The organism is Bordetella tumulicola, from assembly GCF_965138755.1.
Lineage (GTDB): Bacteria > Pseudomonadota > Gammaproteobacteria > Burkholderiales > Burkholderiaceae_B > Bordetella_A > Bordetella_A tumulicola.
The window spans coordinates 1-56328 of record NZ_CBCSFP010000009.1; the positions used below are offsets into that span (position 1 = coordinate 1).

A 56328-nucleotide genomic window follows, 5' to 3' on the forward strand; every position below is an offset into this window, starting at 1 on the left:
CCAGGGTTTACCCTGACCTCACCGACTGCCGAGCCCGAAATATTAACACACTTTTTATCGCCTGCGCAGTGAGATCCTAACAATCATCACCGCCGGTCTCGTGCATCCCTACTCCGGCCCCGCCGCCTGAACACTCGTGTTCCAGCAGCGAAGGAGCGAGACTATAGCACGTATTACAAACGCATGACGGCAAAAGCGGCACTATTTTCTGCAAATCCTCAAAAAAATGGGGACACGCCGCTGATTGCCTACGTATTCCCCTCTTTTTGCCCTATCCAACCGCGCCGTCAGCCACTTTGCTGCCTATATATACAGATTCAACATTCACGCTCTATATCAGGGACGCAACTGCTTGGCGAGGCAGCTTTGAACGGCCCGCACCCTCGCCGGAATGCCCTTTAGACAGATTTTTTCAGTTGGTCGCGGTATAGCTTGCGGAATTTGGCGACCTTGGGGGCGATGACAAACTGGCAATAACCCTGCTCGGGGTGCAGTTCGAAATAGTTGCGGTGATAGTCTTCAGCGGACCAGAAAGTCGCGGGCTCGCGCAGTTGCGTGACCAGCGGGGCGTCATATACGTGTTGGGCTTCGATCTCGGCCATGACGGTCTGGGCCTGCTCGCGCTGTGATGCGTCTTGCCAAAAAATGGCGGATTCGTACTGTGGCCCGACGTCATTACCCTGACGGCCCGGCGTGGTGGGGTCATGGGTAGCGAAAAATACTCTCAGCAAATCGGCGTAAGACAGGATCGCGGGGTCAAATTCGACTCGAGCGACTTCGATATGCCCTGTGTTCTTGCCACACACCTGTTCGTACGTGGGATGATCGACATGGCCGCCGCTATAGCCGGGCAGCACGCTGACCACACCGCGTAAATCGACCAATACGGCCTCGACGCACCAGAAGCAACCGCCGCCAAGAACGGCGACCTCGGTGGCAGGAGAAGAATTTGATTCCGTCATTTTCGCAATTCCTTATTCAAATCAGGCAGGACCGCGGTATCTACTATATAGAGCGCTTCAATATTGTTGGGGCCGCAATACGATCACTCGATAAGGCCCCCTAGATATAGAAGCAATAACGGCCTACTTTGTCGTGGCGGGCGCCAAAGACAATACCCACAGGGCCAGCAAGCGTGCATCGTCTTCGCTAACCTGCGACTGTGCAGGCATGGGGACGGCTCCCCACGCGCTGCGACCGCCGCCGCGGATCTTGTCCGCCAGATATTGCACCGTAGCGCCCCCCTGGTCCGCCGCGGCGTAACGCTCGGCGACACTACGCAAGGGCGGGCCTACCCGCTTGCTATCGATCTGGTGGCATGCCATGCAGGCTTTGCGCTGCGCCAGCGCCAAGCCCTCGGCCTGGCTCAGATCCTGTGCATTAACAGGCGCCGTCCAGGCGACCGCCCAAGCCCCACAGGCGATTACGGTCGCCCAACCACGCTTTACATACATCCGTACTGTCTCAAATTCAAAAAAACGCCGATATGACGTCATCGCCCTTGGACCCACGTTGCCCCTCCCCCTTTGCAGAAGGAGGTTTGTCGCGCAAGTGATCAGGCGTCGAAGGCATCCGTCACCGCCCCACGGCTGGCCGTGCTGGCCAACTTGCCGAACTTGGCCAGCACCCCCCGCGTATAACGCGGTTTGGGCTGCACCCAAGCCTGGCGTCGCGTCGCCATCTCTTCGTCAGAAATATTGAGCTGCAACAACTGTTGATGAGCATCGATGGTAACCGAATCACCCTCTTGAATCAGGGCAATGGGGCCACCGACATAAGCTTCGGGCGCCACATGTCCCACCACCATGCCCCAGGTCCCGCCAGAAAAACGACCGTCAGTGATCAGGCCCACGGTTTCGCCCAACCCCTGCCCAACCAGCGCTGAGGTGGGCGCCAGCATTTCCCGCATGCCCGGCCCGCCTTTAGGACCCTCGTAGCGGATCACCACCACATCGCCGCTTTGAATCTGGCGATCCATGATGGCTTGCATTGCTGCGTCTTCAGAGTCAAAAACGCGTGCGGGACCGGTGATAACGGGATTCTTCAAGCCCGTAATCTTGGCCACGCAGCCCTCTGGCGACAGATTGCCCTTGAGAATGGCCAAGTGCCCCTGGGGATAGAGGGCGCGGTCAATCGAACGAATGACATCCTGATCGGCACGGGGTGTCGCTGGCACATCGGCCAGTGTCTCGGCGATGGTTTTGCCAGTAATGGTGATGCAGTCGCCATGCAACAGGCCCGCGTCCAATAGCAGCTTCATGACTTGCGGGATACCGCCGGCGCGATGCAGATCGGTCGCCACATAGCGCCCCGAAGGCTTTAGATCGCAAATGACCGGCACGCGTCGACGAATACGCTCGAAGTCGTCGATCGTCCACTCCACCTCGGCGGCGTGCGCAATGGCCAGAAAATGCAATACCGCATTGGTCGAGCCGCCGGTCGCCATGATGACGGACACAGCGTTCTCGATGGATTGACGGGTAATGATGTCGCGTGGGCACACGCCACGTCGCACTGCGTCGACCAGCACACGGGCCGACTCTGCGGCCGACACGACTTTTTCGTCATCTTCGTTAGCCATGGTGCTGGAGTACGGCAAGCTCATACCCAGCGCCTCGAAGGCCGAACTCATCGTATTGGCGGTATACATGCCACCGCACGAGCCCGAGCCCGGAATAGCGCATTTTTCGATTTGCTTGAAATCGTCCTGATCCATGCGCCCCATGGTGAACTCGCCCACTGCTTCGAATACCGAGACGATGGTCAAATCCTGGCCCTTATGGCGACCGGGCTTGATGGTGCCGCCATAAACGTAAATACCGGGTACATTGCTGCGCGCTAACGCAATCATGCCGCCGGGCATATTTTTGTCGCAGCCACCGATCACGACGACACCGTCCATCCACTGCCCCTGGACCGCCGTTTCGATACAGTCGGCGATTACTTCGCGCGACACGAGCGAATATTTCATTCCCTCGGTCCCCATGGACATCCCATCGGAAATCGTGGGTGTACCAAAGACCTGAGGATTGGCTTGTGCCGCACGGATGGCATCGATGGCAGCATCCGCCAGACGCTGCAGCCCGCTATTACAGGGAGTAATCGTGGAATGGCCGTTGGCCACACCAATCATGGGGTTATCAAAATCCTTTTCCTGATAACCCAACGCGTAGTACATAGCCCGATTGGGCGCGCGCGCTACGCCATGGGTGATGTGCTTTGAACGTTCATTGTTGGGCATGGTCTGTCTCCGGAGTCTTATCAAGCATTACGTGACTGCACTACGTCGTGACGTCTGTGGCGGTTATTATCAACCCAATCCTTTTTTACGTGGCGGATTATGCTGCACCATCCCGAGTTTGACCCTATTGCCCTACGTCTTGGTCCTGTAGCGATTCATTGGTATGGATTGATGTACCTGGCGGGATTCGCGCTGGTTTATTTGCTGGGCCGCTGGCGCCTGACACGCGGCCATACGCCAGAACTCAACACGCGCGACCTGGAAGACCTGATTTTTTATAGTGTTCTGGGCGTGGTGCTGGGAGGACGGCTGGGCTACGTTTTATTTTATAAGCCCGGCTATTACCTGAGCCATCCCCTGGAGATCTTGTATCTCTGGGAGGGCGGAATGTCGTTTCACGGCGGCCTGATTGGCGTGATTCTCGTCATGGTGCTGTTTGCCCGTAAAAAAGGCTTGTCATTCTTTCAGGTCAGCGATTTCATCGCGCCGTTGATCCCCCTGGGGCTGGGCGCCGGGCGGTTGGGCAACTTTATCAATGGCGAACTCTGGGGCCGCCCCAGCGATGTGCCCTGGGCGATGGTGTTCCCGCAATCGGGCAGCGATTTACCGCGACACCCCTCGCAACTCTACGAGTTGGGCCTGGAAGGTATCGTGCTCTTTGTATTACTGTGGTGGTTTTCGAGCAAACGCAGGCCCACCGGGCAAGTCAGCGCGCTGTTCTTGATAGGCTATGGCGCGTTCCGCTTTTTGGTGGAGTTTACGCGCGAGCCGGATGATTTCCTGGGCTTGCTTGCCGGCGGCATGAGCATGGGACAATGGCTGTCCCTGCCCATGGTGGCGTTCGGCGTCGCGCTCCTGTTCTTTAGCGCAAATCGACAGTCCCGTTCACCGCGATAGTGACGGTGACCTTGCCGGCCTCGAGCGGCACATCGGCGTAGTCGCTCTGACTGCCCTTGGCCATCGCGGCCATGGGGCGCGGCACGGGTACCGCTGAACCACCACCACTTAGCTCCAGATGCTTCACATGATAGGCGCCAAACCCGAAGGCGGTGGCCGCGGCCTGCGCACGCGCACGGAAGGCATCGGCCGCCTGCTTCAGCAATTTTTCTTCGGCAGCCTGGCGAGCCTCGCGCGACAACGAGAAACTGATCTGCGAAATAGCCGCTTTGTCGGATAACTGTGTCGCCAATGCCGAGGCGGCGGCGAAATCTTTGGATTCCAGCGTGATTTCTCCGCGAGCGCGCCAATTTTCGATTTTGCCTTTGTCGTTGGTGGTGGGCCAGACGTTGTAGCCACTGGTCCGAACCTCGATGCCTTTGGCTCCCTTGGTGCGTTTGACTGCATCGTCCAGCGCGGCCGTCAAGTCAGTCGTCGCCTTGGATTGCGACGCTGCCTCGAACTCGGCGGCCAGCGTAATGCGCACGATGTCTTGCTCGACCTCGCTGGCGGCGGACGCCTGCAAGGTCAACGTAGGCGCACCTGTAGTGGATGCCACTTGTGGGGCGAGCTGAGGTTGAGAGGACTGAGCCAGCGCCAGCGGCGCGGCCAACAAGGCAAAGGCGGCGCAACACGCAGCCGCGACACGATTCAATGAAGACACGCCGGAAGTGTGCATCATGGCAACCTATAGGGGAGATGGGAAGGAAAGCAGACTATCTGGTGCGGACCTGAGACGACGCACAGGCCCGCACAAATAGATGCCCCGCCTGTGCCGTCTAGGCCGGCATCTCGAACCGTGAGGTTCAAGGTGGTCGCGATCCGTTGAGCATCGGGTTCGTCTACGAAGAGACAATCACTCCCGCTCACCATTCACGCAACCAATATGCCAAAAGACATAGGTTCAGAGAGTGTATGGCCAATTCACGAGCACGGCAGGGACAAACTGAAAAACATCAAAACATGCGTGATACCGACACGCCGGGGGCCGAAGCCCGGTACTAGCTAACCCCGATTGGACAACGCGTCATCAAGCAGGGAGTTCATGTGCTCGATTCTACTCTTGAACTCACCCACCGCCAAACCTCCTAGTGGACCATCTGGCGCTTTCATGGCTAATAGTTCGCTAGCCACCTGCAATGCGGCCATCACTGCGATGCGCTCGTTGCTGGAAACCTTGCCTGAGCCCTGAATGCGCAGCATGAGCTGATCGACATGCCGTACGGCCGCCATCAAGGCAGGCTTTTCGTCGCTGGAGCATGCGAGGGAATAATCGCGCCCCAGAATGGTGACATCAACACGTTCCATTAGGGTTGCGCTCCGGAGGGTTGTTCTTCGGCGGCTGCACCAGGCAGGCGTGCCAAGACCGTATCGATACGTTCGCGCGCGGCATCCGTCGCGACGCGTAGACGCTGGAGATCCGTATCGCGCTCATTGAGATTACTCAGTAACTCTGCCTCGCGGGTCTGGGCGCGCGTCTCGGATGTTTGCCGCTCTGACGCCTCGCGAGCGAGTTGCGCGCGTAGATCGTTTTCCGCCTGACGCGCCTCGGACAGCAGGTCGTCGACCGTTCCGTCGTGCTCCTGCAATTTAGTTTGCAGTGTCAGGATTTCGGCCTGACGCTCGTTGCAACGCTGTTCGAGCGCACGCTGAGCGGCTTCGCTTTGGCTCAAGCTGACACGCAACGCATCACGCTCGGCTTGAAGTTGCCGGGTACGTTGCACCAATTGCCCGATACGGGCGGCGAGTTGATCTAAGTCTTGCAGCATGGGCGGTATCGTAAACCATCCGGGCGTCGCCCGGGAGGACGTACGCAACGAGAGAAAACTAGCAATATTCTGTAGGACTTAAGCGCCGAACAGAATTAAGACATACCAAAGAATTCTGACACAGCACTTGCGTTACCGCCAATCCGTGCTCCGAGGCTGCTCAGCCTTTCGCAGGTCTTTCTATTTACTTTCAATTTGCTTTCATTTCAGGACCATTATGCCCTGAGGTTACAACTTGGGTGCCCATTCTAGGGAAAACCCCATCCGCCTAGCCGATGACTTGGGTTTGCAGGTCCCAGCCCCTTCGCTACCATGCGGCCTGCTCAAAAAAAGCGTGTTTCGAATTCAGAAAAATCGAGCAGCACCAGAAATCGCGCTTGAGCGCCGTTCGTTGAACGGTCAGGTTTTAACTCACATGCTGTAAATAGGAGCAAACCATGCAGCTAAGGAATAAGCAAGATTTCTGGTCGGGAGTGATGTTCGCACTCATCGGCCTGGGATTTGCCTTTAAAGCCGCCGAGTACTCCATGGGTACGTCCGCCCGCATGGGCCCGGGTTACTTTCCCTTTTGGCTCGGGATCTGTCTGGCCATCTTGGGTGCGGTAGTCGCTCTTGGCGCACTGTCGCCCAAAGCGGAAGAAACCACCATCGACAAGTTCGACTTCAAGATTCTCTTGATCATCATCGGCTCTGTCGTGCTGTTCGGCGTGCTGCTGCGTCCGCTGGGTCTCTACGTCTCACTGTTCCTGCTGGTCGTGCTCAGTAGCCTTGCCAGCTACGAATTCAGCTGGCGTGTCGCATTGCTTAACGCAATTTTCCTGGTCGCGTTCTGCTGGCTGGCGTTTATCAAAGGCCTGGGGCTGATTTTCCCGTTGTGGCCGTCGTTTCTCGGCATGAACTAAAACAAGGGAAGACAAGATCATGGAATTGATGGACAACCTGATGCTCGGATTTTCCGTAGCATTCACTCCCGAAAACCTGCTGTACGCCTTGCTGGGCTGCATTTTGGGCACCCTGGTTGGCGTTTTGCCAGGCCTGGGCCCCGTCCCCACCATCGCGATGTTGCTGCCAATCACGTACGTGCTGCCCCCGGTGGCCGGCCTGATCATGCTGGCAGGTATTTACTACGGTACCCAGTACGGCGGCTCCACCACCGCGATTCTGGTCAACCTGCCAGGCGAAACATCGGCCGTGGTGACCGTGCTGGACGGCCACCAGATGGCGCGTAATGGACGGGCCGGCGCGGCACTGTCCATCGCCGCCGTGGGCTCGTTCTTCGCCGGTAGCGTCACGACCATGCTGATCGCCGCCTTCGCGCCCCCCTTGGCCGAAGTCGCCTTCAAGTTCGGCCCCGCCGAGTACTTCTCACTGATGACCCTGGGCCTCATCGGCGCCGTGGTGTTGGCCTCGGGCTCGCTGCCCAAGGCCATCTGCATGATCTTGCTGGGTCTGCTGCTGGGCATGGTGGGCACGGACGTCAACTCGGGCGTGGCCCGCTACGACTTCGGCATCCCCGAATTGCAAGACGGTATCGACTTTGCCATCGTGGCCATGGGCGTGTTCGGTTTTGCCGAAATCCTGGCCAACCTCGAGCAGAAAGAAAACCGCGTCGAACTCGAAGACAAGATCGGCTCGCTATACCCCAGCAGGCAGGAAATTCGAGAGTCCGTGCCGGCTATCATCCGTGGCACGGCCTTGGGTTCAATACTGGGGATTCTGCCTGGCGGCGGTTCGGTGCTGTCGGCCTTTGCGTCCTACACCCTGGAAAAGAAGATCTCCAAGGAACCGGAACGCTTCGGTAAGGGCCACCCGGCCGGTCTGGCAGGCCCCGAGTCGGCCAACAACGCCGGCGCGCAGGCGTCGTTCATCCCGCTGCTGACCCTGGGTATCCCGGGCAACGCCGTGATGGCGCTGATGGTTGGTGCCATGACTATCCACAACATTCAGCCCGGCCCGCAGGTCATGACCAGCCACCCGGAACTGTTCTGGGGTCTGGTTGCCTCGATGTGGATCGGTAACCTGATGCTGGTGGTGCTGAACCTGCCGCTGATCGGCGTGTGGGTCAAGCTGCTGAAGGTGCCCTACCGCATCCTGTTCCCGGCCATTCTGGTGTTCTGCACGATCGGGGTGTATTCGTTGAACTACAACACGTTCGACATCTTCATCACGGCGATCTTCGGTGTGGTGGGCTATATCTGGGCGAAACTGAAGTGCGAAGGCGCCCCGCTGCTGCTGGGCCTGGTGTTGGGCCCCATGATGGAAGAAAACTTCCGTCGCGCCCTGCTGCTGTCGCGTGGTGACTTCTTCACCTTTGTCGAACGTCCGCTGTCGGCATCGCTGCTGGGCGCCGCACTCATCTTGGTGGTGCTGGTCGCTCTGCCGTCGATTCGCAAAAAGCGTCAGGAAACCTTCGTCGAAGAAGGCTAAGGCCCGCTCTAAAGCCCGTCCATCAAGGTGGCGGGTATATTGGGAAAATCATGCCAGGCACCGAAAGGGCCTGGCTTTTTTTTACCACTAGAGGGCCGAGCGATCCGCTGATTGCGGTAACGTTCAGGTTTGCGCTTTTGACACACACAACCCGGAGACTCGGTATGGCATCCATCGGTTCCAAAGATTACGACAAGGTCGTATCCCAAAAAGTCGCTTTTCTTGGCTTGGGCGTTATGGGCTTTCCCATGGCAGGGCACTTGGCGAAAGCCGGTCATGAGGTGACGGTTTACAACCGCACCGAAGCCAAGGCCAAAGCCTGGGCGCAAGAGTTCGGCGGCAAGAGTGCCCCCACCCCGCGCGAAGCGGTCGCCGGCGCGCAAATCGTCTTTGCCTGCGTGGGTAACGACGACGATCTGCGCAGCGTGGTGCTAGGCGAAGACGGCGCTTATGCCGGTATGGCGCCAGGCGCGATTTTTGTCGATCACACCACCGCATCGGCTGACGTCGCGCGTGAGCTCTACGCCCAGGCGCGTGAACAACGCCTGCAATTCGTGGATGGCCCAGTGTCGGGCGGCCAGGCAGGGGCGGTCAATGGTGTGCTGACCGTGATGTGCGGCGGCGACCAGGAAGCATTCGACGTCGTCAAGCCGATCGCCCACGCCTACGGTCGCGCGGTTACCCGAGTGGGCGCCGCTGGCGCCGGCCAATTGGCCAAAATGGTGAACCAGGTCTGCATTGCCGGAATCGTACAGGGACTGTCCGAGGCCATTGCCTTTGGTAAAGCGGCCGACCTGGACATGAAGCTAGTGCTGGATGTCATCAGCAAAGGCGCTGCGCAAAGCTGGCAAATGGAAAACCGTGGTGGCACCATGGTCGACGACAAATTCGATTTCGGCTTTGCCGTGGACTGGATGCGCAAGGATCTGGGCCTCGTGTTGTCCGAAGCCCGAAATAATGGCGCCCGCCTGCCACTGACGGCATTGGTGGACCAGTTCTATGGCGATGTACAAAAGGCAGGTGGTGGCCGTTGGGATACCTCCAGCCTAATTACGCGCCTGCGAGACTGAGCTCACAACCCGCACTGAATCCGCCATGCAAGATCTGAACGACCTGTTTTATTTTTCTCAGGTAGTGGAGCACGGCGGTTTCAGTGCCGCGGCACGGGCACTGGACATCCCCAAGTCGCGCCTGTCCCGCCGCATTGCCCAACTAGAAGAATCGCTGGGCGTGCGGCTGTTGCAGCGCACGACGCGGCGTCTGCGCCTGACGCTAGCCGGCGAACGTTATCTGCATTATTGCCGAGAGATGACCGCCTCTGCACGCGCCGCGCAAGAGGCGATGCAGCAATTGCAATCGCAACCCTGCGGGCCTGTCGTCATTAGTTGCCCCATCTCTATCGCGCAACAAATGCTGGCGCCGCTCTTGCCCGAGTTTATGGACGCCTGGCCATCGGTATCCGTACAGGTGCTCGCGACCAACCGCCGTGTCGACCTGATTCGCGAAGGTGTCGATCTGGCGCTACGCGTACGCACGCGTCTGGATACGGATGCGGAACTGGTGGTAAGACATTTGGGCGAAGACGTCGGCACCCTCGTCGCAAGCCCTGCGTACCTGCAGCGCCACGGGACGCCCGCCACGCCACACGATCTGTCTGCACATGCCACGTTGAGTTTCAATGACCCGCAAACCGACGTACGTTGGCGCCTGCGCAATGAGACGCTCGGCGATGAAGTGCAGGTGTCGGTGCAAACGCGATTGTCCTGCAATGATTTCATCGTCCTGACCGAAGCGGCCGTGCGGGGTCGGGGGATCGCCTTGCTACCCAGCGTGGCCACGTACGAAGCGCTACGCCAGGGACAGTTGTTGCAGGTATTACCGGGATGGGGCTCGCCAACAGGTATTGTGCATTGCATCTACCCATCGCGCCGCGGAATGGCACCCGCCGTCCGGGCCCTCTTGGACTTTATTTCGGAACGGCTACCGGGTTTGTATGCCCGAACGAAAACCAGCGATCACGCTTGATGCTACGTGACCGTGCCATGGCTCGAACCAGCCTCGATGCCTCGAGGCATCGCCAGCGGCAACCACAGTACGGCCGCCAGCCCCACACCGCCCTGTGCATTGGGCTCGCCATCACGCAGCATAATGTCACCATCATTACGACGCGCATAAGCACGAGCAATGGATAACCCCAATCCTGACCCCGACGAGATCGAAGGACGCCCGGGCCCCAAGCGGTCGAATCGCGCAAACGCTCGGCCGCGTGACGCCGCATCAATGCCCGGGCCGTTATCAGAGACAGAGACCTCGGCCCGATCGCCCACCACCGCGGCGGCAACGGTAATCCGGGCGCCAACAGGCGCGTAATGAATCGCATTGTGCAGCAAATTTGCCAACGCCTCGTGCAGCTCGGCTTCGCTACCTAGCACCGGTAGCGTCAGCAAGGCCGACTCGCCAATCACTGCCGTCACACCCGAGCCCTCAATGGCCTCGGATGCACTTGGCATACCCGCTGCCACGTCCGCGACGTTGGCCGCCACCCAACCCAAATCCTGATGTTTTTCGTGCGACAGCGGCAAGTATTGCAGGACCACGTTGCGCGCGACCTCGCTCAAATCCAGCAACTGGCGAGTGGGCGCCTCGTTCTGACTGGCGTGTGCCAATGACAGCAACTGTTCAGTCAAGCGACGGGTGCGGCCCAACTGATCCACTATCGCGCGCAGCCCCTCTTGAGCGCGATTGTGGTCGGGTTCACGCAGGGCATATTGTGCCTGCGTGAGCATGATGGCCAGCGGGGTACGCAACTGATGCGAGGCGTCGGCCAAAAAGTGGGACTGTTCGTCCAGCACTCGTCGATGCCGCTCAATGTGGTAATTCACGGCCTCGACCAAGGGGACTACCTCGCTTGGCACACGCGAGGCGTCCAGCGACGTCATGTCGTCAGGTGAGCGGGTACGAATGTCGTTGCGCAACCGGGTCAGTGGCCGCAATGACCAGGCGACTCCCCACCACACCAGGATTGCCACCAATGCCAACATGCGTGCATCGCGCAATAACTCCTGACGTCGCGCGGCGCCTTCGGCCAGCAAACGGCGGCCGATGCTTTCGGCCACCAACACCAGTACCTGACGATGTTGTCCGCGGTAATACAAATCGCGCGCCACGGCTACCACCCGCACGGGATCGTCGCGATAAACGCTGTTAAAGAAAATCGGTGCGCCCCCTGACGTCGGCCAGGTGGGAGGCCTTGGCAATTCGGGCATACCCGCCAATGTCCGCCCAGTGCCAGGCACAGAGGTAGCGCCCTCCGGCATCGGCGGATCGATTTCCTCGATGCGGAAATATTTACGCAAACCCGCCTTGGACTCGAGAACGACCTGCGCATACACGGGGGTTGTCACGGCCAGCGTGCCATCGTCGGTGAATTCGATACTGCTTTCCAGCACCCGTGCCGGCTCTAGCAGCGCGCTATCGTAAGCCTCGTTGGTGATGGCGGCCAAGGTCCGGTAGTCGTTCCAGCTGTCGATAACCAACAGCAGAATCACCCCGGGCAGCAGCAAGGTGATCAACAGGGTACGTATGCCGATCATCGGCATACGAAAACGATCAGTGCTCGGCAGTTTCACTCGTGCTGCTTTCTAACATGTACCCTAGACCGCGCACGGTCACGATACGCACATCGCTGCCTGCCAGTTTCTTGCGCAATCGGTGCAACACGACCTCGATTGCATCCAGGCTGGACCCGCTATCCTGAGTGAAAACCTTGTCGAAGAGCTGGATCTTGTCGACCGGATAGCCACTGCGTGTGAGCAGCGCCACGAGCGTAGCGTGTTCGCGAGGCGTAAGCAGCAGCAACACGCCATCCAGCGTAAAAGCGCGGCTTTCCCCGTCATAAGAAAGGGAGCCGCATTGCAATCGCGGCTGCTGTCGACCCCGGCTGCGCCGCACCAGCGCCGCCACCCGGGCTTCGAGCTCCTCGAGGGCGAACGGCTTGGTCAGGAAGTCATCGGCGCCAAGATTGAGGCCGCGCACCCGGTCCTGCAATGCCCCCTGCGCCGTCAACAACAGGACGGGCGTGCGGTCGTCGCGACTGCGCATATCTCGCAGCACCACCAGCCCGTGCTTGTCAGGCAACCGCAAATCCATGACGATCGCGTCGTACTCGTGAGTGGTCATCAGCGCCTCGGCGCTACGCGCATCCGGCGCATGGTCGGGCGTGAACCCGCTTTGCGCAAGCGCCCGTACTAGCCACGATGCCATTTCGAGCTCGTCTTCAACCAACAATATGCGCATGGCCGTCAGGTTCGGCAGATAAATTGTCGCCCGCGCGTGCCGGGCCGTGGACCCGTTGGCGGAGATAGCGGGTTTCGTGCTGGCGCCGGAACAGGACGCTGGAGAGTTCGTTCAGGGCAAGGGTGTAGACTTCGCGCTTGAACTCGATCACCGCATCCAGTGGCACCCAGTATTGACTCCAACGCCAAGCGTCGAACTCCGGATGCGGCGTGGCGCGCAGACATACGTCGCAGTCACGCCCCACAAGGCGCAACAAAAACCAGATCTGCTTTTGACCTTTATAGTGCCCACGCCACTCACGCCGGACAAAGTGATCCGGCACGTTATAGCGCAGCCAATCGCGTGTGCGCCCCAAAATACGGACATGTTCAGGCTTTAAGCCTACTTCTTCGTGGAGCTCGCGATACATGGCCTGCACCGGACTTTCGCCGTATTTGATGCCGCCCTGTGGAAACTGCCATGCATGTTCCCGGATTCGCTTGCCCCAAAAGACCTCGTTTTTACTATTGACGAGAATAATGCCGACATTGGGACGGTAGCCTTCACGATCAAGCATGGCCACCCCCACCAAATTCAATACAATTACAGTCAATTATACGTATCCGTAGCCACCTATAACTATGCGCGCATCTACCTACCACTTAAACACGCTGAAAGAAGCCCCCTCCGAAGCCGAGGTCGTCAGCCACCAACTGATGACACGGGCCGGCATGATCCGCAAGTTAGCGGGCGGCATTTACACCTATATGCCCCTGGGTTTGAAGGTCATCCGCAAAATCGAGGCCATTGTCCGCGAAGAGATGAACGCGGCGGGAGGCATCGAATTATTGATGCCCATCGTCCAGCCCGCCGAGCTCTGGCAAGAATCCGGGCGCTGGGTGCAATATGGCCCCGAGCTGCTGCGCATGAAAGATCGCCATCAACGCGACTTTGTCTTGCAGCCCACCTCGGAAGAGGTCATTACCGATATCGCGCGCAACGAAATTCACAGCTATCGGCAATTGCCACTGAATTTCTATCACATCCAAACGAAATTCCGTGACGAACGTCGTCCGCGCTTCGGGCTCATGCGTGGCCGCGAATTCACCATGAAGGACGCCTACTCGTTCGACCGCGACGAGGCCTGCGCCCAGCAAAGCTACGACCGGATGTTTGACGCCTACATGCGTATCTTCAGCCGGTTGGGCCTGGAGTTCCGCGCCGTCGCGGCCGACACCGGGTCGATCGGCGGGTCGCGCAGCCATGAGTTCCAGGTCATTGCCGATACCGGCGAAGACCTGCTCGTGTACAACCCAGATTCCCAGTACGCGGCCAATATTGAGTTGGCCGAGGCGCCGGGCCTGCTGGCCGAGCGCGCCGCCGCCGTCCAGCCCCTGCAAGCCACCCCCACTCCCGGCGCCGCCAAGTGCGAAGACGTCGCCAAGCTGCTGGGGCTGCCCCTGGAGCGCACGCTGAAGTCCCTGGTCCTGGCCACCGAGCCCGAACCCGGCAAAGTCCAGATTTGGCTGCTGATGCTGCGCGGCGACCACGAGCTTAACGAAGTCAAAGTCGGCAAATTACCAGGGCTGTCGGACTTTCGCTTTGCCACAGAATCAGAGATCGTCGAGCATTTCGGCTGCAAACCCGGCTATCTGGGACCTATCGGCACGACACTGCCGGTACACGTCGTGGCAGACCGGACCGTCGCCAACATGGCTGACTTTGTCTGTGGCGCCAATCGCGAAGACTTTCATTACACCGGAGCCAACTGGGGACGCGACCTGCCCGAACCCGAGCTCGTGGCGGATCTGCGCAATGCGGTCGAAGGAGATCCGTCCCCGGATGGATCTGGTCACTTGAGGATCCAGCGCGGCATCGAAGTGGGCCACGTATTTTTCCTGGGTACCAAGTACTCCGAAGCCCTCAAGGCGACGTTCCTGGACGAAACCGGCAAGCCCGCGACCCTGCAGATGGGCTGCTACGGTATCGGCGTCACCCGAATCGCCGGCGCGGCGATCGAACAGAACCATGACGCTCGCGGGATCCTCTGGCCTCGCGCCATCGCCCCGTTTGAGGTCGTGATTTGCCCGGTAGGCTGGGGGAAAAATGAAACTGTTCGTAACCAAGCCGTAAAGCTTTATGACGAATTACGTGCCCGTGGTGTGGACGTCATCCTGGATGATCGTGACTCCCGGCCGGGGGTAATGTTCGCTGAATGGGAGCTGATAGGCGTGCCTTTGCGCGTAACAGTTGGAGAGCGCGGCCTCAAGGACGGTGTGGTGGAATTGCAAGCCCGTCACGAAAGTGACGCCGTAAAGATTCCGGTCGACTCAGCCCTGGCTCAGGTGCTGGACAAACTGGAAACGCTGTAGACTGCCCAGCCTGATAAGCCAGGTGTGCCCATAAGGCTGCTATTTCACTGTGATTGAATCGAATCTCACCGAATCCACCCTGAAAGTCCGTGTCTATTACGAAGACACGGACGCAGGTGGCGTGGTGTTTTATGCCAACTATTTGAAATTCCTGGAACGCGCCCGAACGGAATGGCTGCGCGAACTGGGCGTCGAGCAGTCGGCGTTGGCAGTCCAAGAGGGGCGGATGTTTGTCGTCCACTCGCTGGACATGACTTACCGCAAGCCCGCACGGCTCGATGATTTCATTACCATACGCAGCCGTATCACCCGAGTGGGCCGCGCGTCGATACATTTCGAACAACGTGCGGAACGTGACGGAGAACTGCTCGCTCATGGCAATATCCAAGTCTGCTGTGTCGATGCCGCGCAACTGCGTCCGGCGGCTTTACCAGCTATCGTACGTACTAAATTGGAATCCCTTCAGGAATAACCCATGCAAGTCACCAACGACATGTCGTTGCTTTCGCTGATCACGCAAGCCAGTATCCCCGTCCAGCTCATCATGTTGCTGTTGCTGGTCATATCCATCATGTCCTGGACATATATCTTTGCCAAGCGGCTGGCGATCAAGCGCGCTCACGCGCAAACCCGCCGCTTCGAAGATGATTTCTGGTCTGGCGGCGATCTGTCCATGTTGCAGCAGGCGGTCGCCAGCCGCCGCGACGAACAAGGCGCCCTGGCACGTATATTCGATGCCGGCATGACCGAATTCCTGAAAGCGCGTCGTACTCATGCCACTGGCGACGTCAACGCGATCCTCGACGGTCCGCGCCGCGCCATGCGTGCCGCCTACCAACGCGAGATGGACTCTCTCGAATCGCACCTGAACTTCCTGGCATCGGCCGGCTCGGTCAGCCCGTATATCGGCCTGCTGGGTACAGTGTGGGGCATCATGCACGCGTTCATTGGCCTGTCGAATATGCAGCAAGCCACGCTGGCCTCAGTCGCTCCCGGCATTGCCGAGGCCCTGATCGCCACGGCCATCGGCTTGTTCGCGGCGATTCCTGCCGTGGTGGCCTATAACCGCTATACGCACGACATCGACCGCTTGTCGATCCGCTTCGACAGTTTTGTCGATGAGTTCCTGAACATCCTTCAACGCCAGGTGCGCTGATGTCTTCGTTACGGTCGCACGGCCGCGCGGGCCGACGCATGAAGGCCGACATCAATGTGGTGCCCTACATTGATGTCATGCTCGTGTTGCTGGTGATTTTCATGGTCACCGCCCCCTTGATCACCCCAGGCTTGATCAACCTGCCCTCGGTCGGTCAGGCCTCGGAGGTACCCGCCACGCCGCTCGAAGTACAGATATCCGAAGACGGTCAACTCGCGCTTCGCATGCGCGAGGCCGGCGCCACCATGCAGGACATTCCGCGTGACCAGCTCGTTGACCAGGTCCGTCAGCGCATCACCGCCGAAACGCCCGTCGTGATCGCCGCCGACGGCAAAGTCCCCTACGAAACCGTGGTCAAGGTCATGGACGAGTTGCGCAGCAATGGCGTCACGCGCTTGGGTCTCCTGGTCGACCAGGGTCAGGGCGAGGCCGCTGCCCCGCCATCGACCCAACCCGTGCCAAAGGAAACCAAAAGGCGTTGACGCGCTAATTCGCGCCGCCTTTGCAACGCTTGCTTATGACTCCACCCCTTTTTCAACACGACAGCACCAAGCCACACTCGCCGGCGGCGCAGGATAATCGCAAGGCATTCGGCCTCGCGATCCTGGCGCACCTGCTGTTGCTGGTCGTCCTGATTTTTGGCGTCAGCTGGCGCACGGAACCGCCCGGCCCTGTTCAGGTAGAACTGTGGGCCGACGGCGATACGCCCAACTCCCGGCCACCTGAAGAGCAACCCGACGAGCCCGAGGTCAAACCGGAGCCCCAGCCTGAGCCGGAACCCGCGCCGGAGCCCCCTCCCGAGCCCGAGCCTGAGCCGGAACCCGCGCCGCCTGCTCCACCGCCCAAGCCGCCCGTAGTAGAGCAACCTCAACCCGACCCTGAAATCGCGTTGGAGGCTGCCCGCAAGAAACGTGAAGAGGAAGAAAAAGCGCGTTTGGCTGCTGAGGCCGCCGAGGAAAAGGCGCGTCTCGAAGAAGAGCGTAAACAGGCCGAACTGAAAGAAAAACAGCGCCTGGAGCAAGAACGCAAGGCGGCGGAGAAAGCCGCTGCCGAGAAAAAGGCTGCTGAGAAAAAGGCCGCCGAGAAGGCGGCTACTGAAAAAGCTGCTGCGGAAAAGGCGGCTGCTGAAAAAGCCGCTGCGGAGAAAAAAGCGGCCGAGAAGGCTGCCGCCGAGAAGAAAGCCGCTGCGGAAAAGGCGGCTGCTGAAAAGGCGGCTGCCGAGAAAGCTGCCGCCGAGAAGAAGGCTGCCGCAGCCAAAGCCGCTGCCGCCAAAAAGGCCGCCGCGGACAAGGCCTTGCGCGACGCCATGCGCGGCGATGCCCTGGGCGCCGCCGGCATCCCTGGCGGCACGGCCGATCGCAACCAGCAAGGCGGAGGCCGCGACTCTGGCTATGGCGCCAAGGTCCGTAGTTGTGTCCGCCCTGGCGTCGTATTTGATACCCCGCCTCGCAGTGGCTCATCTAACCCAACAGCACAATACCGGGTACAGTTGAGTTCGGACGGCAAGGTCAAGGGGCTTAACCTGACCAACTCGTCGGGCAACTCGGTTTTCGATCGTGCGGTCGAGACGGGTATCCGTCGCTGCAACCCGTTCCCCAAACCCTCGACAGGTGGGTATCCGCCTGTCATTGATGTCGTGTACCGTATGTATGACTGACAGGAGATTGCTGACTATGACTCCCGCCTCGAGCCGCCCCTTTCCCCTGGGGCTCGCGCGTGCCTATGGCACGCTATTCGCTTTGCTGACGGCAATCGCCCTGCTGATATGGCAGCCTGCTCACGCGCAATTACGCGTGGATATCTCGGGTACCGGGGCAACCCAATATCCGGTGGCGATCGCCGACTTTGCCGTCGATGACGTGCATGGCCGTGCCCTGGCCGAAGTCATTCGTGCCGACCTGACCCGCACCGGCCAATTCCGTCTGATCAATGCGGCGGGTGCTGGCCTGAATGTGGATTCAGCCATTGCCCACGACGATTGGCGTAACAAGGGTGCCGATTTCCTGGCGTATGGCAGCATCACCCGCGGCGCCGATGGGCGCTACGATGTCCGATACCGCCTGGCCGATACTGTCAAAAAAGGCCAATTGGACGGCGTCGCCTTTTCGGGTACCGAAAAAGAGCTGCGTCGTGTCGCCCACCAGATCGCCGACCGTATTTACGAGAAAATCACCGGTGTACGTGGTGTGTTTTCGACACGCATCGCCTACGTGCTCAAGCGTGGCAACACCTACGAGCTGCAAATTGCCGACGCTGACGGTCAAAATCCCCAAGTCGCCCTGCGCTCACGCGAACCCGTCATTTCGCCCTCCTGGTCGCCAGATGGCTCGAAACTGGCCTATGTAAGCTTCGAGTCCGGTAAGCCCGTGGTGTACGTACACACCCTGGCCAGCAGCAACCGCGTCCCCGTGGCGAACTTCAAGGGCAACAACAGTGCACCGGCCTGGTCGCCCGACGGTAGCCAGCTGGCGGTGGCCCTGACTCGCGATGGTTTGTCGCAAATTTACATCGTTAGCGCGAATGGAAGCACAAATGCGCGCCGTTTGACGCGTTCTCCGGGCATTGACACCGAACCCATCTTTACGCCCGATGGCGGTTCTATTATCTTTACCAGTGATCGCAGCGGTGGACCGCAAATTTATCAAACCAGCCTCAACGGAGGCGATGCCCGTCGGCTAACTTTTAACGGTAGTTACAACATTTCACCCCGAATTTCCCCCGACGGTTCGACGCTGCTGTACGTTTCCAGACGTGACGGCTCCTTCCGCATCGCCTCACTACAACTTGCCAGTGGCAACGAAACACTGCTAACTGATGGTCGTGACGATCAGTCGCCAAGCTTCGCTCCCAATGGCATGCAGATCCTCTACGCTGCGGTGCAAAACGGCCGTAGCGTATTGGCAGGTGTATCCAGTGATGGACGTGTGCGGCAGACGCTCTCGGTACTGAATGGGGAGGTCCGTGAACCCACGTGGGGCCCCTTTACCCGCTAGACACGCATGACCCTTCTTTGCAAAGGAAACATCATGAAGACGCGCATTATTAAAAGCTTCACTATCGCCGCCCTGGCTGCCACGCTGGCAGCTTGCAGTTCGGTACCATTAGATGACCAGTCTGCAGGCTCCACCACAGGTGGCGGCACTGGCAGTGGCTCGGCCTCGGGTCAGATCCTTGATCCGTTCAACCCGCAAAGCATCCTGGCGCAACAGCGCTCGGTGTACTTTGATTTCGACAGCTACTCGGTCCCCGAGCAGTATCGCAGCCTGGTCGAAACCCACGCCGGGTACTTGGCATCGCACCAACAGCAACGCGTGCAGATCCAGGGCAATACTGACGAACGCGGCGGCGCCGAATACAATTTGGCCTTGGGCCAACGTCGTGCCGACGCAGTACGTCGTACGATGACGCTGCTGGGCGCGACCGATGCTCAGATCGAAACCATCAGCTTCGGCAAGGAAAAACCCCGTGCCACGGGTTCCAGCGAAGCTGATTACGCGGAAAACCGCCGCGCCGATATCGAATATCAGCGTTAAGCTTTTCGCAGTAGCTCTGCCGCGCGTCGGAACGGTCAAGCGGCCGTTCCGGCGTTTTTGTTTTTTGGAATCTGGAATTTCTCATGCGCGCTAACGTCCTGCCTCTGCGTACCCTGATAGTGACGGCCATGCTGGCCTCTGCCGCTCCCGCCCTTGCTTTTGCCGATGACGAAGCACGACGGGCCATTCTGGACTTGCGCAAGCAAGTACAGGTGCAGAACGAACAGAACCAACGCGCACGCCTGCAATTGGCCGACCAAATGCAAGCAATGCAACAAGAAATTACTCAATTGCGCGAGCAATTAGAACTTGTGTCGCGCCAACAGCCGAGAGGGCAGGCAAGCCAGGGCGCCGCGAATCCGCCAGGCGCGACCGCGAGCGATCCAAACGAACAGGCGGCTTATGACGGCGCGCTGGATCAGTTCCGTCAGGCGCAATACAAGGACGCGTCGGAGTCATTGGCGGCGTTCCTCGCGCTGTACCCCAATAGCCAGTTGGCGCCTACGGCGAAGTTTTACCTGGGTAGCAGCCGCTATGCGATCAAGGATTACAAGGGTGCGATTGAGGAACTGAACGAGTTGGTTCAGCAATCGCCAAACGATGCGCGTGCACCGGATGCGCTGCTGGTGATCGCGGGTAGCCAGATCGAACTGAATAACCGGGCGGGCGCCAAGGCGTCTCTGGAGCGGATCGTCAAGACGTATCCGAATAGTCAGGCGGCGGATACGGCTAAGAATAGGCTGCAGTTGCTGCAGTAATTGCGTCTGTTGCTTTCTTGGCAGCGGGTTTAGAGCGTTTGCTGGCTTGTTGCGGGGATCTTTTCGCCGCGAGTCCCGGCCGCGAGCCCGTCAAGGCGGCACCGGCCAATTGGAAGGAGGGGAGCGCCCGCAGGGCGCACCGNGCGCCTGGTGGCGCGCTCGGGCCGACTGACTTGGCCGGTGCCGCCTTGACGGGCTCGCGGCCGGGACTCGCGGTGAAAAGACGCCCTTGCTTCAAACGACGAAAATCATCTATTGCGCGTGTTGGCGCTAGCTTGGGCTTGGACTTGGGGCCTGGGTTAGTGTTGCGTTGGTCAATTATTCGTTAGCGGGTGGAGACTACCAATAAAGCGCCGACTCCGATGACGATAAGGGCGATGCCCGCGAGTTCGCGGCGGCTGCTGTTGTGAGAGAAGACGCGGCGCGAGAGGAATTGGGCGAAGAGGACTTCGACTAGGCCCAGGGTGCGGACATTGGCGGCGGCGGTCAGGGCGAAGCCCAGGAACCAGCCTTGTGATGCGGTGGCGCCTAGTAGGCCGCCCCAGATTGAGGTGCGCCAAGCGGCGAGGCATGCCGTGAGCAGGGGCCGATTGAAGAGGATCATCCAGATAATGAGGATGAGGGTTTGGATGCCCAGGGACCATGCCAGGGTCCAGGTAGCTTGCAGGAAGAAACCACCGCTGTCGAGAGTCAGAATGGCGCCGCGAAAGCCGATGGCGGACAGGGCGAAGCAGGCGCCCGATACCAGGCCTAGTAAAGCGGGCCGCAGGCTCCCACGGCCGGTCGCGTTCGCGGGGTTGCCTGACATGAGGACAACCCCGAGGGTGGCCACCAGCACGGCGAGAATGCTGGGCAGTGACAGCGGATCGCCGAGCACGGCGAAGCCGAAGACCGCGACTTGAATAGGCTCTGTTTTCGTCCAGGCGGTGACAACGACGAACGAGCGCTCGCGCATGGCGGCCAGCATGAGGGCCGTGGCGGTGATCTGGGCGACGGCGCCGCCGATGACGAAAAGCAGGAATTCCGCACTGATACTGGGTGCGGGGCCACCGTCAATGGCGAAGACGACCGCCAGAAATAATAAGGCGAAGGGGAATCCGAACAGAAAGCGTACCTGCGTGGCGCCGAGGGTGCCTAGCGTGGCCGTCAGGCTGCGTTGCACGGCGTTGCGTCCGGCCTGGGCCGCGGCGGCGGCCAGCGTGGCCGGAATCCACAGCCATGTCCAATCCATCGAGGTGCTCATCGAATGTTGGGTGTGCGTAATGCCACGTCGGCGACGGGTGCGCCGGTCATGGAGGCGAGTTGTTGGGGACTCAGGCGGAATACGGCATGCGGATGACCGGCAGCGGCCCACAGGGTGTCGTATTGAAAGAGGTCTTCGTCGAGCAGCATGACGGGTTTGACCGCGTGCCCGATAGGACACACGCCACCGATCGCGTAGCCTGTCACGTCACGGACGAAACGGGCATCGGCTTTGCCGAGTTGCCCGACGATCCCTGCGACCTTGACCTCATCGACGCGATTCACGCCACTGGCGATCACCAGCACCGGGGCCTCGTCAGATAGACGGCGAAAGATGATGGATTTCGCGATTTGGGCAACCTCGCATCCCAGACCCTGCGCGGCCTCGGCCGAGGTGCGACCCGTTTGCGGCAAGATCACGATGGGATGTTCGTGGCCCAATGATTGCAGCAATTGGGCGACACGCTGTGCAGATTCGGGTAAAGCAGAGACAGATTCAGCTGACATGCTTGGCGATTCCGTGGAGTCGAACGCGTCACAACAGGTGACGCGGCGCGAGGACAGTGAGTGTAGCAGCGACGCCGGGGCCACAGACCTGAAACCAGGCGTATGCCAGGGAAAGGGGGCTACGGCTGCATGGTCTCTCATCATCGCCCAGTGAGCCGCCGGCGCATGCGACATTCACCATAAGCGCGCAGATTTTTCGGGCCTAGACCAAATTCACGAAAACAGCCACTCACCGAATACTCGACGGAACACATCAGAAATTACTGTCACTTATTACAATTTTAAGGGGCTATTTCAATGATGGGTCAAATACAGAGTCTGGCTTCCCGCATGTCCTACGCCATGGCGTCGATAGGCGAGCTCACTGAACCGCCGTTTTCCGCACAAGATATTTTTGATACGGTAGAGCTCGGTAATGCTACCGCCCTTCGGTTCATGCTGGACGAGAGTCAGTTCGATCTGACAACGGCCGATGAAACTAATGGGGAGACGATACTTCATCGGGCCATTTCACTCGGCCGTGATGAGATCACCGAGATGTTGTTGCAACTGGCCAATGACCATGATCCGAGGATGCTCAATGCTCAAGATCGGCAGGGATCCACCCCGTTAATGCATGCGGCGGTGAAACGGAATGTCGCGTTGATGAAAGCATTAATTGATATGCAGAGCAGGACAAACGGCGACGTGAATAGCGAGTTGGCAAAACGCGACGTCGTTGTTCAGGCCCTGATGTCAATCGAAGCTCAGCGCGATATATCCGAGACTTTTCAACAGATTTTTAAGTGCCCGCAAATCTACGCCTCAAACTCATATGTTGACGCTGAGTCGATCACCTCGTCCAACTTATCTTGCGTCAACAATGCGGTAGCGTGGCTACTCCAGCGTGACGCCCTCCGAGCAAATGACGTTGTCGCGGTGCTAGATTACGCAAAGCAATCGGACGATGAGCAGACCGCATTGGCCTTGACCGATCCTCGTACCCTGCTACGCTCCCTGGACCACCTGCCAGAGCGATCCGATGAGCAAATAACTGCGGTGCTGAAACGTTTTATCGACGCGGGGGCCAACGCTGCGGATTTGGTTTCGGCAGCAACGAGTCGGTGTATAAGCACCCCTGAGCACGTTGATTCCCTCAATCCGACGATGTGGTTTCGCCTACCCCAAGGACCCGACGACCTTGCTGTCCTTAGGCTGTTGATTTCCATGGGAGCACCGACCATCCCCGAACTAACGAAGCGAAACGACGCATTTGCCGACCCTGCATTATGGGGAGAAGAGGTGCGTGTCGATAGCAAGTTTATCGTGGAAAAGATGGTCAGCTTTGGCGTAGATACTCGCTTCGCAATGCAAGAAGTGCATAAGCTGACAAAACCAGAGGTCAATCTGCTTGCAAAGCATGAGCTAGAGCAAATACTCCATCAGCGAGTTTATGCATCCAAAGCAGAAAAAATATCAGCACTGCACGGCGTTCTTCTTGCAGGGGGATGGATTCACGCGGTTGCGCTGGCACGCAATATGGTGCAAACAGATGCATCGCTGGACGATCTGGAGGCTCTCATATTCGCCGGGCTGTCCAGCACTGATCTGCTAGCAGATCTAACTGTAAGTGTATATAGCCCCCGACGGAAGTACATGCCTCGTGAGCGACCCGCGCAGCTCATACTACAACTGATCCGTTCGGGGGCTGATGCTTTCTCCGCTACGACGAAGCTAGTCAAGGCTATCGAGCGTGAGTTCGAAGGAATCGAGTATGAGTGGCAGCGAATGGAAACCGAAGAAAATGCACAACAACTGATAACGGCCGCACGCCTCATGATGAGTGACGCGCTAAGAAATCTGCTGCAGGCGAAAGATTTGCCCAACGCAGATAAAGTCGCAGAACTTAAAAAATGGATCGGCAACAAGAGAGTAAAAAGTATTATGGACGAAATGTTGGTGTACGCGGTGAAGGATGGTCATTTAGCCACCATGAAGCTGATGGTTCTTGCGGGGGTGCCGGCTACCGGTGCATTCATCAGCCTGGCCAGAGAACTAGGCAACTGGGAGGAGAGCACTCACGCGCGTACGCGTGAACTGATCCGATTGGGAGCTGATTTTCGTCCAGCGATGGCGAAAATAGTGGAAAGGATTGAGGTTTACAAGAAAACACATCAACACGCGGACGCGGCACGAGAGGAAAAGGCCTTGCACCTGCTGGGGGTTGCCATCGCGTCGGAACTCGCACCCCCTAAGCCCGGCCTCACTCACTGAATGGCAAATCGGCCTCCGATCTGAAGAATATGTCGCGCCGGAGCGCTAGAATCACGGGCTTGAATCCTTCTGTGCCCGCCATGCGTTCCGAACCTCAACTGCCCCTGCAAACCGCCTATATCAACGACTATGCCATGACGTACACCGAGTACGGCCAAGGCACGCCCCTGGTCTTGGTGCATGGCTCGTTGTGCGACTGCCGGTATTGGAAATCCCAGATAGGGCCACTGGGACGATCTTTTCGTGTGCTGGCGCCCAGCCTGCGTCACTATTGGCCTCAAGAATGGAACGGAAGTCCGTTTTCCGTCGACCAGCACGTCGATGACCTATTGGCCTTTATTGAGACGGTCGGCGAAGGCGCGGCCCATGTGGTCGGTCACTCGCGTGGCGCGCGTGTGGCGCTGGAGGCGGCGTTGAGACAGCCCAGCCGTGTGCGTACGCTGACGCTGGCCGATCCTGGTTTGCCGATACCGCATCAACCTGCGGACGACCGCGGCGGCTTTCGCCAACGCTCCCTGGCAATGATTGATGCGGGCGACCTGGATGCCGGTTTGGCCCTGTTTGTCGACACCGTTTCGGGCCCTGATACCTGGCGCCGCATGGTGCCCTGGTTTCAGACCATGGTGCGCGACAACGCCACGACATTGCGCGGGCAGGTCTCTGAAATGCTCAATCCGCTGGGCCGCGAGCAAATCGAGAAACTGTCCATGCCGTTGCTCTTGATCGGCGGCGCGCTCAGCCCCGCCCCCTACCCTGCCGTACTGCAGATGCTGTCGGAATGGCTACCCTCGGCACACAAAGAAATCATCGTAGGCTCGTCGCACGGCATGAACCTGGGCAACCCTCGTGCCTTCAACAACGCCATAGAACAATTCCTGACCTGACACCGAGCCCCACCGTCATCGGACCCCTGATTGTGCTGGTCTCTCACCATCGCCCAGCGAGCCGCCGGTGCATGCGATATCCACCATAGCGCGCAGATTTTTCGGACCTAAACCAAACTCACGAAAACGGCCACTGACCGAATACTCGACGGAACACATCAGAGATTACTGCCACTTATTACAATTTTAAGGGGCTATTTCAATGATGGGTCAAATACAAAGTCTGGTTTCCCGCATGTCCTACGCCATGGCGTCGATAGGCGAGCTCACTGAACCGCCGTTTTCCGTACAAGATATTTTCGATGCAGTAGAGAGCGGTAATGCTGCCGCCCTGCGGATCATGCTGGACGAGGGTCAGTTCGATCTGACAACGGCCGATGAAACTAATGGGGAGACGATACTTCATCGGGCCATTTCACTCGGCCGTGATGAGATCACCGAGATGCTGTTGCAACTGGCCAATGAGCATGATCCGAGGATGCTGAATGCTCAAGATCGGCAGGGATCCACGCCGTTAATGCATGCGGCGGTGAAACGGAATGTCGCGTTGATGAAAGCATTAATTGATATGCAGGGCAAGACAAACGGCGACGTGAATAGCGATCTGGCAAAACGCGATGTCGTTGTTCAGACCTTGATGTCGATCGAAGCTCAGCACGATATACCCCGGACTTTCCGACGCGTCTTCAAGTGCCCACAAACTCACGCCTCAAACTCATATGTTGACGCTGAGGCGACCACCTCATATTGCGTCAACAATGCGGTAGCGTGGCTACTCCAGCGTGACGCCCTCCGAGCAAATGACGTTGTCGCGGCGCTAGATTACGCAAAGCAATCGGGCGATGAGCAGACCGCATTGGCCTTGACCGATCCTCGTACCCTGCTACGCTCCCTGGACCACCTGCCAGAGCGATCCGATGAGCAAATAACTGCGGTGCTGAAACGTTTTATCGACGCGGGGGCTAACGCTGCAGATTTGGTTTCGGCAGCGGCGAGTCGGTGTATAAGCACCCCTCAGCACATGGATTCCGCAAATCCGAAGATGTGGTTTCGCATCCCCCAAGGACCCGACGATCTTGCGGTCCTTAGGCTGTTGATTTCCGTGGGAGCACCGACCATCCCCGAACTAACGAAGCGGAATAGTGCGTTTGCCAGCTCCGCATTATGTCAACAAGGGGCGGACGTCGATGGCAAGTTTATCGTGGAGAAAATGATCAGTTTTGGCGTAGATACCCGCTTCGCAATGCAAGAACTGCATAGGCTGACAAAATCAGAGGTAAATTTGCTTGCAACTCATGAGCTAGAACAAATACTCCATCAGCGAGTTTATGCATCCAAAGAAGAAAAGATATCAGCACTGCAAGCCGTTGTTCTCGCAAGTGGAGAGGCCCCAGCGGTTGCGCTGGCCCGTGAGATGGTGCAAAAACGTGCACTGCCGGAAAGCTTGGAGGCTCTTATATTGGCCGGACTGTCCAGCACTGATCTGTTAATAGATCTAAGTATAAGTGCATCCCACTTCCCAGTGATGTGGGCGCCTCGTGCTCGGCTTTCGCAACTCATGCGACAACTAATCCAGTCGGGGACTGATCCTTTCTCCGCTGCGACGAAGCTATTCAAGACTGTCGAGGATAAGCGGGGACAAATGATGAACATAAGCACTAGACGAGAACGAAAATTTGCCGCGCGCCTCATAATGCGCGTTGCGCTAAAAAATGTCCTGGGGACGAAAGATTTATCCAGCACAGACAAAGTCGCAGAACTAAGAAAATGGACCGGCAACGAAAGCGTAAAAAAGGTTATGGGCGAACTGCTGCGGGAAGCAGTGGAGGCTAATCATTTAGCCACCATGAAACTGATGGCTCTTGCTGAGGTGCCGGCTACCGGTGCATTCATCAGCCTGGCCAGAGAACTAGGCAACTGGGAGGAGAGCACTCACGCGCGTACGCGTGAACTGATCCGACTGGGTGCTGATTTTCGTCCCGCGATGGCGCAACTGGTGGAAAATGTTGAAGGTTTCAGCAAAATTGGTAAGCACTCGGACGCGGCACGAGACCAAGAGGCCTTGCACCTGTTGGGGGTTGCCATCGCGTCGGAACTCGCACCCCCTAAGCCCGGCCTCACTCACTGAATGGTGAATCGGCCTGCGAACTGAGGAATATGTCGCGCCGGAGCGCTGGAATCACGGGCTTGAATCCTTCTGTGCCCACCATGCGTTCCGCACCTCAACTGCCCCTGCAAACCGCCGTCTGCGAGTTCCGAAGCCCCACAAATAAAGCCCCCACGCGGCGCCTTCGGCATGCTGCCCTCTCGACTCAACGCCCCCCACCGTGCGAAGCAATTACCTGCTCCGCCACCTGATTAGGCGTCTCGGCGTAATGCTTGAACTCCATCGAATAAGTCGCCCGCCCCTGCGTCAGGGACCGCAGCGTCGTGGAGTAGCCGAACATCTCGGATAGCGGCACCTCGGCGCGCACCAGTTTGCCACCCCCACCCGCGATATCCTCCATCCCCTGCACCATTCCTCGCCGGGATGACAAATCACCCATCACGTGCCCAGTGAAATCCTCGGGTGTTTCGACTTCCACTCGCATCATCGGTTCGAGCAGGACGGGCTTGGCGCGCCGCATCCCTTCTTTGAACGCCATCGAGCCTGCCATCCGAAAGGCATTTTCGTTAGAGTCAACATCGTGATAGGAACCGAACACCAGTGTCACTTTGACATCCACGACGGGATAACCCGCCAGCACACCGGTATTCAGGGTTTCGCGCACCCCGCGATCGACGGCCGGAATGTATTCGCGCGGGACAACACCGCCTTTGATTGCGTCAACGAACTCGTAACCGGCCCCGGGGGCTTGCGGCTCGAGTTTCAGGACCACGTGGCCATATTGTCCGCGTCCGCCCGATTGCTTGATGAACTTTCCTTCGACCTCGTCGCAGGTCTTGCGAATGGTTTCCCGATAGGCCACTTGGGGTTTACCGACCGTGGCTTCCACACCAAACTCGCGCTTCATGCGGTCGACCAGGATCTCCAGGTGTAATTCGCCCATGCCGGAAATAATGGTTTGACCCGACTCTTCGTCCGTGCGCACACGGAACGAAGGATCTTCCTGGGCCAGGCGACTGAGTGCCACGCCCATTTTTTCCTGATCTACTTTGGTCTTTGGCTCGACCGCCTGAGAAATCACCGGCTCTGGGAAAGTCATCCGCTCGAGGATGATGACATGCGCCGGATCGGTCAGCGTGTCGCCCGTCGTGACGTCTTTAATCCCCACTGCGGCGGCAATATCGCCAGCGTAGACCTCGCTGATCTCACGCCGCTCGTTCGCATGCATCTGCAACAGGCGACCCAGGCGTTCTTTCTTGTCCTTGAGCGGATTCAGCACGGAATCTCCGGACTTTACGACACCCGAATAGACACGGAAAAACACTAACTGGCCCACAAAGGGGTCTGTCATGATCTTGAACGCCAGCGCCGAAAAGGGCTCGGCGTCGTCAGGATGACGTTCAATTTCGCCATCTTTCTCGTCATGCCCCTTGATAGCAGGGACATCCACCGGCGACGGCAGATAGTCAATCACCGCATCCAGCATGGCCTGGACGCCCTTGTTTTTAAAGGCGCTACCGCACAGCATGGGCACGATTTCATTGGCAATGGTGCGCTGACGCAGGCCACGCTTGATATCGTCTTCGGACAGCGTTTCGCCCGCCAGGTATTTTTCCAAGAGGGGCTCGTCCGCCTCGGCTGCTTTTTCAACCATATGGTCGTGCCATTTTTTCGCCACCTCGACCAGCTCGGCGGGGATATCACGATATTCAAACCGCACGCCCTGGCTCGCGTCATCCCAAATAATGGCTTTCATCTTGACCAAATCGACCACGCCTTCGAAATGGTCTTCGGCCCCGACCGGGATCTGAATCGGCACCGCATCGCCTTTCAGGCGATCGACGATCTGCTGTTGCACACGGAAAAAATCCGCGCCGACACGATCCATTTTGTTTACGAAAGCGATACGCGGTACCGCGTATTTGTTTGCTTGCCGCCAGACCGTTTCAGACTGTGGCTGCACACCGCCCACCGCGTCATACACCATACATGCCCCGTCCAGCACCCGCATCGAGCGCTCGACCTCGATCGTGAAATCGACGTGTCCCGGGGTATCGATGATATTGATGCGGTGCTCGGGATAATTACCCGCCATGCCCCGCCAGAACGCCGTCGTCGCCGCCGACGTAATTGTGATGCCGCGCTCTTGCTCTTGCGCCATCCAGTCCATCACCGCAGCGCCGTTATGCACCTCACCCAGTTTATGAGTGATCCCGGTGTAGAAAAGAATGCGCTCGGTCGTCGTGGTCTTGCCCGCGTCGATGTGGGCACTGATACCAATATTGCGATACTGATCGATGCGCGTTTTGCGAGTCATGGCGTTTCCTGGTGGGTTCAATCCCGTCGCTTGACGCACGGCGACACGCCATGCGCCAAAAGCATATTACGCCTAAACGCGCCTATCTATCGATCAGAACCACCCCCTCACACCCGTGATCCGTGGTGGCATCGGTACACCATCAGTTGCCTGCGGCGCGCCTCCAGTCCGCTGCACGCGGTCACCGGCTTGCACCGCACCCTCGATACCCAAAATATGGCCGCCAGCGTGTGCGGTACCTAAAGACCCCGCAACCACAGCGGCCAACACGACGCGCACCAAAGTTCGGATACCCGAGGTCTGTTTACCGCGCGCCACACTAGTCTGTGCGACGGCAACGTGCGTCCCCGCAGCGCCGCACCACGCGAGTCGACATTCTTTATTCATCTGCTGCTCCGAAAAAACTCGGCGATCACCATCGCCGCCGAGTTGATCGGATACTCGCAGTCGTACCACCTTTACACGCCGGTTTTCTCCATACCGGAGAAAAATAGGACGCAATAAACTATTTTTTCTTGTCTTCTTTGACCCGATAAACCAGCACCGCATGCGTGGCCAGCGACAGCACCTTGGCCGTCACGCTGCCCAGCAATAATCGGGACAAGCCGCTGCGGCCGTGACTACCGATAAAAATCAGGTCGCACCCGTTTTCAGTGGCGGCCTGCACAATGCCGTCGGCCACGTTGAAATTCGACACTGAACGCGACGCTGCCGTCACGCCGGCGGTGTCGGCACGAGCAAGAATTTGTTTCAGGTACTTGTCCGCCTGATCTGCCGACGCCTTTTCGTAGTCTTCGTCCGTAATCGCATAGGCTGCAGCCATGCCATCAAAACCGATCGTAGCCGCGAACGGCTGCGTCACATGCAAGGCAACGACCTCGGCGCCCACCGAACGCGCAAAGCAGATACCGGCATTGGCGGCCTGAGCCGAAAGAGGAGAACCGTCCGTGGGAATCAGGATTTTCTTAAACATTTGCCCGCTCCTGTCTTCTAGTAAGAAAACACATGCTACTGGAAAACCCACGCTACCACAGTGAGGGCTTTCCGCAATAACTGATCTTGATCAAGAAAGCTGCTGCGATGCAACGAACAGATTCGTGCAACGCGTCCCCGTGCGGCAATAAGCCAGTACCGGACCCGGCAGCGTGCGCAGCAACTCGGCAAAGCGCGTCACATCGTCCGCTGTCATCGCGCTACCCACCACCGGCTGATACTCCACCTGTAATCCGGCCTGACGCGCCGCCTCGGACACATCCGCCGCCGTGGGTTGATCCGGGCCACCCTCGTAATCGGGCCGATTAATGATCACACTTTTATAGCCTGCCGCGGCCACGCCTGCCATGTCCGCAGGCGACAACTGCGGGGCAACAGCGAAGTGCTCGGTCAAGGGGCGAATAGCGACGTCAGACATGGGGAAAATCCTTGGGTAAAAGCGTATGAAAAAGCAAAGCCGCGGTCGGCCCAGTAATCAGTATAGGGCCAACTCAGGTATCCAAATTAAGCCTCTGGACTAGGTCTTTAAAACTTGCGCCAGCGCCGGCCAGATTCCCGGAGTATCGACCATCGCGACCGAAAACCGCAACATGGCCGACGGTGCCTGTGCAGGAGAAAACAAACTACCCGGCGCCAGCAACAATCCCCGATCGGCGGCGACACGCGCCAGAATCTCCGAATCACGGCCGCAATCCGCCCACACGAACATCCCCGCGTGAGGCTCATGGGGTATCCGCATACCCAATTGCGTCAACGCAACCAGGCATTGCTGGCGTGCCGCATTCACGCGCGCCCGGACGCGCTCCACGTGCCGACGGTATTGCCCTTCGATCAGTACCCGGTGAACCACCCGCTCGCCGAGTTCGGGCGTTGTCAGGCCCGCTAGCATTTTCAGGTCGCTTAGTTTGCGCACGAGGTCGGCACTGGCCGCCAGGTAACCGACCCGCAGACTCGCCGCCAGCATTTTTGAAAAACCGCCCGCGAAAATGACACGATTCAGCCGATCCAGCGCGGCCAGCTTGATCGCACCGCCGGGGTGCAGTTCCCCATACGTATCGTCCTCGACTACCAAAAAATCGTGCCGCTCGGCCAGACGCAGAATGCCATACGCCGCGCCTGCCGATAGCGTGTGGCCCGTGGGATTGTGCACGGTGGTGTTCGTGATAAATAAGCGCGGCTTATGCAGTGCGGCAAGCTTGTCCAACTGGTCCAGATCCGGACCGTCGGGCCCGCGTGGCACACCGATCAGCCGCGCACCAAAAGCCGCCAGGCGACCAAAAATAACAAACCAGGCAGGGTCCTCGACCAGCACGGCGTCACCCGGTTGAACCAACAGGCGCCCGATTAGATCCAGACCGTGCGTCACGCCATTGGTCGTCAATAAATTGTGCTCTGGATGGGCCGGCACGCCCTCGGCCTGCAGTCGCGAAGCCAATTGCTGGCGCAAGGGCGCGTAACCCAGTGGGGATCCATAAGACACCAGCGTCCCGCGCACCGAGCGCCCCACCGCACGCACTGCCGCCGAGACCATCTCGGGATCCAGCCACTCAGCGGGAAGCAATCCTGCCCCGCCGGGCATGGCCGATGCAGACGGCTCGCGAAACATGTTGCGCAGCAGCCACGTGACATCGATGCGCACGGGTGGCGCCGAACTGTCCGCTGGCGCCTCTGGCTCGACGATCAACGGCTCGCGACGTGCCCGCACAAAAAAGCCCGCGCCACGGCGCGACTGCACCAGGCCACGCGCCACCAGACGGTCGTACGCCTCGACGACCGTGAAGCGGCTCACGCCGGCCTGCTCGGCCATCGTCCGGATAGACGGCAACCGGGTCCCAGGACGCAGCCCCTGATCGTCAATGCGACGCGCAACATCGTCGGCCAACTGCGTCACGAGCGTGGCATCGGCCTGACGTACGGGCCGCCAACCCGCGGATTGAGGTGAGGACGCAACTGTCATGGTTGTTCTACCGGGCCAGACATCAAAGTGAACTGAATAAGTGTATCGGTACTGTACTGCTATCTGTGCGTAAAGTGGTGAAAATCGCAACGTTGCCCCGTGCCGTCGCAGCCCGTCCCAACGCCGTCCTCTCCATTCTCTATTACGTCTCTTTAGAATCATGTCGCGCCCAACCGCCTATGCCGCTCCCACTCCCGTCGCCTCCCCCCTCTGGGAGGGCTATAGCTATGGCCTGATCGGTGTCCTGGTGTTTTCCCTCACCTTGCCCATGACGCGAATCGCGGTCATCGAGATGTCGCCGTTGCTGATTGGCCTGGGACGCGCACTGCTGGCCTCGGTGCCAGCAGTACTGCTCCTGTGGCTGACCCGCAGCCGTCGCCCGAATCGCAGTGAGTGGTCAGGCGTCATACTGGCGGCTCTGGGCATCGTGGTAGGTTGGCCGCTGACCTCGACACTGGCCATGGCAACCGTATCGTCCTCGCACGGGGCCGTGTTCAATGGGCTGCTACCGCTCTCGACCGCGATTTTTGCCGCCTGGCGCAGCGGCGAACGCCCCTCGGGTGCATTCTGGGCCTGGTCCGCTACTGGTGCGATCCTGGTCATGACCTATGCCTTGCGTCAGGGCCACGGCAGTTTGCAAGTCGGCGACCTATGGCTGCTGTTGGCCGTGCTCCTTGGCGGCATGGGCTATGCGGAGGGTGCCAGGGCGTCGCGCACCTTGGGCGGCGCGCGTACGATTTGTTGGGCATTAGCGATCAGCGCCCCAGTCTTGGCCGCACCGGTATTATGGATAGGTACGGATCTGGTCATGACCCGTGGCTGGCCGACTTCCGCCGTGCTTCTTGCCTTTCTTTATCTCGCCTTTGGATCGATGTTCCTGGGGTTCTTCGCCTGGTATCGCGGCCTCGCCATCGGCGGCATCGCGCGTGTTGGACAGGTGCAATTGCTCCAACCGTTTCTGACGGTACTGGCCGCGGCCTGGTTATTTCACGAGCCAGTCGAACCGTTGACTTATGTATTCGCGTTAGCCGTTATTGCCATCATTGCAGGTGGACGCCGCGCCATTGTTAAGACCTCTTGAACCCCAACTCATCTGTCATGTCTCTCACGACCGTCCCCTCTGGCGAACAGATCTGGCTTTTACTGGGCCCACTGTCGCTGTTTGCCCTTGTCACTTCCATCACACCGGGGCCCAACAACATCATGCTGGCCTCGTCGGGCCTGACTTTTGGCTTTCGACGCACGATTCCGCATATGCTGGGCGTGAACCTGGGATTCACACTCATGCTGGTCTTGGTGGGATTGGGGCTGGATACCGTCTTTCATCAATTTCCGTGGCTATATACCGTACTGAAATACGTGGGTGCGGCCTATCTGCTGTATCTGGCCTGGAGTATCGCCCAATCCGGGCCACTGGACGGCGGCCGGCAACGTAGCCAACCCTTCAGCTTTTTGCAGGCGGCCTTGTTTCAGTGGGTCAATCCCAAGGCCTGGGTAATGTGCGTCGGCGTGATCGTGACCTACACCCCGCAGACTGGCTTTTATTGGAACTTGATACTCGCAGCCGCCGTTTGCTGCCTGATCAATCTACCCAGCCTGGGCGTCTGGGTCGCCTTTGGCGCAGCGCTGCAAAAACTCCTGCATCGCCCCCAGGCCATACGGCTTTTTAATATCGGCATGGCATTACTGCTGGTCGCATCGCTCTACCCCATCGCACAAGACCTGATTTCATAATCAACGAGTTATCCGCCTAGAGGCCGGGGCCGCCGCATCACGACAGACAGCGCTCCAGGCAGGGCGCGGTGTATGATCGTTTTTGCATTTGGTACTCGGTCGCAAACACAGCGACTATCCTGCTTATGTTCCAGTGGTCTCGATCTTCTTTGCGGCGCCTATTTGCGGTCGGTGCGCTTGCGGCTGCGAGCGTGGTGGGTTGCACGCAACTCGATGCCTGGCAACGTGAGGCGATCTTTTCACCTCAAACCAAATCACAGCGTTGGTGGAGTGAGCCGCCTGCCGGCACCGAAACCTTCGATCTGTCGCTGCCCGGTGGCGATAAAGTGCACGCCTGGTATTGGCAGCATTCCAATGCCGATGCGCCCACTGTGCTGTACCTGCATGGTGCGCGCTGGAATCTGAACGGCAGCGCGTTCCGCATGTCGGGTTGGACTCGCATGGGGTATTCGGTGCTTGCCATCGACTATCGGGGGTTCGGGCAATCGACCGCGCTCCTGCCATCAGAGGACACCGCGACGCAGGATGCCTCGGCCGCGCTACGTGAACTCGCGCGCCGCCAACCTGATCCATCCAGACGTTTTATCTACGGCCATAGCCTGGGCGGGGCGATTGCCATCGACCTCGCCTCGCGCCCCGAGATGCCTGCCTTTGCCGGACTGATCGTCGAATCCAGTTTCACCAGCATGGCCGCGATGCTGCAGACATTGCGATGGGGAAAGCTGCCCGGAGCGAGCTTGCTGGTGACACAGCCGTTTGCGTCCGTGGAAAAACTGGCGACGCTGACCACCCCGATGCTGTTCCTGCACGGCACAGAGGATCGCGTCGTGCCGCACACGATGAGCGATGAGCTTTTTGAGGCGGCCCTGAAGGTTCCCGCCGACCTGAAACGCGTCGTGAAAATCGAAGGCGCTTCGCACTCTGGCGCGATCCGCAGCGGCAAAGTCTATGAAACTGCCGTCCACAACTTTATCCGCGACGCCAGCAAAGCCTACCCTGCGCCCACAGCGGATCATGTGACCCCACCCACAGCGGGATAAATCATCAGATGGACATCTCGATGCGTCAATGCGTCGGGATGTTTTCGCGAAAAATAACCTGCAGGCGCGGCATATAGGTTGGCTCGGACTGACCTCGCACGGCGGCGGCAAGCATACGGATGGCTTCGCGCGCCTGGACCCGAGGATTCTGATCAATCACGGCATCCATCGTGCGATCCAGCAAGAACTGCCGGGAAATCGTGGTCAGATCGTGGCCCACAAACACGACCTGCCGCTGCAACCCGGCCTCTTGCAATGCCCGCCCGATACCCGAGTTGCCCGCCCCAATGTTGTAGATACCGCCAGGGGTCACCTGTTGCAACAGTTCCCGGGTCAACGCATAGGCGCGCGCGCGGTCATCCCCGATCTCGAGCATGCGGTCAATTTTGAGATGAGGAAACTCCTCGGTGAGCAAAGCGCGAAAGCCCATTTCGCGCTCCTCATGTCCGCGATAGGCCAGGGAGCCCAGAAACACCGTTACCCCCTGCGGCACATCCGATGGCAAGAAACGCCCCAATAAACTGGCCGCCAGGCGGCCCGCCGCGCGATTATCAATGCCTACATAACCAATACGAGACGACGTGGGAATATCGGAGACCAACGTACACACAGGCACGCCACTGGCCTGCAGTGCCGCGATGGCATCGCGCACTTGTGGGTCGTCCAGCCCCACGAGGCCAACCCCATCGGTGTTGCCCTTGAGCTGATAGAGCTGCGCTGCCAGTTTTTCCGCATTGAAGCCCTCGACCAAGTGTAATTTCACCTGGATATCGGGCCGGCATTGCGCTTCGGCCAATAAATATTGACGAAATAGCGACATGAAACTGTTGTCGCCCGCAGGCAGCAAAAAATCCACCTGCGGAGCAGCCGTATCACTGGAACCGAGCTCTGCGCCATAGCCCAGCTTGCGCGCGACAGCCAGCACATGATCCCGGGTTTGACGACGCACCCCCTCGCGCCCGTTCAGGACACGATCCACAGTGGCGGTAGAAACACCCGCCGCCTCGGCAATAGTCGTGATGGTGGCTCGGGCCATCCTGGTCACCTTAATTTTCTGATGAGTCGGTATAGCGATCGATCATATCACATCATTTTGATTTAATTAAATCAAAATGATGTGAATACATCAATATTCATAGCATACGCAAATTTCCCTCTTAATGTCTTCGCACAGAATAGAAATAGCCGTTTTTCGGCACATAAAAATAGCCCTATACGCGCGTGACGCGAATAAATGAAAGGCATAAACCGTGTCAATAGGGGCAATTTCTGATGTATATTGATTTAATAAAAAGATTTAATTGATGTAATAATGACATCCAAATAGATCAGCTAAGCGCGCCTCAATCCCTGCCACACGCTAGGCTTGCAGGCGAGTCGCAATCGGAGACAGCCATGGCCCCCCTTACCCTTGAACCCGACCCACCTGTGCGCGAACGCCGGTTTCGTATTGGTTGCATCGGCGCCGGCATGATCATGGCAGAGTGCCACCTCGCCGCCTACCGCGAAGCAGGATTTCAGGTCGTCGCCATCGCCTCACGCACGCCTGCCAATGCGCAAGCCGTCGCACAACGCTGGTCCATCGGACGCACCCATGACACCCCCCAGTCGTTGATTGACGATCCCGAGGTGGACATCGTCGACATTGCGTTCCCTCCCGATCAACAACCAGCGCTCATCCGCGCCGCACTCGCGGCCCCTCACGTCAAGGCGGTCCTGGCGCAAAAGCCATTAGCCTTGTCGTTACCCGAAGCCGTCGCGCTACGTGACGAGGCGCGTCGCGCCGGCAAGCTGCTCTCGGTCAACCAGAACATGCGCTATGACCAATCCATGCGCGTGCTCAAGCAATTGCTGGATCAGAACGTACTGGGCAAGCCGGTGCTGGCGCAGATTGATATGCACGCCATTCCTCACTGGCAGGGGTTCTTGGCGGACTACGATCGACTTACGCTTTCGAACATGAGCGTGCATCACCTGGACGTCCTGCGCCATCTTTTCGGCGAGCCCACCGAGGTCACCACCGTAACCCGCGACGACCCTCGCACGCCGTTTCCTCATCAAGACGGCATTGTGGCGACGACTCTACGATTTGAATCGGGGTTACTCGCCCTGGCGCTAGAGGACGTCTGGGCGGGTCCGCGCGGCGACGGCCACGCGGATGACCAATACATTCATTGGCGTGTCGAAGGCACGGAGGGCGTCGCCAAGGGCACGATCGGATGGCCGCATGGCAAACCCTCTACGCTCTCTTACACCTCGAAGCAGGCCACACAAGGCCAATGGGTCACGCCTGAGTGGTCGTCGATGTGGTTTCCGCAGGCCTTCATCGGTGTCATGGAACAGCTGCAATACGCCTTGATCAACGGCACCGAGCCAGCGTTAACCGTAGCGGATAACGTGAAAACGATGGCCTTGGTCGAAGCCGCGTACTTATCGATTGCCGAACGCCGCACGGTACGCATCGATGAGATTTCGACCACAGACGAGTTCCCTGCCCAATCCGATTGACGCGCCCGACGGCGCCGCCATCGGGCGCATGACAAGAACCCCCAAGGGCAAAAAAACAGCCCGCCACCAAGGAGACAAACGTGATTCAAACCGGTATTTTTTCAGGCTATTTTCCCTACGACCTGGCTACCTCGGCAGCCAAGATCCGCGCACAAGGGTTCAACACCGTACAACTGGATCTTCATTTCAAGAATATGGATCTCAGCGCGGGCCAGATCACACTCGATAAGTGCCAGCGCATTCGCGATACCTTCCGCGAACATAATCTGCCCATTTCCTGCATCTCCGCCTACACCAACATCGTGCATCCCGAACCGGCCGAGCGACAACGTCGCAATGGCTATTTGAAAGAGATCCTGTCGCATGCCCAATATCTTGGTTCTCCTTATGTGATCTCTGAAACGGGGACATTCGCCACCGACAGCGACTGGGTTCATCACCCGAAGAACAAAACGGAAGAAGGCTGGGAGCAATGCCGCGCCGTCATTCAAGAATTGGCACAACATGCATACGACCATGGCGCCGTCTTTTTGCTCGAGACCTATGTGAATAACGTCGTCGGTTCGGTCGAGGAAACACTGCGCATGTTCGCTGAAGTCAACCATCCGGGTCTGGGTCTACTGATGGATCCCACCAACTACTTCGAAGATCACAACATCGACGACATGGATCGCACACTCAACCATGTATTCGACGCGCTGTCCGACAAAATCTGCATTGCGCACGCCAAGGACGTCAAACGTGCCGAAGGCGATAAATCAGAAAAACACAGCGATATTGGCGACGCCGACGCGGCCGAAAGCCATACGTTCCGAGGCGTGGGCGAAATCGAGTTGCCGGCGCCGGGATTGGGCAGTCTGAACTACGACCTGTATTTGCAACGCCTGGCCAAGCGTCACCCCAACATTCCCATCATCATCGAACACCTGACCGAGGACGATGTACCGCGCGCCAAGGCATTCCTGGATGGCAAATTGCAGGCCAACGGCGTCTGACGCCACCCCCTTTTCCCCCATTCCCTACCCCCGGTCGCTCAATGCACCGGTTTCTGGAGTCGAAGCATCCATGGCACAGTTATATGCCACCGCCATGAACAGGCAACAAATCGAATCGCGCTGCGGACAACTGGCACAGTTTGCCGGTGTACGGTTGGTCACGCTGCAAGATGGTGTAGAGCGAGGCATCCGAATGCTGGAGTTTCGCAGCGGCACGGGCCTGCGTTTTACCGTGCTGATCGATCGCGCCATGGATATCGCCGAATGCGAGTTTCGCGGCTATGCGGTCGGCTGGCACTCACCGGCGGGCTTTCGGCATCCCGGCCTGCATGAGTACGAGGGGGAGTCCGGCCTCGGATGGATGCGCTCGTTCTCCGGCCTGATGATCACGTGCGGACTGGATCACATTCTGTTCATGCATGAGTCGCCCGCGGACAATTATGTTTATCAACCACGTCAAAAAATCCAACACTCCATTCATGGTCGCGTCGGAACGATTCCGGCGCGCCTCACCGGTTATGGGGAACGCTGGGAGGATGATCGCTGCTTTCTCTGGGCGGAAGGCGTGGTGTCACAGGGCACCGTCTTTGGAGAGCACCTGGAGCTTTACCGACGCATTGAAATCGAAGTGGGAACCAACGATATCCAATTGCACGACCGGGTCGTCAATCGCGGGTTTTATCGCACCCCCCACATGTTCTGCTATCACTTGAACGTTGGCTATCCCGTACTGGACACCGCTTCGCGCTATCTCGCCCCTATTCAGGATGTGGTCTGGGCGGCGCACGCCGATGAATACCGCACGCAGGGCGTGGGTTACCAACAGATGCCCGAGCCTCAAATGGGCTTTCATGAACAAGTTTGGCAGCACGAAATGAAAGCGGACGATCAAGGACACGTGCCGGTCGCGCTGGTCAATGATCGCCTGGGTCTAGGCATAGAGGTCACCACTCGCAAAGATCAATTTCCGTGCCAGTATCAATGGCAAAATTTTCAAGCCGGTCAATATGCGATGGGCATTGAGCCCTCTACCAACCATGTGCTCGGCGAAGGCGCAGCGCGCGAACGCGGCGAACTTATCTGGCTGGAGCATGGCGAAGAACGCCATTACGACACCCGCATTCGCATCCTGGCCGATGCCAACGATATCGCCCAATGCGAGCAACGCATCCGCGCCATCTCGCCCCAGCCCAGCGAGGCATATCCGGCGCTCTCGGGCCAGTTTCGGCCTTTGAGCCCTCCTCCACAAAAAGGAGGCGCATAGACATGAGCGCACAAGGCATGTCGTTTTCTTTACAGAACCGTCGCGTTCTATTGACGGGGGCAGGTGGCGGCCTGGGGCTCGGCGCGAGCCTCGCGCTGCTGCGCCAAGGCGCGCATTTGCTGGCCCTGGATCGCGACACAGACGCCTTGCAAAAACTGCGGGAGACCGTGCCTGACGCATTTGCCGATCAATTGCAGATTCTGCCCGTTGACTTGGCCGACGAGACGGCTTTGCAGCACACCCTGGATCGCCTGACGGCGGATCAGGCCATTGACGTGGTGATCAATAATGCCGCCATCTATCCCTCCAAGCGCTTCGAAGATTACACGGATGAAGATCGCGCGCTGATCCACCGCATCAACGTGTCCGCGGCGTTGCAAATCGTGCGGACTGCTTTACCCGGCATGCGGCAACAGCAATGGGGCCGCATTATCAATGTGGTGTCGATCACCCTGTCAGGCGGCTGGGAACTGCTACAGCCCTATGTCGAATCCAAGGGTGCCATGCTGGGCAATACACGCGCCATGGCTAGGGAGTTCGGCGCGACGGGTATCACCTGCAATGCCATCTCGCCCGGAGCATTCCCCACAGCCGCCGAAGCCATCCATCCCGATCTACCGGGCTACGAACGCATGGTCCTGGCGCGCCAGTCCATCAAGCGACGTGGGCATGCCGATGATATTGCAGCAGCCATTCTATTTCTTGCCTCTACCGAGGCAGGTTTCATCACCGGCCAGACCCTTTCCGTCGATGGCGGCTGGGTCATGCATTAAAAGGTTTCATCATGGGAATTTTGACGGGTTATAAAGTTCTGGACTGCTCGATCGCTATGGCGGGTCCTTTTGCCGCGCAGCGGCTCGGCGACCTGGGAGCCGATGTCGTAAAGATCGAGCCCAAAGAAGGTGAATGGCAACGTCACGCGCCTGCCGGCGGCATCAAGGGCAACAAAATCAATGTGTCGTTTCTGTCCCTCAACCGCAACAAGCGTTCACTCGCGGTCGATCTAAAAAGCGAAGACGGCCAGGCGATCATTCGTCAAATGGCGAGCCAGGCCGATGTGTTTATTCAAAACTACCGCCCCGGCGTCGCCCAACGCTTGGGTGTGGACTATGAAAGCCTCTCCGCCTTTAATCCGCGACTGATCTACGTCTCGATGTCAGGTTTTGGCGAAGACGGCCCCTATGCCCGCAGGCCCGGCCAGGACCTGCTGTTGCAAGCCATGTCCGGCGCCATGCTGTCGACAGGTTGCGACGGTGAAGCGCCGCGTGCAGCGGGGCAATATCTGGTGGATGCAGTCACCGCTTATTGCGCCTTTGAAGGTGTATTGGGTGCGCTATTGCATCGTGAACGCACGGGCGAAGGGCAAAAAGTCGAAGTCAATATGCTGGACGCCATCACGACCCTGCAAATGCAGGAACTGTCGGTCTTTACCGTAGGCGGCAAGGCGCAGACCCGCAGCGCCGAACCGCACGCGCACAGCTACATCCGCGCCCCCTATGGCACCTTTGCCACCCAGGACGGCTATTTAGCGCTGGCGATGCCTGACATGACGATCCTGGCACGCGAACTGGAACAACCCGCCCTGCTGGATTATGTCGACGAGGCCGCTGGATGGGATCAGCGCGATGACATTTTCCGTCTGGTGCGCGAAGCCATGACAAAACGCGGTACGCAGGATTGGCTTGAGCGATTCAACGCCGCAGGTATCTGGTGCAGCCCGGTCTATGGCTATGCCGAGCTCGTGGCTGACCCTCAAATCGCCCACAACGGGACCTTTGTCGAATACGACCATCCAACCGAAGGCCACGTCAAAACGCCGGGGTTTCCCATCCGTTTTACCAAGACTCCGGCGCGTATTGAACGAGGTGCGCCACTGCCCGGCCAACATAGCGCGGAGATCCTGCGCGAATATGGCTTTGACGCGAATCATATCGCGGCATTTGAAGCCCATGGCGCGATCGTCTGCGCAGCGCAGCCATGAGTCGACGTTGGCGCGGGCTGACCTGGGATCACCCGCGTGGCTATGCCGCCTTGCAAGCCGCCGCCGATCAGACCGGACTGATCGACTGGCATATTCATTCGCTAGAAGGGTTCGAGTCCGCCCCCATCGCCCAACTTTGCGAGCAATACGATTTGATCGTGCTGGATCATCCGCATTTGGGCGAAGCCTTGGCGCAAGGTTGCCTCCAACCGCTGGATGCGTTGTTGCCATTGGGTTCGCTCGACATGATTGAACGCAACAGCATTGGCCTGACGCACGCCAGTTACCGCATGAACGGTCATCAATGGGCGTTGCCGCTCGATGCCGCGACCCAGGTGATGGCGTTGCGCCCCGACTTGCTAGTCCAAGCGGGTCACGCCGTTCCAGAGCAATGGCAGGATGTCCTGACGCTATCGCGCCAGACCGGACGGGTCGCGTTGTCCCTGGCTGGACCGCATGCATTCCTGACCCTGTTATCAATGTGCGCGGCACTGGACCCTGCTCTGGCGCTGGGCGACGGCAAACGCTGGCACCAACCTCACGTGTTGCGGCAAGCCTGCGAGTGGCTCATCACGCTGGCCACACTCAGCCCGATGTCGGTACGAGAGGCCAATCCCATCGCCTTGCTGCACCATATGACGACGCATGAAGACGTGCTGCTGTGTCCGCTTGTCTATGGCTACGTGAACTACACATGCGTACAGGATGGCACGCCTCTGGTCTTCCAGAATGCACCCCGTGTTGACGCCAATCCGCCCGGCTCCATTCTCGGCGGTACCGGTATCGCGATATCTCAGCGTTGCCAGGTCGACACGGCACTCATCGACCACCTCTTGTGGCTACTCGGCGAAAACGCCCAGACGCGTTTTATTCCCCGGCATGCGGGCCAGCCCAGTCATGTAGCCGGTTGGAATGATCCGGCCGTCAATGCGGCGAGCAACGATTTCTATCGCAGCACGGCCGACACCTTGCGCGCGGCCAGCCTGCGTCCCCGACACAACGGATTTATTGCGACACAAACGCGTGCCTCGCTATTTTTGCGCGATGGCCTTCTGCGCGGTGCCAGCTCGGCCGAACTCGCCGATGGGTTGAACACGCTGTGCGCGCCACACAATACGATTTCTGAAAGGGTAACTAGTGACTAGCCTCGTCAATCTACACATTCAAGATCATGTCGCCTGGATCGAACTCAATCGGCCAGAAAAGCTCAATGCCATGACGCCCGACATGGCGCAGTTGCTGACTCAAGCAGTCCAGACCTGCAATGAAAGCGATGACGTGCGCGTCGTCGTGCTGACGGGCGCTGGACCCAAGTCTTTCTGCGCGGGCTCAGACATCGTGGAACTCGACAGCTATGCCACGCCTTGGGATTTTCGCAATCGACGCGATTACTGCGATTTGATCCGCGCACTCAAAAAACCTGCGATCGCCGCGATCAATGGCTATGCCTTTGGCGGCGGCCTGGAAATGGCGCTGGCCTGCGACATTCGCATCGCCGCAGAGAATGCAAAACTCGGCTCACCTGAAATCAAACTCGGCTGGATAGGCGGAGGAGGCATGACCGCGCAATTGCTGCACTCCATTGGCGCATCCAATGCGGCGCTGATGGTGATGACGGGAGACCCCGTCTCTGCTCAGCAGGCCATGGCGTGGGGATTAATCAGCGAAGTCGTCGCACTGGACGCCCTACGTGATCGCGTGGCAACGATTGCCGCGGCGATCGCCGCGCGCGCGCCCATCGCTGCCGAAACCGCCAAGGTGAATCTACGCGCCGCGCTAAGTATGCCCGTGGAGCAGGCCACCGCTTACGAACGCGATCTGCAAACCATCTGCTTTGCGACCGAAGATGCCATGGAGGGCCGAAAAGCCTTTCAGGAAAAGCGCACGCCCACGTTCCGGCGCCGCTAAGAAGCCTGGCAACTTATGGGGCGCGCCACGCGTACGCCATTGCAGCGCATCCAATCCCCAAACTCTGGGCGAGCCAGCACTTCAAACTCTGCCACCCGCTGCGACGCGAGCGTACCGGCGCTGCCCGGCAGTGCTGGACGGCACATGACGAGATCCCCGTCTCGCGCATTGTGCAACCAGCGCTGCAACAATCGCGCATAGCGCCGCGCGCCACCCTGCTGATCATAGACGCCGAACAACCGGCGATTCGTTCGCCACCCGTCAAGACGCGCGATACGCGACACAGCGCTCGCGCCCAGTGCACCGACGAGGCGTGCCTTCGCCGATTCGCGCAAAGGAATACCGTCTTGCGCCCCCGGCGCCGTATGACGCAACCAGGGTCCTCGGGAACCATAGCGATGCGCGAGCAGTTGCAGCAGACGCGGCAACACCCCGGGCAATTGGTGCACATGCTGGCGCCCGTCCACATAATCCGGCGCTCGCCCCATAACATCCTCGAACGCATCAAACTGACGCACCAGATGCAGATTCAGCCAAGCGTCATCAATACGTCCCGCGTAAGCGCGCGCGATCAAGGTCGGCAAAGACGTCATTGACGCCTGCCCTGCTTGGCCGAGACACTCCGTCAGATTGAGATGCACGCCCAAATCCAGGTCCAGTCCGCGTAAATCCGGGCCATGCTCTACAAACGTCGGGCCTTGCGTCAAGCAACTGACAGCGCTCAAACGCCCCATATGGGCCAACCGCATTACGGCCGCGTCGACGTCGGCGTTCAACCCGAAATCCTCGCCACACATCACAATGCGCTTCCACCACTGTCCCTCGTCAGATGATGAAACGTGATTTGTGTATGCCGAGGTACCTTGATCAAATAGCTTGGCCGATATATCGCCGTCGGACATTCTGGTCTCACCCCCGTCACAAAACGGTCTCCTAAACCTTAACAGTGCAGAATGTCATACAGATTTCAGAATGGTGACGCCAAAGACAAAGGCCGCCCGAAGGCGGCCTTTGTCTTTGGATTCTGGTGGGTGGTACAAGGTTCGAACTTGTGACCCCTGCCGTGTGAAGGCAGTGCTCTACCACTGAGCTAACCACCCAAAGAAGCGGAATTCTAGCATAGAAAAATCGGGGTCGGCAAACGCTTCAGGCGTCGGCAACCTCTGCGGGAGCATCCAGGGCGCGCCATACGCAGGCATCCCCCAGGCCAGCCAAATACTCGTCATGCGCGGCCAGTTCATCGGTCGATGCGCTCAGTACCCGAAGTACCGTGCCGTCGAAGGAGCCCACGGCCGTGCCCGCACCACTGGACGGCCCGTTGTCGTCCACGTCGATGAGCAGCGCGTCTTGCCCGCGCGTCATGGCCAGCCAAACCTCGGCCAGCAGTTGCGAGTCGAGTAAAGCGCCGTGCAGCGTCCGATGCGCGTTGGAGATGCCGAGGCGATCGCACAAGGCATCCAGCGAGTTTCGCTTGCCCGGATATAGCGTGCGGGCCATCATCAGCGAATCAGTGATCTTGCCGCACTGCCCGGCGAGTTCGCCCTGGCCGATGCGCTTTAGTTCGGCATTGAAAAACTTGACGTCAAACGCCGCGTTGTGGGCGATAAGCTCCGCCCCCTGAATGAACGCCAGAAATTCGGCCGCCACCTCGTTAAACCGCGGTTTGTCCGCCAGGAAATCGGTGGTCAGCCCGTGCACCGCCAGGGCCTCGGGGTCGCTATCACGGTCCGGATTCAGGTAAAGATGCAGGTTATTGCCCGTCACCGTCCGATTGACGACCTCGATACATCCGATCTCAATGATGCGATGCCCTTGAGAGGGATCCAGGCCCGTGGTTTCCGTATCGAAAATAATTTGACGCATAAAGACTACTCCGTCGCCGATGCAGCATGGGTATCTGCCCCGGCCGCCGTATCCGGCGTGACTTGATGGCCCGGTTTGTGGCGCACCGTTGCAATCAACGTATAGGCCACCGGCACCACAAACAAAGTCAATAGTGTACCGAGGGTCAGCCCGCCGACCAGCACCCAGCCGATCTGTTGACGGGATTCCGCTCCTGCGCCGGTCGAGACTGCCAAGGGTAATGTCCCCAACACCATTGCCCCCGTCGTCATCAAAATCGGCCGCAACCGCAGCACGCTGGCCTCGACGACCGCGTCGAAAAGCTCACGTCCCTCGTCGCGCAGTTGATTGGCAAATTCAACAATCAAAATACCGTGTTTCGTGATCAACCCGACCAGCGTGATCAAGCCAATCTGACTGTAAATAGACAGGGTTCCGCCCGTCAACCAGAGCGCCAGCAATGCCCCCGTCATGGACAAAGGCACTGACAGCATGATGATGAACGGATTGCGCCAGCTTTCAAATTGCGCGGCCATCACCAGGTAGATAAAGGCCAGGGCCATGGCGAACACCAGATAAATACTGCCCGACGAGTCCCGGAACTCGCGCGACTGTCCATCCAGATCGGTCTGCAATGTGTGGGGGAGTACTTGGCGCGCCACCTCTTGCATATGGTCGAGGACTTCGCCCAACGCGTAGCCAGGTGCCACCTCGGCCTCGATCTTCACCGCGCGCAGGCGATTAAAGTGATTCAGCGACTGGGGGGACACACTCTCATGCACCGACAACAGGTTGTCCAACTGCACCATGCTGCCGTCGCGCGTACGGACATAAATCCCCGAGATGTCCGCCGGGTTGCTGCGATCTTGCGGCAACACTTGCACAATTACGTCGTACTGTTCGCCATCGTCTTTGTAGCGTGTCACTTGCCGTCCACCCAGCATGGACTCTAGCGTACGGCCCACGACATCCACCCCTGCCCCCACATCGGCCATTTTGTCGCGATCCACCTGCACACGCAGCTCCGGGGTATTCAAGCGCAAGTCCGTATCCAGATTGACCAAGCCCGGATAATCACGCAACGCGTTCAGATACACGTCCACGAGCCTGTCCAACTCGGCATACGAGGCCTGGCTCATGATGATGAACTCGACTGGTTTGGAACGAGAGGACTGACCCAATGAGGGCGGATTCGTTGGAAAGGCCTTGACGCCGGGCAATGTGGCGAACTTGGCCTGCAGCTCGCGCGCGATCTCCTGCTGTTTCCGATCACGCTGTTCCCAGGGGGCCAGCCGCAAAATCACCGTTCCGTCAGTGACGGTCGGAAAGCCGATCGACGACTGGTACGCCTCGGTTTCGGGAATCTGGGTATAGAACTGTTCGATCTGCCGTACGCTATCGAGCATGTAACCCAGGGTAGCGCCCTCGGGGGATGTGACTCTGCCATAAATCGCCCCGCGATCTTCGACTGGGGCAAGCTCACTTTTGACCACGGAAAACAAGACACCGCTGCTCGCCGCCACCGCGAGCCCGATGATCACGATCAATGCCCGATGATGCAAGGCCCAAAGCAAACTCCGCCGATAACCGCTCGCCAAGCTATCGAGCCATCCCTCGATCAGGTTGTACCAGCGGCTGTGGCTGGATTGATGGCGCAACAAGACCGAACACATCATGGGCGTCAGGGTCAGCGCAACAAAACCCGACACCAATACCGCACCGGCCAACGTCAGCGCAAACTCGATGAAGAGCTTGCCGGTACGCCCCGTTGCGAACGCCAACGGGGCGTACACCGTGACCAAGGTCAGTGTCATCGCCACCACGGCAAAACCGATTTCTTTCGATCCCCGCAATGCCGCCTCACGGCGTGGCATGCCGTCCTCGATATGGCGGAAAATGTTTTCGAGCACCACGATGGCGTCATCGACCACCAGACCGATCGCCAACACCATGGCCAACAAAGTCAAGGTATTGACCGAAAAGCCAAACAGGTACATCAGGCCACACGCGCCAATGAGCGAGACCGGAATGGTCACAATGGGAATGATGCTGGCCCGCAAATTCCGCAGGAAAAAGAAGATGACCAGCACCACCAGCACAATAGCTTCGATGATGGTGTGATATACCGAGCTGATGGAACGCTCAATAAATGTCGACGTATCGTAGGCAACATTCAGCCGCATTCCATCAGGCAAGGTCTCATTCAATAACGCCACCTCATCACGCACCGCCTTGGACAAATCCAGGGGATTCGCCGTGGATTGTTTGGTCAATCCGATATTGATCGCAGCCTTGCCATTAAATCGCGACAATATGCGGTCATCCGCCGCGCCGACCTCAACCTTGGCCACATCACGGATCCGTACGGGATAGCCCTTGACGCTGGCCACCACGATGTCCGCAAACTGCTCTGGCGTCTGCAAGTCCGTTGATGACACGACCGTAAACTCGCGATCGCGCGACTCGATACGGCCCGCCGGAATCTCCACATTCTGGCTGGCAAGCGCGGTCTCAACGTCCTGAACGGTTAATTGATAGGCCGCCAACTTGCCACGATCGACGTATATCCGCATTGATGGCAGGCGTTCGCCATACACGCGGACTTCTGCCGCGCCGGGCAGCACAGACAAGCGTGTCTTGATGTAGCGATTGATATAGTCCGAGGTCTGGATCACCGAAAGCGAGCCCGACTCCACGGCGAGATAGATGACGGGCGTCGCGTCGGCCTCGACCTTGCCGATGATGGGCTCGTCGATTTCATCCGGCAGATAGCGACGCGCGCGGGACACTTTGTCACGTACCTCGGCTGCGGCGGCATCCGGATCCCGCGATAGATTGAATTTGATATTGATATAGCTGCGTTCGGACCGACTGCGCGAGGTCATCACGTTCACTCCCTCGATACCGGCCAGTTGGTCTTCGAGAGGTTTGGTGACTTGCGACTCAATGACCTCGGGAGACGCCCCTTTGTAGGTCGTACTGACAGAGATGATCGGTTCGTCGATGTTGGGGTACTCTCGCACCGTCAAGCGTGAATACGAGATCAGGCCGATCAACACAATGATCAACGACAAGACCGAAGCAAACACCGGTCGCTTGATGCAGATCTCGGACAGAATCATGATCGCGTCGCCTGTGGTCCCTGGGCCTTGCTCTGCGGCGGCGTCGTGGCGGCAGTGGGGGCCACCTCGACCGGCGCCCCATCGGTCAGCCGCTGGAATCCAGCCACCACGACTTGGTCTCCTGCAGCGACGCCCGTCAGGATTTCGACCTGACCATCCCGGCGCTCACCCAGGGTGACCTCGGTACGATGGGCATGCCCTTCTCGTACCTTGAAAACATACTGCGCCTGGCCCGACGGCGCGAGTGCCGCCTCCGGGACGGCCAATACCTCGTCGGCCCCGAACGAGAGTTGCACGCGGGCAAACATGCCCGGCCGCAAACGCGAATCCGGATTGGGAATCGTCGCGCGCAACAAAATCGAACGGCCCCCGGCATCGACCAAGGGGCTGACAGCGTACACCTGTCCCTGGCGTTCTGAACCCGGCAGGGCATCCAGACGGATAGTCAAGGTCTGGCCCACCCGGATTTTGTTGAAATACATCTCGGGCACGCGAAAATCGACCTTGAGGGGATCAATCGCCTCCAGAGGCGCGAGATCCTGTCCCTGATCGACATAATCGCCTACCGACACGCTACGCAGCCCGACGATACCCGCAAATGGCGCGCGTATGGTCATCTTGTCGAGCCGCGCCTGAGCCAATGCCGTCGCCGCCTGTTGCACTTTCAGGTTGCTGGCGGCCTCGTCGCGTGCCTGCTGGCTGACAAACCCCCGTCCCTGCAACTCGACGGCGCGACGATAATGCGTTTGTGCCAACGCCAAATTGGCACGCGCCTGATCGAATTCAGCCCGCGACACGGAGTCATCCAGACGAACCAGCACTTGTCCGCGTTCGACTGGCTGGCCTTCTTTGAAATCGATTGCCTGAATACGGCCCACGACTTCGGGACGCAACACGACCGACTCGTCTGAGCGCAGGCTTCCCACGGCGGCGATGCCGCGTGTGAATTGCAGTTGCTGGACGCGAGCGATTTCTACGCGCACCGTGTCCATGGGCCGGGTCTTCGGTGTGGCCGATGCCGCTGTTGCGGCAGCATCCGCGACTTGTCCCGTAGACGTCGCCAACCAGCGCGGCACCCAGAACCCCAAGGCCGCGCCCGCGGCGAGCCCGGCCGCAATCGCGGTCAGCAGTACAGCTTTCTTCATGCGCAATAATCGCGGTGCGTCAATAAGCCGGGGCACGCGCGTTGCGCAGCCCGACGGGGTGGAGACAAGCTATGGACCTAGCACTTTAGCACCAGCGGTTTACACACTGGCACAAACTTGTCACAGCGGGAGTAGTTGACTGGCATTTCCAGGGTATTCCCGAATAAAAAAAGACGGGTTGCCTATGCCAGGCCCAAGGTCGCGCCCACTGGACCGATGCTAAGCGGCGAGTCAGCGCGAGCCGGCCATCGCCATCATGCTAAGCGCTTACGAACGTCAGCCCTTGCGCACACTCTCCACGCCCTGGTTCGCCAGCGCATCGGCACGCTCATTGCCCGGGTCGCCCGCATGGCCACGCACCCACCGCCACTCGACCTGATGCCGGGAGACCTGCTCATCCAATGCTTGCCAGAGTTCTGCATTTTTCACCGGTTTTTTATCGGCGGTCATCCACCCCCGGCGCTTCCAGTTGACCAGCCATTCCGTCATGCCTTTCATGACGTACTGCGAGTCGGTATGGATCCGCACCCGGCACGATCGTTTGAGTGCGCGCAGGCCTTCGATCACGGCCAACAGCTCCATGCGGTTGTTGGTCGTGCCGGCCTGACCGCCGTGCAAGGTTTTCTCGTGCGCGCCGGCGCGCATCAACACCCCCCAACCACCCGGCCCCGGATTGCCTTTGCAAGCGCCGTCCGTCCACATTTCGACCTGCTGGTCGCCGTCATTGTTTATTTGCATTGTTCCTACTAATTTATATTCATTGGGCCGACCGGCGGCGCGACCGAAGGGCGACGTGCCAGGGGTCACGTTTTACCTGATCCCGCCTGACGATTCACCACGACCGACGCTGCACGGGTACGCCGACGTTTTTTAGTCTTCCATGCGGGGCCGACCAAGCGCATCCCCGCGACGTGCTTGACGGCGGATACCACGTACACCGCGCCGCCCAGTGCCCACCACCGCTTTCCGTAGGTTTCCATGAAATGCCATCGCTGCAGCCATTTTTCGGTACGGCACGCTGGGGTATAGCATCCGAAACGCCCCGGCCCGACCTCGAACGACAGCAGCTTCAGCCAATCTTTCAAGCGCGGCAAGGATACCTGAGCCGACGGGGGATGCGGCAACCAGGGTTCCATCCCCGGCATCCGGTTACGCGCACCCCAGAGGCTCCAGGGGTTAAACCCCGAAATCACCAGCCGCCCCTCGGGCATCAGCACCCGCTCTGCTTCGCGCAGCACCTCGTGCGGCGAGTTCGTACATTCAAACGCGTGCGGCAACACCAGCAGATCCACGCTTTGCGACTCGAACGGCAACGCATCGGGTTGCGCCACCACGCACCGTCGCCAACGTGCGGCCTCGTCGGGCGTCGGCATCTGCGAGCCCACCCAGCCTTTGAAAGGCATGCGATTGGCCTGCAGGAAATTTATTTCTGCCAAACCGACCTGCCAAGCGTAATATCCGAACACATCCACCAGGATGGCATCGAACTGCGCGCGCTCCCACGCCAGGACGTGTTGTCCCGGGGGTGTCTGAAACCACTCGGCTAGTTCTACAATCGGCGAAGTTTCTTCGGTCACTTCGACATTCCTGAAATGATGCAAGCCATACCCGCTACCGTTGACGACAGGACTCTCCTGCCGTTGCCCGCTTTTTCCGACAACTATATATGGGCGATTATTCGCCAACGCAACGTCGTCGTCGTCGATCCGGGCGAGGCCGGTCCGGTACTCGATCTACTCGAACAACGTGATCTGCAGTTGCGCGCCATTCTACTCACTCATCACCACGGTGACCACGTCGGGGGAGTGATGGAATTACTGCGCCATGCCTCTGTCCCCGTGTACGGCCCCGCACACGAGCGCTTGCCTCATTGTGACGTACGCCTGGTCGAAGGCGATCGTGTCACCCTGCCCGACGTGGATCTGGACATGACCGTACTGGACGTGCCCGGCCATACCTCTGGTCACATTGCTTACCATGGCAGGGCCGCCGGTCATCCCGCGCCGGTGCTCTTCTGTGGCGACACACTGTTTGCGGGTGGCTGCGGGCGACTTTTCGAGGGGACGCCCGCACAAATGCACGCGTCTCTGGCAAAATTCAAGTCCTTACCCGCCGATACACTGGTTTGCTGTGCGCACGAGTACACTCTAGCGAACTTACGCTGGGCCATGGCTGTTGAACCAGCCAATAATGCTCTGCAGCAGTGGTATCAGCGGGCCCAAGAAGTACGTGCAAAAGGCTGTCCTACCGTGCCAACAACGTTGGCACTGGAGCTGGACACCAATCCGTTCTTGCGAACCCGCCAAGCCGATGTGATTCAGGCCGTGCGCCAGCAGTCAGGTCAGACGCTGGATACGCCTGTAGCCACTTTTGCCGCTTTGCGTGAATGGAAAAACGATTTCAAGTGACAATGACCCGATGACCCTGACAAGACTTCTGCTACCTGTTGTTCTCGCCATACTTGCCGGCTGCGCCGGCACTCCCCGCCAGTCAGCGACGACGAGCCCCCCCAACAACAAGCAGCAGTATGTCGCCCAGGATACTTCGCGTACTGTCGACCTCACCAATCCGCCCGCCGATGCCTGGGATCGCATCCGCCGCGGTTTCGCCATCCCCAACCTGAACACCGATCTGTCCCGTGAATGGACAGACTACTACGCGGCGCACCCCGAAGCCGTTCAGCGCATGGCCGAGCGTGCCGGCAAATACCTGTATTTCATTGTCGACGAGGTCAATCGTCGCGGCCTGCCGACAGAGCTTGCGCTGCTGCCCTTTGTGGAAAGCGCCTACAACCCGACCGCCCTGTCTCGCTCAAAAGCCGCGGGCCTCTGGCAGTTTGTTCCCACGACCGGCCAATACTTCAATCTCAAACAAGACTGGTGGCGTGACGAGCGGCGCGACCCCATCGCCTCGACCTACGCGGCCCTGGACTATCTCGAAAAGTTATTTGAAATGCAGGGCGACTGGTATCTGGCCCTGGCCTCGTACAACTGGGGCGAAGGCTCCATCCAGCGCGCCATGGCCCGAAACGAAGCCGCCAGCCTACCCACCGACTACCTGTCGCTCAATCTGCCCGAGGAAACGCGCAACTACGTTCCCAAGCTTCAGGCCATCAAGAACCTGATCGCCAATCCCGGCAAATATGCCATCGCTCTGCCTCACGTCGAGAACTCGCCGTATTTCGCCATGGTGCGCAAGGATCGCGACATTGACCTCGAGATCGCCGCCCAACTGGCAGAGATGCCGCTTGAGGAATTCAAGGCGCTCAACCCCTCATTCAACCGTCCCCTGATTCGTGGCGAACACCAGCCTACCTTGCTGTTGCCCACCAATCGCGTCGCAACCTTTAACGCCAACTTGCTGGCCTACAAAGGTGACTTGACCTCCTGGAAGGTCTATCAACCTCGCCGCGGCGAGTCTTACGCCTCGATTGCCAAACGCTTTGGCGTCACCGAAGCGGCGCTGCGCGGCGCTAACGGGGTCTCTCGCCGCAGCAAATCAGCCAGTGGCGTCGCGCTGCTGGTACCCACCAGCAGCCAGCCGGGTGTGCAACTGGCCTCGCTCGAAGCCCCGGCCGGTGCCATCGCGCCCCCTTCTCGCGCGACCAATCGCCGCAGCGCCCGTCTGAACGTGCGTACGCACAAAGTGCGGCCGGGCGACACCTTGAGCAGCTTGGCCCGGCGCTATGGCACCTCGGTCAACGCCCTGCGCGCCCTGAACAACCTGAAAGGCAGTAACCTGAAAGTCGGCGCACAACTGCGCGTGCCCGGCACCGGGACACGCGGCTAATCGTTACGCTTTAAAATAGCTGCCTTTCCGCACGGAATTCTAAGGACAAGACTCATGGGCTTTCTCGCCGGCAAACGCATTCTGGTCACCGGAGTGCTCTCCAACCGTTCCATCGCCTACGGCATCGCACAAGCCTGTCACCAACAAGGTGCGGAACTGGCATTCACCTATGTCGGCGACCGCTTCAAAGACCGTGTCAGCGAATTTGCCACGCAGTTTGGCAGTAATATCGTGCTGCCCTGCGACGTGGCCGAAGACAGCCAGATTGAGGCGGCCTTCGCCGAACTCGGCCAGCGCTGGGATGGCCTGGACGGGCTGGTGCACTCGATTGGTTTTGCCCCCCGCGAGGCCATCGCCGGTGATTTCCTCGGTGGACTGTCACGCGAGGGCTTTCGCATCGCACACGACATCTCGGCCTACAGCTTTCCCGCACTCGCCAAAGCCGCGCTGCCCCTCATGGAGGGCCGCAAGGCATCCGTGCTGACCCTGACGTATCTGGGCGCCGAACGCGTGGTCCCCAACTACAACACCATGGGTTTGGCCAAGGCCTCGCTAGAGGCCAGCGTGCGCTACCTGGCCACGGCGCTCGGCCCGCGCGGCATCCGTGCCAACGGCATCTCGGCCGGCCCGATCAAGACCCTGGCCGCCAGCGGCATTAAGGATTTCTCGTCGATCCTGAAATTCGTCGAAGCCCATGCGCCGCTGCGTCGCAACGTGACCATCGAGGAAGTCGGCAACGTCGCGGCTTTCCTGATGTCGGATCTGGCGGCGGGTGTTACCGGGGAAATCACCCACGTCGACGCCGGTTTCTCGACCGTCACCCCCGGCATGGAATAAGTCCTCCGATCCAGACCGCGCAAAGGGGTGGTTCATGTGCTCACATGAACCACCCCTTTGCTTTACTGCGATGGCGTTTTGCTGCGGGTTTTGCTACGGCGATGCCGACCTGCGTCGGGCTGCTCCTGAGCTATTCCGGCCGCACAATCAAGGTTGACACCTGCACGTCCACCGCAGTCATCAGCTTATGTACAGGGCATTTCTCGGCAACCGCCAGCAACTCATCAATCTGCGGATCGCTGAGCTCACCGTGTAGCGTCAGCTTCGCTGTCAGACGATAAATCCCCTTGCGTTCTTCGCCCGCGTCGCGCACCACATCGACATCGACCCATTGCAGCGGGATTTCCTTGCGCTGCGCGTAGATCATCACCGTCAATGCTTTGCATCCGCCCAATGCGGTATCGAAGTAATCATGCGGATCGGGCCCATCCCCTTGCGGCTGGGGCAGGGCAAGCGGCAAAGTATGGCCCTCGGCATTAGCCGTAAACTCCAAAGTCGTCGGTGCATTTTGGCGGATACGAATCGTCATCGATGATCTCCTGCTGTGCGGTGCAATATGCGGCCCGGCGGGCCACTTTGCTCTTTGTAGCATTTCCAGCATATCGTCTCATCGTTGAATCACGCAGAATACTGACAAATTGCTGAACTTTTAGCGATTACGATAGTCTGACTTTGTTCTGCATTCTCGACAGGAACCCTTTTTATGAGCGCCCGCCAGTTACTCGAACAACTTCTGCAATCAGGCCAGGGCTTGGCCCGCGACGCCAGCGCACGCGTGCAATCCGCGACATCCGGCGGCAATACGTCGTCCTTTCTGACCGGTCTGGGCGGCGGCGCATTGGGCGCCGGCGCATTAGGCATGTTGCTCGGTAGCAAAAAGGTCCGCAAAGTCGGCGGCAAGGTCGCCATGTACGGCGGGTTGGCCGCCCTGGGCGCACTTGCCTATCGCACGTATGGCGACTGGCAGAAAAAACAGGCAGCCCAACCTGCCGGCGCTCCTGCTGCGACAACGCCCCCAGCCTTGACGGCCGAGACGTTCCAGTCCCTGCCCGCCGCCCAGCTCGAGCAGCACAGCACGGCCGTCCTGACCGCCATGATCGGCGCCGCCAAAGCCGACGGCCACATTGGCCCCGACGAGCGTCAACTCCTGGAAACCGAACTGGGTAAGCTATCCTCCGACCCCGCCGATCGCCAGTGGCTCGAGGCCGAACTGGCCCGTCCGCTGGACCCCTCCGCCATTGCCACTGCCGCGCAGAGCCCCGAAATGGGTGCGGAAATGTATCTGGCAAGTTTGATTGTGGTCGACGAAGAAAGCTATATGGAACGCGCCTATCTGGACGAGCTGGCACGCCAACTGAAGTTGGCGCCCGATCTGAAGGCCCAATTGGAAAGCCAAATGACATCCCCCCCTTCCTGAAGGACGGGGATTCCTACGG

General features: G+C 59.0%; 54 protein-coding genes, 1 tRNA gene and 1 other RNA gene. 30 read left to right on the forward strand and 26 right to left on the reverse strand.

What is annotated here, in order from left to right; genetic code table 11:
- Positions 1-398 precede the first annotated feature (398 nt).
- The 3 genes from msrA to ilvD all read right to left on the reverse strand — a co-directional run bounded on the left by msrA (position 399) and on the right by ilvD (position 3241).
- Entirely contained in the window at positions 399-962 is a 564-nt protein-coding gene (gene msrA, locus ACNAZS_RS19210; protein WP_415792112.1) for a peptide-methionine (S)-S-oxide reductase MsrA, read from the reverse strand.
- Between the two features lie 123 nt (positions 963-1085).
- Positions 1086-1454, reverse strand: a complete 369-nt coding sequence (locus tag ACNAZS_RS19215) for a c-type cytochrome (protein ID WP_415792113.1) — start codon at positions 1452-1454, stop codon at positions 1086-1088.
- Positions 1455-1555: 101 nt separating this feature from the next.
- The gene (gene ilvD / locus ACNAZS_RS19220; protein ID WP_415792114.1) at positions 1556-3241 is read right to left on the reverse strand and encodes a dihydroxy-acid dehydratase; all 1686 of its coding nucleotides are present in this window, start codon (positions 3239-3241) and stop codon (positions 1556-1558) included.
- Positions 3242-3340: 99 nt separating this feature from the next.
- Between ilvD and lgt the strand changes: the two genes are divergently transcribed.
- Positions 3341-4138, forward strand: coding sequence for a prolipoprotein diacylglyceryl transferase (gene lgt, locus ACNAZS_RS19225; RefSeq protein ID WP_415792115.1), 798 nt, complete (start codon positions 3341-3343; stop codon positions 4136-4138).
- Here the strand turns inward: lgt and ACNAZS_RS19230 are convergent.
- The 4 genes from ACNAZS_RS19230 to ACNAZS_RS19245 form a co-directional block, all read right to left on the reverse strand.
- Positions 4104-4856, reverse strand: a complete 753-nt coding sequence (locus ACNAZS_RS19230; protein WP_415792293.1) for an SIMPL domain-containing protein — start codon at positions 4854-4856, stop codon at positions 4104-4106. The genes lgt and ACNAZS_RS19230 overlap by 35 nt on opposite strands.
- Positions 4857-4936: 80 nt before the next feature.
- Positions 4937-5122: non-coding RNA, 6S RNA (gene ssrS / locus ACNAZS_RS19235), on the reverse strand.
- 60 nt (positions 5123-5182) lie between these two features.
- Positions 5183-5485: a cell division protein ZapA gene (locus ACNAZS_RS19240; RefSeq protein ID WP_415792116.1), complete on the reverse strand. Its 303-nt coding sequence runs from the start codon at positions 5483-5485 to the stop codon at positions 5183-5185.
- Positions 5485-5946, reverse strand: a complete 462-nt coding sequence (locus tag ACNAZS_RS19245; protein WP_415792117.1) for a hypothetical protein — start codon at positions 5944-5946, stop codon at positions 5485-5487. The genes ACNAZS_RS19240 and ACNAZS_RS19245 overlap by 1 nt, the downstream gene beginning before the upstream one ends.
- 437 nt (positions 5947-6383) lie before the next feature.
- On the opposite strand from ACNAZS_RS19245, the gene ACNAZS_RS19250 reads away from it, so the two are divergent.
- The 4 genes from ACNAZS_RS19250 to ACNAZS_RS19265 all read left to right on the forward strand — a co-directional run bounded on the left by ACNAZS_RS19250 (position 6384) and on the right by ACNAZS_RS19265 (position 10398).
- Positions 6384-6848, forward strand: coding sequence for a tripartite tricarboxylate transporter TctB family protein (locus ACNAZS_RS19250; protein WP_415792118.1), 465 nt, complete (start codon positions 6384-6386; stop codon positions 6846-6848).
- A 19-nt stretch (positions 6849-6867) separates the two neighbouring features.
- Complete coding sequence (locus ACNAZS_RS19255; protein ID WP_415792119.1) at positions 6868-8373, forward strand: tripartite tricarboxylate transporter permease; 1506 nt, start codon at positions 6868-6870, stop codon at positions 8371-8373.
- 164 nt (positions 8374-8537) lie between these two features.
- Positions 8538-9443: an NAD(P)-dependent oxidoreductase gene (locus ACNAZS_RS19260; RefSeq protein ID WP_415792120.1), complete on the forward strand. Its 906-nt coding sequence runs from the start codon at positions 8538-8540 to the stop codon at positions 9441-9443.
- Between the two features lie 25 nt (positions 9444-9468).
- Positions 9469-10398: a LysR family transcriptional regulator gene (locus ACNAZS_RS19265; RefSeq protein ID WP_415792121.1), complete on the forward strand. Its 930-nt coding sequence runs from the start codon at positions 9469-9471 to the stop codon at positions 10396-10398.
- Positions 10399-10400: 2 nt separating this feature from the next.
- On the opposite strand, the gene ACNAZS_RS19270 is transcribed toward ACNAZS_RS19265, so the two are convergent.
- From ACNAZS_RS19270 to ACNAZS_RS19280, 3 genes are read right to left on the reverse strand one after another with little or no spacing between them, the layout of a single operon-like run.
- Positions 10401-11966, reverse strand: coding sequence for a sensor histidine kinase (locus ACNAZS_RS19270; RefSeq protein WP_415792294.1), 1566 nt, complete (start codon positions 11964-11966; stop codon positions 10401-10403).
- Between the two features lie 16 nt (positions 11967-11982).
- The gene (locus ACNAZS_RS19275) at positions 11983-12669 is read right to left on the reverse strand and encodes a response regulator (RefSeq protein WP_415792122.1); all 687 of its coding nucleotides are present in this window, start codon (positions 12667-12669) and stop codon (positions 11983-11985) included.
- Positions 12650-13225 carry an RNA pyrophosphohydrolase gene (locus tag ACNAZS_RS19280; RefSeq protein ID WP_415792295.1) on the reverse strand — a complete coding sequence of 192 codons (576 nt, stop codon included), beginning with the start codon at positions 13223-13225 and terminating at the stop codon, positions 12650-12652. Before ACNAZS_RS19280 ends, ACNAZS_RS19275 begins: the two co-directional genes overlap by 20 nt.
- Positions 13226-13289: 64 nt before the next feature.
- On the opposite strand from ACNAZS_RS19280, the gene ACNAZS_RS19285 reads away from it, so the two are divergent.
- From ACNAZS_RS19285 to ybgF, 8 genes are all read left to right on the forward strand, one after another.
- On the forward strand, positions 13290-15020 hold the full coding sequence (locus ACNAZS_RS19285; protein ID WP_415792123.1) for a proline--tRNA ligase: 1731 nt from the start codon (positions 13290-13292) through the stop codon (positions 15018-15020).
- A 49-nt stretch (positions 15021-15069) separates the two neighbouring features.
- Positions 15070-15492: a tol-pal system-associated acyl-CoA thioesterase gene (ybgC, locus tag ACNAZS_RS19290; RefSeq protein WP_415792124.1), complete on the forward strand. Its 423-nt coding sequence runs from the start codon at positions 15070-15072 to the stop codon at positions 15490-15492.
- Positions 15493-15495: 3 nt separating this feature from the next.
- Positions 15496-16176 (forward strand): protein TolQ, encoded by a 681-nt coding sequence (gene tolQ, locus ACNAZS_RS19295; RefSeq protein WP_415792125.1) that lies wholly within the window; start codon positions 15496-15498, stop codon positions 16174-16176.
- Positions 16176-16658, forward strand: a complete 483-nt coding sequence (tolR, locus tag ACNAZS_RS19300) for a protein TolR (protein WP_415792126.1) — start codon at positions 16176-16178, stop codon at positions 16656-16658. Before tolQ ends, tolR begins: the two co-directional genes overlap by 1 nt.
- 35 nt (positions 16659-16693) lie before the next feature.
- Complete coding sequence (gene tolA / locus ACNAZS_RS19305) at positions 16694-17833, forward strand: cell envelope integrity protein TolA (protein WP_415792127.1); 1140 nt, start codon at positions 16694-16696, stop codon at positions 17831-17833.
- A 16-nt stretch (positions 17834-17849) separates the two neighbouring features.
- Entirely contained in the window at positions 17850-19169 is a 1320-nt protein-coding gene (tolB, locus tag ACNAZS_RS19310) for a Tol-Pal system beta propeller repeat protein TolB (RefSeq protein ID WP_415792128.1), read from the forward strand.
- A gap of 33 nt (positions 19170-19202) precedes the next feature.
- A complete protein-coding gene (pal, locus tag ACNAZS_RS19315) occupies positions 19203-19709 on the forward strand; it encodes a peptidoglycan-associated lipoprotein Pal (RefSeq protein WP_415792129.1) in 507 nt (168 codons plus the stop codon).
- An 83-nt stretch (positions 19710-19792) separates the two neighbouring features.
- Entirely contained in the window at positions 19793-20467 is a 675-nt protein-coding gene (gene ybgF / locus ACNAZS_RS19320; protein ID WP_415792130.1) for a tol-pal system protein YbgF, read from the forward strand.
- Between the two features lie 325 nt (positions 20468-20792).
- On the opposite strand, the gene ACNAZS_RS19325 is transcribed toward ybgF, so the two are convergent.
- On the reverse strand, positions 20793-21698 hold the full coding sequence (locus ACNAZS_RS19325; protein ID WP_415792131.1) for an EamA family transporter: 906 nt from the start codon (positions 21696-21698) through the stop codon (positions 20793-20795).
- 8 nt (positions 21699-21706) lie between these two features.
- The gene (locus tag ACNAZS_RS19330; RefSeq protein WP_415792132.1) at positions 21707-22216 is read right to left on the reverse strand and encodes a YbaK/EbsC family protein; all 510 of its coding nucleotides are present in this window, start codon (positions 22214-22216) and stop codon (positions 21707-21709) included.
- Positions 22217-22546: 330 nt separating this feature from the next.
- Between ACNAZS_RS19330 and ACNAZS_RS19335 the strand changes: the two genes are divergently transcribed.
- The 3 genes from ACNAZS_RS19335 to ACNAZS_RS19345 all read left to right on the forward strand — a co-directional run bounded on the left by ACNAZS_RS19335 (position 22547) and on the right by ACNAZS_RS19345 (position 27481).
- Complete coding sequence (locus tag ACNAZS_RS19335; RefSeq protein ID WP_415792133.1) at positions 22547-24469, forward strand: ankyrin repeat domain-containing protein; 1923 nt, start codon at positions 22547-22549, stop codon at positions 24467-24469.
- Positions 24470-24549: 80 nt separating this feature from the next.
- Complete coding sequence (locus tag ACNAZS_RS19340) at positions 24550-25353, forward strand: alpha/beta fold hydrolase (protein ID WP_415792134.1); 804 nt, start codon at positions 24550-24552, stop codon at positions 25351-25353.
- Positions 25354-25588: 235 nt separating this feature from the next.
- The gene (locus ACNAZS_RS19345; protein ID WP_415792135.1) at positions 25589-27481 is read left to right on the forward strand and encodes an ankyrin repeat domain-containing protein; all 1893 of its coding nucleotides are present in this window, start codon (positions 25589-25591) and stop codon (positions 27479-27481) included.
- 184 nt (positions 27482-27665) lie between these two features.
- Here ACNAZS_RS19345 and fusA read toward each other — a convergent pair whose 3' ends face one another.
- From fusA to ACNAZS_RS19370, 5 genes are all read right to left on the reverse strand, one after another.
- A complete protein-coding gene (gene fusA / locus ACNAZS_RS19350; RefSeq protein WP_415792136.1) occupies positions 27666-29777 on the reverse strand; it encodes an elongation factor G in 2112 nt (703 codons plus the stop codon).
- Between the two features lie 93 nt (positions 29778-29870).
- The gene (locus ACNAZS_RS19355; protein ID WP_415792137.1) at positions 29871-30164 is read right to left on the reverse strand and encodes a hypothetical protein; all 294 of its coding nucleotides are present in this window, start codon (positions 30162-30164) and stop codon (positions 29871-29873) included.
- A 118-nt stretch (positions 30165-30282) separates the two neighbouring features.
- Positions 30283-30750: a universal stress protein gene (locus ACNAZS_RS19360; protein WP_415792138.1), complete on the reverse strand. Its 468-nt coding sequence runs from the start codon at positions 30748-30750 to the stop codon at positions 30283-30285.
- Between the two features lie 90 nt (positions 30751-30840).
- Positions 30841-31188 (reverse strand): protein tyrosine phosphatase family protein, encoded by a 348-nt coding sequence (locus ACNAZS_RS19365; protein WP_415792139.1) that lies wholly within the window; start codon positions 31186-31188, stop codon positions 30841-30843.
- A 99-nt stretch (positions 31189-31287) separates the two neighbouring features.
- Positions 31288-32727: an aminotransferase-like domain-containing protein gene (locus tag ACNAZS_RS19370; RefSeq protein WP_415792140.1), complete on the reverse strand. Its 1440-nt coding sequence runs from the start codon at positions 32725-32727 to the stop codon at positions 31288-31290.
- A gap of 160 nt (positions 32728-32887) precedes the next feature.
- Between ACNAZS_RS19370 and ACNAZS_RS19375 the strand changes: the two genes are divergently transcribed.
- The 3 genes from ACNAZS_RS19375 to ACNAZS_RS19385 all read left to right on the forward strand — a co-directional run bounded on the left by ACNAZS_RS19375 (position 32888) and on the right by ACNAZS_RS19385 (position 35501).
- The gene (locus ACNAZS_RS19375) at positions 32888-33808 is read left to right on the forward strand and encodes a DMT family transporter (protein WP_415792141.1); all 921 of its coding nucleotides are present in this window, start codon (positions 32888-32890) and stop codon (positions 33806-33808) included.
- 17 nt (positions 33809-33825) lie between these two features.
- Positions 33826-34461 (forward strand): LysE family translocator, encoded by a 636-nt coding sequence (locus ACNAZS_RS19380; protein WP_415792142.1) that lies wholly within the window; start codon positions 33826-33828, stop codon positions 34459-34461.
- 125 nt (positions 34462-34586) lie between these two features.
- A complete protein-coding gene (locus ACNAZS_RS19385) occupies positions 34587-35501 on the forward strand; it encodes an alpha/beta hydrolase (RefSeq protein WP_415792143.1) in 915 nt (304 codons plus the stop codon).
- Positions 35502-35526: 25 nt separating this feature from the next.
- On the opposite strand, the gene ACNAZS_RS19390 is transcribed toward ACNAZS_RS19385, so the two are convergent.
- Positions 35527-36537 (reverse strand): LacI family DNA-binding transcriptional regulator, encoded by a 1011-nt coding sequence (locus tag ACNAZS_RS19390; protein WP_415792144.1) that lies wholly within the window; start codon positions 36535-36537, stop codon positions 35527-35529.
- A gap of 359 nt (positions 36538-36896) precedes the next feature.
- Here ACNAZS_RS19390 and ACNAZS_RS19395 point away from each other — a divergent pair, with 359 nt between their 5' ends.
- The 7 genes from ACNAZS_RS19395 (at position 36897) to ACNAZS_RS19425 (ending at position 44157) form a co-directional block, all read left to right on the forward strand.
- Positions 36897-38009 carry a Gfo/Idh/MocA family protein gene (locus ACNAZS_RS19395; protein ID WP_415792145.1) on the forward strand — a complete coding sequence of 371 codons (1113 nt, stop codon included), beginning with the start codon at positions 36897-36899 and terminating at the stop codon, positions 38007-38009.
- A gap of 80 nt (positions 38010-38089) precedes the next feature.
- A complete protein-coding gene (locus ACNAZS_RS19400) occupies positions 38090-39004 on the forward strand; it encodes a sugar phosphate isomerase/epimerase family protein (RefSeq protein WP_415792146.1) in 915 nt (304 codons plus the stop codon).
- Positions 39005-39074: 70 nt separating this feature from the next.
- Positions 39075-40268, forward strand: coding sequence for an aldose 1-epimerase family protein (locus ACNAZS_RS19405; protein WP_415792147.1), 1194 nt, complete (start codon positions 39075-39077; stop codon positions 40266-40268).
- A gap of 2 nt (positions 40269-40270) precedes the next feature.
- Positions 40271-41041, forward strand: coding sequence for an SDR family NAD(P)-dependent oxidoreductase (locus ACNAZS_RS19410; protein ID WP_415792148.1), 771 nt, complete (start codon positions 40271-40273; stop codon positions 41039-41041).
- An 11-nt stretch (positions 41042-41052) separates the two neighbouring features.
- On the forward strand, positions 41053-42249 hold the full coding sequence (locus tag ACNAZS_RS19415; protein WP_415792149.1) for a CaiB/BaiF CoA transferase family protein: 1197 nt from the start codon (positions 41053-41055) through the stop codon (positions 42247-42249).
- Positions 42246-43394, forward strand: coding sequence for a type 2 periplasmic-binding domain-containing protein (locus ACNAZS_RS19420; protein WP_415792150.1), 1149 nt, complete (start codon positions 42246-42248; stop codon positions 43392-43394). The genes ACNAZS_RS19415 and ACNAZS_RS19420 overlap by 4 nt, the downstream gene beginning before the upstream one ends.
- Entirely contained in the window at positions 43387-44157 is a 771-nt protein-coding gene (locus tag ACNAZS_RS19425) for an enoyl-CoA hydratase/isomerase family protein (RefSeq protein WP_415792151.1), read from the forward strand. The genes ACNAZS_RS19420 and ACNAZS_RS19425 overlap by 8 nt, the downstream gene beginning before the upstream one ends.
- Here ACNAZS_RS19425 and ACNAZS_RS19430 read toward each other — a convergent pair.
- From ACNAZS_RS19430 to ACNAZS_RS19460, 7 genes are all read right to left on the reverse strand, one after another.
- Positions 44154-45059 carry a ChbG/HpnK family deacetylase gene (locus ACNAZS_RS19430; protein ID WP_415792152.1) on the reverse strand — a complete coding sequence of 302 codons (906 nt, stop codon included), beginning with the start codon at positions 45057-45059 and terminating at the stop codon, positions 44154-44156. The genes ACNAZS_RS19425 and ACNAZS_RS19430 overlap by 4 nt on opposite strands.
- 123 nt (positions 45060-45182) lie before the next feature.
- A tRNA-Val gene (locus ACNAZS_RS19435) sits at positions 45183-45257 on the reverse strand.
- A 46-nt stretch (positions 45258-45303) separates the two neighbouring features.
- On the reverse strand, positions 45304-46020 hold the full coding sequence (gene dnaQ / locus ACNAZS_RS19440; protein ID WP_415792153.1) for a DNA polymerase III subunit epsilon: 717 nt from the start codon (positions 46018-46020) through the stop codon (positions 45304-45306).
- Positions 46021-46025: 5 nt separating this feature from the next.
- Positions 46026-49121 (reverse strand): efflux RND transporter permease subunit, encoded by a 3096-nt coding sequence (locus tag ACNAZS_RS19445; RefSeq protein WP_415792154.1) that lies wholly within the window; start codon positions 49119-49121, stop codon positions 46026-46028.
- The gene (locus tag ACNAZS_RS19450) at positions 49118-50266 is read right to left on the reverse strand and encodes an efflux RND transporter periplasmic adaptor subunit (RefSeq protein ID WP_415792155.1); all 1149 of its coding nucleotides are present in this window, start codon (positions 50264-50266) and stop codon (positions 49118-49120) included. Before ACNAZS_RS19450 ends, ACNAZS_RS19445 begins: the two co-directional genes overlap by 4 nt.
- A 276-nt stretch (positions 50267-50542) precedes the next feature.
- A complete protein-coding gene (gene rnhA / locus ACNAZS_RS19455) occupies positions 50543-51004 on the reverse strand; it encodes a ribonuclease HI (RefSeq protein WP_415792156.1) in 462 nt (153 codons plus the stop codon).
- Between the two features lie 65 nt (positions 51005-51069).
- Positions 51070-51843, reverse strand: coding sequence for a class I SAM-dependent methyltransferase (locus ACNAZS_RS19460; protein WP_415792157.1), 774 nt, complete (start codon positions 51841-51843; stop codon positions 51070-51072).
- Positions 51844-51861: 18 nt separating this feature from the next.
- Between ACNAZS_RS19460 and gloB the strand changes: the two genes are divergently transcribed.
- The 3 genes from gloB to fabI are packed head-to-tail and all read left to right on the forward strand — an operon-like array spanning position 51862 to position 54892.
- Positions 51862-52674, forward strand: a complete 813-nt coding sequence (gene gloB / locus ACNAZS_RS19465) for a hydroxyacylglutathione hydrolase (RefSeq protein WP_415792296.1) — start codon at positions 51862-51864, stop codon at positions 52672-52674.
- 10 nt (positions 52675-52684) lie between these two features.
- On the forward strand, positions 52685-54055 hold the full coding sequence (locus ACNAZS_RS19470) for a transglycosylase SLT domain-containing protein (protein WP_415792158.1): 1371 nt from the start codon (positions 52685-52687) through the stop codon (positions 54053-54055).
- Between the two features lie 54 nt (positions 54056-54109).
- The gene (gene fabI, locus ACNAZS_RS19475) at positions 54110-54892 is read left to right on the forward strand and encodes an enoyl-ACP reductase FabI (RefSeq protein ID WP_415792159.1); all 783 of its coding nucleotides are present in this window, start codon (positions 54110-54112) and stop codon (positions 54890-54892) included.
- 130 nt (positions 54893-55022) lie between these two features.
- Here fabI and ACNAZS_RS19480 read toward each other — a convergent pair whose 3' ends face one another.
- A complete protein-coding gene (locus ACNAZS_RS19480) occupies positions 55023-55421 on the reverse strand; it encodes an OsmC family protein (RefSeq protein ID WP_415792297.1) in 399 nt (132 codons plus the stop codon).
- Positions 55422-55595: 174 nt separating this feature from the next.
- On the opposite strand from ACNAZS_RS19480, the gene ACNAZS_RS19485 reads away from it, so the two are divergent.
- Complete coding sequence (locus ACNAZS_RS19485) at positions 55596-56309, forward strand: tellurite resistance TerB family protein (protein WP_415792160.1); 714 nt, start codon at positions 55596-55598, stop codon at positions 56307-56309.
- Positions 56310-56328 lie beyond the last annotated feature (19 nt).

What these genes read in the sequence shown, in the direction of transcription:
- msrA (WP_415792112.1), bottom strand. Translation starts at nt 962, where the DNA reads ATGACGGAATCAAATTCTTCTCCTGCCACCGAGGTCGCCGTTCTTGGC.
- ACNAZS_RS19215 (WP_415792113.1), bottom strand. Translation starts at nt 1,454, where the DNA reads ATGTATGTAAAGCGTGGTTGGGCGACCGTAATCGCCTGTGGGGCTTGG.
- ilvD (WP_415792114.1), bottom strand. Translation starts at nt 3,241, where the DNA reads ATGCCCAACAATGAACGTTCAAAGCACATCACCCATGGCGTAGCGCGC.
- lgt (WP_415792115.1), top strand. Translation starts at nt 3,341, where the DNA reads ATGCTGCACCATCCCGAGTTTGACCCTATTGCCCTACGTCTTGGTCCT.
- ACNAZS_RS19230 (WP_415792293.1), bottom strand. Translation starts at nt 4,856, where the DNA reads ATGCACACTTCCGGCGTGTCTTCATTGAATCGTGTCGCGGCTGCGTGT.
- ACNAZS_RS19240 (WP_415792116.1), bottom strand. Translation starts at nt 5,485, where the DNA reads ATGGAACGTGTTGATGTCACCATTCTGGGGCGCGATTATTCCCTCGCA.
- ACNAZS_RS19245 (WP_415792117.1), bottom strand. Translation starts at nt 5,946, where the DNA reads ATGCTGCAAGACTTAGATCAACTCGCCGCCCGTATCGGGCAATTGGTG.
- ACNAZS_RS19250 (WP_415792118.1), top strand. Translation starts at nt 6,384, where the DNA reads ATGCAGCTAAGGAATAAGCAAGATTTCTGGTCGGGAGTGATGTTCGCA.
- ACNAZS_RS19255 (WP_415792119.1), top strand. Translation starts at nt 6,868, where the DNA reads ATGGAATTGATGGACAACCTGATGCTCGGATTTTCCGTAGCATTCACT.
- ACNAZS_RS19260 (WP_415792120.1), top strand. Translation starts at nt 8,538, where the DNA reads ATGGCATCCATCGGTTCCAAAGATTACGACAAGGTCGTATCCCAAAAA.
- ACNAZS_RS19265 (WP_415792121.1), top strand. Translation starts at nt 9,469, where the DNA reads ATGCAAGATCTGAACGACCTGTTTTATTTTTCTCAGGTAGTGGAGCAC.
- ACNAZS_RS19270 (WP_415792294.1), bottom strand. Translation starts at nt 11,966, where the DNA reads ATGATCGGCATACGTACCCTGTTGATCACCTTGCTGCTGCCCGGGGTG.
- ACNAZS_RS19275 (WP_415792122.1), bottom strand. Translation starts at nt 12,669, where the DNA reads ATGCGCATATTGTTGGTTGAAGACGAGCTCGAAATGGCATCGTGGCTA.
- ACNAZS_RS19280 (WP_415792295.1), bottom strand. Translation starts at nt 13,225, where the DNA reads ATGCTTGATCGTGAAGGCTACCGTCCCAATGTCGGCATTATTCTCGTC.
- ACNAZS_RS19285 (WP_415792123.1), top strand. Translation starts at nt 13,290, where the DNA reads ATGCGCGCATCTACCTACCACTTAAACACGCTGAAAGAAGCCCCCTCC.
- tolQ (WP_415792125.1), top strand. Translation starts at nt 15,496, where the DNA reads ATGCAAGTCACCAACGACATGTCGTTGCTTTCGCTGATCACGCAAGCC.
- tolR (WP_415792126.1), top strand. Translation starts at nt 16,176, where the DNA reads ATGTCTTCGTTACGGTCGCACGGCCGCGCGGGCCGACGCATGAAGGCC.
- tolA (WP_415792127.1), top strand. Translation starts at nt 16,694, where the DNA reads ATGACTCCACCCCTTTTTCAACACGACAGCACCAAGCCACACTCGCCG.
- tolB (WP_415792128.1), top strand. Translation starts at nt 17,850, where the DNA reads ATGACTCCCGCCTCGAGCCGCCCCTTTCCCCTGGGGCTCGCGCGTGCC.
- pal (WP_415792129.1), top strand. Translation starts at nt 19,203, where the DNA reads ATGAAGACGCGCATTATTAAAAGCTTCACTATCGCCGCCCTGGCTGCC.
- ybgF (WP_415792130.1), top strand. Translation starts at nt 19,793, where the DNA reads ATGCGCGCTAACGTCCTGCCTCTGCGTACCCTGATAGTGACGGCCATG.
- ACNAZS_RS19325 (WP_415792131.1), bottom strand. Translation starts at nt 21,698, where the DNA reads ATGGATTGGACATGGCTGTGGATTCCGGCCACGCTGGCCGCCGCCGCG.
- ACNAZS_RS19330 (WP_415792132.1), bottom strand. Translation starts at nt 22,216, where the DNA reads ATGTCAGCTGAATCTGTCTCTGCTTTACCCGAATCTGCACAGCGTGTC.
- ACNAZS_RS19335 (WP_415792133.1), top strand. Translation starts at nt 22,547, where the DNA reads ATGTCCTACGCCATGGCGTCGATAGGCGAGCTCACTGAACCGCCGTTT.
- ACNAZS_RS19340 (WP_415792134.1), top strand. Translation starts at nt 24,550, where the DNA reads ATGCGTTCCGAACCTCAACTGCCCCTGCAAACCGCCTATATCAACGAC.
- ACNAZS_RS19345 (WP_415792135.1), top strand. Translation starts at nt 25,589, where the DNA reads ATGTCCTACGCCATGGCGTCGATAGGCGAGCTCACTGAACCGCCGTTT.
- fusA (WP_415792136.1), bottom strand. Translation starts at nt 29,777, where the DNA reads ATGACTCGCAAAACGCGCATCGATCAGTATCGCAATATTGGTATCAGT.
- ACNAZS_RS19355 (WP_415792137.1), bottom strand. Translation starts at nt 30,164, where the DNA reads ATGAATAAAGAATGTCGACTCGCGTGGTGCGGCGCTGCGGGGACGCAC.
- ACNAZS_RS19360 (WP_415792138.1), bottom strand. Translation starts at nt 30,750, where the DNA reads ATGTTTAAGAAAATCCTGATTCCCACGGACGGTTCTCCTCTTTCGGCT.
- ACNAZS_RS19365 (WP_415792139.1), bottom strand. Translation starts at nt 31,188, where the DNA reads ATGTCTGACGTCGCTATTCGCCCCTTGACCGAGCACTTCGCTGTTGCC.
- ACNAZS_RS19370 (WP_415792140.1), bottom strand. Translation starts at nt 32,727, where the DNA reads ATGACAGTTGCGTCCTCACCTCAATCCGCGGGTTGGCGGCCCGTACGT.
- ACNAZS_RS19375 (WP_415792141.1), top strand. Translation starts at nt 32,888, where the DNA reads ATGTCGCGCCCAACCGCCTATGCCGCTCCCACTCCCGTCGCCTCCCCC.
- ACNAZS_RS19380 (WP_415792142.1), top strand. Translation starts at nt 33,826, where the DNA reads ATGTCTCTCACGACCGTCCCCTCTGGCGAACAGATCTGGCTTTTACTG.
- ACNAZS_RS19385 (WP_415792143.1), top strand. Translation starts at nt 34,587, where the DNA reads ATGTTCCAGTGGTCTCGATCTTCTTTGCGGCGCCTATTTGCGGTCGGT.
- ACNAZS_RS19390 (WP_415792144.1), bottom strand. Translation starts at nt 36,537, where the DNA reads ATGGCCCGAGCCACCATCACGACTATTGCCGAGGCGGCGGGTGTTTCT.
- ACNAZS_RS19395 (WP_415792145.1), top strand. Translation starts at nt 36,897, where the DNA reads ATGGCCCCCCTTACCCTTGAACCCGACCCACCTGTGCGCGAACGCCGG.
- ACNAZS_RS19405 (WP_415792147.1), top strand. Translation starts at nt 39,075, where the DNA reads ATGGCACAGTTATATGCCACCGCCATGAACAGGCAACAAATCGAATCG.
- ACNAZS_RS19410 (WP_415792148.1), top strand. Translation starts at nt 40,271, where the DNA reads ATGAGCGCACAAGGCATGTCGTTTTCTTTACAGAACCGTCGCGTTCTA.
- ACNAZS_RS19415 (WP_415792149.1), top strand. Translation starts at nt 41,053, where the DNA reads ATGGGAATTTTGACGGGTTATAAAGTTCTGGACTGCTCGATCGCTATG.
- ACNAZS_RS19420 (WP_415792150.1), top strand. Translation starts at nt 42,246, where the DNA reads ATGAGTCGACGTTGGCGCGGGCTGACCTGGGATCACCCGCGTGGCTAT.
- ACNAZS_RS19430 (WP_415792152.1), bottom strand. Translation starts at nt 45,059, where the DNA reads ATGTCCGACGGCGATATATCGGCCAAGCTATTTGATCAAGGTACCTCG.
- dnaQ (WP_415792153.1), bottom strand. Translation starts at nt 46,020, where the DNA reads ATGCGTCAAATTATTTTCGATACGGAAACCACGGGCCTGGATCCCTCT.
- ACNAZS_RS19445 (WP_415792154.1), bottom strand. Translation starts at nt 49,121, where the DNA reads ATGATTCTGTCCGAGATCTGCATCAAGCGACCGGTGTTTGCTTCGGTC.
- ACNAZS_RS19450 (WP_415792155.1), bottom strand. Translation starts at nt 50,266, where the DNA reads ATGAAGAAAGCTGTACTGCTGACCGCGATTGCGGCCGGGCTCGCCGCG.
- rnhA (WP_415792156.1), bottom strand. Translation starts at nt 51,004, where the DNA reads ATGCAAATAAACAATGACGGCGACCAGCAGGTCGAAATGTGGACGGAC.
- gloB (WP_415792296.1), top strand. Translation starts at nt 51,862, where the DNA reads ATGCAAGCCATACCCGCTACCGTTGACGACAGGACTCTCCTGCCGTTG.
- ACNAZS_RS19470 (WP_415792158.1), top strand. Translation starts at nt 52,685, where the DNA reads ATGACCCTGACAAGACTTCTGCTACCTGTTGTTCTCGCCATACTTGCC.
- fabI (WP_415792159.1), top strand. Translation starts at nt 54,110, where the DNA reads ATGGGCTTTCTCGCCGGCAAACGCATTCTGGTCACCGGAGTGCTCTCC.
- ACNAZS_RS19480 (WP_415792297.1), bottom strand. Translation starts at nt 55,421, where the DNA reads ATGACGATTCGTATCCGCCAAAATGCACCGACGACTTTGGAGTTTACG.
- ACNAZS_RS19485 (WP_415792160.1), top strand. Translation starts at nt 55,596, where the DNA reads ATGAGCGCCCGCCAGTTACTCGAACAACTTCTGCAATCAGGCCAGGGC.